This is a genomic window from Pseudomonas batumici, assembly GCF_000820515.1.
Taxonomy (GTDB): Bacteria; Pseudomonadota; Gammaproteobacteria; order Pseudomonadales; family Pseudomonadaceae; genus Aquipseudomonas; species Aquipseudomonas batumici.
In genome coordinates, this window is the sequence record NZ_JXDG01000015.1 from 1 (window position 1) to 51,481 (window position 51,481).

51 protein-coding genes, 1 tRNA gene and 3 pseudogenes are annotated in these 51,481 nt (G+C 60.7%); 26 read left to right on the forward strand and 29 right to left on the reverse strand.

Going from position 1 to position 51,481, the window contains the following annotated elements; translation table 11 throughout:
- Positions 1-179: 179 nt before the first annotated feature.
- Positions 180-504 (reverse strand): annotated as a pseudogene (locus tag UCMB321_RS31350) (DNA cytosine methyltransferase); the annotation flags it as partial.
- 85 nt (positions 505-589) lie between these two features.
- Between UCMB321_RS31350 and UCMB321_RS30615 the strand changes: the two are divergent.
- From UCMB321_RS30615 to UCMB321_RS07560, 7 genes are all read left to right on the forward strand, one after another.
- On the forward strand, positions 590-844 hold the full coding sequence (locus UCMB321_RS30615) for a hypothetical protein (protein ID WP_157015863.1): 255 nt from the start codon (positions 590-592) through the stop codon (positions 842-844).
- Between the two features lie 448 nt (positions 845-1,292).
- Complete coding sequence (locus UCMB321_RS07545; protein ID WP_040065001.1) at positions 1,293-1,817, forward strand: hypothetical protein; 525 nt, start codon at positions 1,293-1,295, stop codon at positions 1,815-1,817.
- A 781-nt stretch (positions 1,818-2,598) separates the two neighbouring features.
- Positions 2,599-3,087: a hypothetical protein gene (locus UCMB321_RS07550; RefSeq protein WP_040065002.1), complete on the forward strand. Its 489-nt coding sequence runs from the start codon at positions 2,599-2,601 to the stop codon at positions 3,085-3,087.
- A gap of 108 nt (positions 3,088-3,195) precedes the next feature.
- Positions 3,196-3,336, forward strand: coding sequence for a hypothetical protein (locus UCMB321_RS30620; RefSeq protein ID WP_157015864.1), 141 nt, complete (start codon positions 3,196-3,198; stop codon positions 3,334-3,336).
- A 45-nt stretch (positions 3,337-3,381) separates the two neighbouring features.
- The gene (locus tag UCMB321_RS07555) at positions 3,382-4,620 is read left to right on the forward strand and encodes an FYVE zinc finger domain-containing protein (protein WP_040065005.1); all 1,239 of its coding nucleotides are present in this window, start codon (positions 3,382-3,384) and stop codon (positions 4,618-4,620) included.
- A 1,403-nt stretch (positions 4,621-6,023) separates the two neighbouring features.
- Complete coding sequence (locus UCMB321_RS30625; protein WP_157015865.1) at positions 6,024-6,545, forward strand: hypothetical protein; 522 nt, start codon at positions 6,024-6,026, stop codon at positions 6,543-6,545.
- 128 nt (positions 6,546-6,673) lie between these two features.
- The gene (locus tag UCMB321_RS07560; RefSeq protein ID WP_052451094.1) at positions 6,674-7,018 is read left to right on the forward strand and encodes a DUF6694 family lipoprotein; all 345 of its coding nucleotides are present in this window, start codon (positions 6,674-6,676) and stop codon (positions 7,016-7,018) included.
- A gap of 271 nt (positions 7,019-7,289) precedes the next feature.
- Here the strand turns inward: UCMB321_RS07560 and UCMB321_RS07565 are convergent, their stop codons facing one another.
- Positions 7,290-7,616, reverse strand: a complete 327-nt coding sequence (locus UCMB321_RS07565; RefSeq protein ID WP_040065007.1) for a DUF2388 domain-containing protein — start codon at positions 7,614-7,616, stop codon at positions 7,290-7,292.
- Positions 7,617-7,835: 219 nt separating this feature from the next.
- Here UCMB321_RS07565 and thpR point away from each other — a divergent pair, with 219 nt between their 5' ends.
- Positions 7,836-8,420 (forward strand): RNA 2',3'-cyclic phosphodiesterase, encoded by a 585-nt coding sequence (thpR, locus tag UCMB321_RS29895; protein ID WP_084614827.1) that lies wholly within the window; start codon positions 7,836-7,838, stop codon positions 8,418-8,420.
- A pseudogene (locus UCMB321_RS07570) lies at positions 8,371-8,571 on the forward strand (IS66 family transposase); the annotation flags it as partial. The gene thpR and the pseudogene UCMB321_RS07570, both read left to right, overlap by 50 nt.
- Before the next feature lie 345 nt (positions 8,572-8,916).
- Here the strand turns inward: UCMB321_RS07570 and nadS are convergent.
- A complete protein-coding gene (gene nadS / locus UCMB321_RS07575; protein ID WP_040065010.1) occupies positions 8,917-9,204 on the reverse strand; it encodes a NadS family protein in 288 nt (95 codons plus the stop codon).
- A 2-nt stretch (positions 9,205-9,206) separates the two neighbouring features.
- Positions 9,207-9,521, reverse strand: a complete 315-nt coding sequence (locus UCMB321_RS07580; RefSeq protein WP_040065016.1) for a type II toxin-antitoxin system RelE/ParE family toxin — start codon at positions 9,519-9,521, stop codon at positions 9,207-9,209.
- A 522-nt stretch (positions 9,522-10,043) separates the two neighbouring features.
- Here UCMB321_RS07580 and UCMB321_RS07585 point away from each other — a divergent pair.
- Positions 10,044-10,487, forward strand: coding sequence for a hypothetical protein (locus tag UCMB321_RS07585; RefSeq protein WP_040065017.1), 444 nt, complete (start codon positions 10,044-10,046; stop codon positions 10,485-10,487).
- 79 nt (positions 10,488-10,566) lie between these two features.
- Positions 10,567-10,962, forward strand: coding sequence for a DUF3224 domain-containing protein (locus UCMB321_RS07590; protein WP_040065020.1), 396 nt, complete (start codon positions 10,567-10,569; stop codon positions 10,960-10,962).
- Between the two features lie 48 nt (positions 10,963-11,010).
- On the opposite strand, the gene UCMB321_RS07595 is transcribed toward UCMB321_RS07590, so the two are convergent.
- Entirely contained in the window at positions 11,011-12,150 is a 1,140-nt protein-coding gene (locus tag UCMB321_RS07595) for a lactonase family protein (RefSeq protein WP_040065022.1), read from the reverse strand.
- 312 nt (positions 12,151-12,462) lie between these two features.
- Here UCMB321_RS07595 and relB point away from each other — a divergent pair, with 312 nt between their 5' ends.
- The 4 genes from relB (at position 12,463) to UCMB321_RS31200 (ending at position 14,774) form a co-directional block, all read left to right on the forward strand.
- Positions 12,463-12,657 carry a type II toxin-antitoxin system RelB family antitoxin gene (gene relB / locus UCMB321_RS07600; protein ID WP_040065024.1) on the forward strand — a complete coding sequence of 65 codons (195 nt, stop codon included), beginning with the start codon at positions 12,463-12,465 and terminating at the stop codon, positions 12,655-12,657.
- 646 nt (positions 12,658-13,303) lie between these two features.
- A tRNA-Leu gene (locus UCMB321_RS07605) sits at positions 13,304-13,390 on the forward strand.
- Between the two features lie 167 nt (positions 13,391-13,557).
- On the forward strand, positions 13,558-14,043 hold the full coding sequence (locus tag UCMB321_RS29900; RefSeq protein WP_084614831.1) for an anti-virulence regulator CigR family protein: 486 nt from the start codon (positions 13,558-13,560) through the stop codon (positions 14,041-14,043).
- A gap of 176 nt (positions 14,044-14,219) precedes the next feature.
- Positions 14,220-14,774 (forward strand): hypothetical protein, encoded by a 555-nt coding sequence (locus tag UCMB321_RS31200; protein ID WP_209437142.1) that lies wholly within the window; start codon positions 14,220-14,222, stop codon positions 14,772-14,774.
- A 49-nt stretch (positions 14,775-14,823) separates the two neighbouring features.
- On the opposite strand, the pseudogene UCMB321_RS29905 reads toward UCMB321_RS31200, so the two are convergent.
- Positions 14,824-14,934: pseudogene (locus tag UCMB321_RS29905) on the reverse strand (DinB family protein); the annotation flags it as partial.
- A gap of 228 nt (positions 14,935-15,162) precedes the next feature.
- Between UCMB321_RS29905 and UCMB321_RS07620 the strand changes: the two are divergent.
- A complete protein-coding gene (locus UCMB321_RS07620) occupies positions 15,163-17,052 on the forward strand; it encodes a bifunctional diguanylate cyclase/phosphodiesterase (RefSeq protein WP_209437140.1) in 1,890 nt (629 codons plus the stop codon).
- A gap of 89 nt (positions 17,053-17,141) precedes the next feature.
- Here the strand turns inward: UCMB321_RS07620 and folD are convergent, their stop codons facing one another.
- From folD to UCMB321_RS07635, 3 genes are all read right to left on the reverse strand, one after another.
- Positions 17,142-18,020, reverse strand: a complete 879-nt coding sequence (folD, locus tag UCMB321_RS07625; protein WP_040065032.1) for a bifunctional methylenetetrahydrofolate dehydrogenase/methenyltetrahydrofolate cyclohydrolase FolD — start codon at positions 18,018-18,020, stop codon at positions 17,142-17,144.
- Positions 18,021-18,194: 174 nt separating this feature from the next.
- A complete protein-coding gene (locus UCMB321_RS07630) occupies positions 18,195-19,238 on the reverse strand; it encodes an LLM class flavin-dependent oxidoreductase (RefSeq protein WP_040065085.1) in 1,044 nt (347 codons plus the stop codon).
- A 117-nt stretch (positions 19,239-19,355) separates the two neighbouring features.
- Positions 19,356-19,841, reverse strand: a complete 486-nt coding sequence (locus tag UCMB321_RS07635) for a flavin reductase family protein (protein WP_040065035.1) — start codon at positions 19,839-19,841, stop codon at positions 19,356-19,358.
- Positions 19,842-20,034: 193 nt separating this feature from the next.
- On the opposite strand from UCMB321_RS07635, the gene UCMB321_RS07640 reads away from it, so the two are divergent.
- The 6 genes from UCMB321_RS07640 to UCMB321_RS07665 all read left to right on the forward strand — a co-directional run bounded on the left by UCMB321_RS07640 (position 20,035) and on the right by UCMB321_RS07665 (position 26,257).
- Complete coding sequence (locus UCMB321_RS07640) at positions 20,035-21,042, forward strand: Ldh family oxidoreductase (protein WP_040065037.1); 1,008 nt, start codon at positions 20,035-20,037, stop codon at positions 21,040-21,042.
- Between the two features lie 170 nt (positions 21,043-21,212).
- On the forward strand, positions 21,213-21,821 hold the full coding sequence (locus tag UCMB321_RS07645) for a hypothetical protein (RefSeq protein WP_245220742.1): 609 nt from the start codon (positions 21,213-21,215) through the stop codon (positions 21,819-21,821).
- Positions 21,808-23,013: a DUF6421 family protein gene (locus UCMB321_RS07650; RefSeq protein ID WP_040065042.1), complete on the forward strand. Its 1,206-nt coding sequence runs from the start codon at positions 21,808-21,810 to the stop codon at positions 23,011-23,013. Before UCMB321_RS07645 ends, UCMB321_RS07650 begins: the two co-directional genes overlap by 14 nt.
- A complete protein-coding gene (locus UCMB321_RS07655) occupies positions 23,010-23,957 on the forward strand; it encodes a DMT family transporter (protein ID WP_084614829.1) in 948 nt (315 codons plus the stop codon). The genes UCMB321_RS07650 and UCMB321_RS07655 overlap by 4 nt, the downstream gene beginning before the upstream one ends.
- Positions 23,954-25,204, forward strand: a complete 1,251-nt coding sequence (locus UCMB321_RS07660) for an ATP-grasp domain-containing protein (protein WP_040065044.1) — start codon at positions 23,954-23,956, stop codon at positions 25,202-25,204. Before UCMB321_RS07655 ends, UCMB321_RS07660 begins: the two co-directional genes overlap by 4 nt.
- Positions 25,205-25,237: 33 nt before the next feature.
- The gene (locus tag UCMB321_RS07665) at positions 25,238-26,257 is read left to right on the forward strand and encodes a branched-chain amino acid aminotransferase (RefSeq protein WP_040065046.1); all 1,020 of its coding nucleotides are present in this window, start codon (positions 25,238-25,240) and stop codon (positions 26,255-26,257) included.
- 95 nt (positions 26,258-26,352) lie between these two features.
- On the opposite strand, the gene UCMB321_RS07670 is transcribed toward UCMB321_RS07665, so the two are convergent.
- From UCMB321_RS07670 to UCMB321_RS07740, 15 genes are all read right to left on the reverse strand, one after another.
- Positions 26,353-27,933, reverse strand: a complete 1,581-nt coding sequence (locus UCMB321_RS07670) for an aldehyde dehydrogenase (NADP(+)) (protein WP_040065048.1) — start codon at positions 27,931-27,933, stop codon at positions 26,353-26,355.
- 21 nt (positions 27,934-27,954) lie between these two features.
- Complete coding sequence (abaF, locus tag UCMB321_RS07675; RefSeq protein WP_040065049.1) at positions 27,955-29,352, reverse strand: fosfomycin efflux MFS transporter AbaF; 1,398 nt, start codon at positions 29,350-29,352, stop codon at positions 27,955-27,957.
- 72 nt (positions 29,353-29,424) lie between these two features.
- Positions 29,425-30,342 carry a dihydrodipicolinate synthase family protein gene (locus UCMB321_RS07680; protein WP_040065050.1) on the reverse strand — a complete coding sequence of 306 codons (918 nt, stop codon included), beginning with the start codon at positions 30,340-30,342 and terminating at the stop codon, positions 29,425-29,427.
- Between the two features lie 134 nt (positions 30,343-30,476).
- Complete coding sequence (locus UCMB321_RS07685; RefSeq protein WP_040065051.1) at positions 30,477-31,505, reverse strand: trans-3-hydroxy-L-proline dehydratase; 1,029 nt, start codon at positions 31,503-31,505, stop codon at positions 30,477-30,479.
- A gap of 9 nt (positions 31,506-31,514) precedes the next feature.
- A complete protein-coding gene (locus tag UCMB321_RS07690; protein WP_040065053.1) occupies positions 31,515-32,237 on the reverse strand; it encodes an amino acid ABC transporter ATP-binding protein in 723 nt (240 codons plus the stop codon).
- On the reverse strand, positions 32,230-32,880 hold the full coding sequence (locus UCMB321_RS07695) for an amino acid ABC transporter permease (RefSeq protein ID WP_040065054.1): 651 nt from the start codon (positions 32,878-32,880) through the stop codon (positions 32,230-32,232). The genes UCMB321_RS07690 and UCMB321_RS07695 overlap by 8 nt, the downstream gene beginning before the upstream one ends.
- A 9-nt stretch (positions 32,881-32,889) precedes the next feature.
- The gene (locus UCMB321_RS07700) at positions 32,890-33,555 is read right to left on the reverse strand and encodes an amino acid ABC transporter permease (RefSeq protein WP_040065055.1); all 666 of its coding nucleotides are present in this window, start codon (positions 33,553-33,555) and stop codon (positions 32,890-32,892) included.
- Positions 33,548-35,329 (reverse strand): cis-3-hydroxy-L-proline dehydratase, encoded by a 1,782-nt coding sequence (gene lhpI / locus UCMB321_RS07705; RefSeq protein WP_040065056.1) that lies wholly within the window; start codon positions 35,327-35,329, stop codon positions 33,548-33,550. Before lhpI ends, UCMB321_RS07700 begins: the two co-directional genes overlap by 8 nt.
- Before the next feature lie 10 nt (positions 35,330-35,339).
- Positions 35,340-36,158 carry an ABC transporter substrate-binding protein gene (locus tag UCMB321_RS07710; protein WP_040065057.1) on the reverse strand — a complete coding sequence of 273 codons (819 nt, stop codon included), beginning with the start codon at positions 36,156-36,158 and terminating at the stop codon, positions 35,340-35,342.
- A gap of 243 nt (positions 36,159-36,401) precedes the next feature.
- Positions 36,402-37,151 (reverse strand): AraC family transcriptional regulator, encoded by a 750-nt coding sequence (locus tag UCMB321_RS07715; RefSeq protein ID WP_040065091.1) that lies wholly within the window; start codon positions 37,149-37,151, stop codon positions 36,402-36,404.
- 74 nt (positions 37,152-37,225) lie between these two features.
- Positions 37,226-38,482, reverse strand: a complete 1,257-nt coding sequence (locus UCMB321_RS07720) for an NAD(P)/FAD-dependent oxidoreductase (protein ID WP_040065058.1) — start codon at positions 38,480-38,482, stop codon at positions 37,226-37,228.
- Positions 38,479-38,715: a (2Fe-2S)-binding protein gene (locus tag UCMB321_RS07725; RefSeq protein WP_040065059.1), complete on the reverse strand. Its 237-nt coding sequence runs from the start codon at positions 38,713-38,715 to the stop codon at positions 38,479-38,481. The genes UCMB321_RS07720 and UCMB321_RS07725 overlap by 4 nt, the downstream gene beginning before the upstream one ends.
- Positions 38,708-39,823, reverse strand: coding sequence for an NAD(P)/FAD-dependent oxidoreductase (locus UCMB321_RS07730; RefSeq protein WP_040065060.1), 1,116 nt, complete (start codon positions 39,821-39,823; stop codon positions 38,708-38,710). The genes UCMB321_RS07725 and UCMB321_RS07730 overlap by 8 nt, the downstream gene beginning before the upstream one ends.
- Positions 39,820-40,752, reverse strand: coding sequence for a 4-hydroxyproline epimerase (locus UCMB321_RS07735; protein ID WP_040065061.1), 933 nt, complete (start codon positions 40,750-40,752; stop codon positions 39,820-39,822). Before UCMB321_RS07735 ends, UCMB321_RS07730 begins: the two co-directional genes overlap by 4 nt.
- A 114-nt stretch (positions 40,753-40,866) precedes the next feature.
- Positions 40,867-41,538, reverse strand: coding sequence for a GntR family transcriptional regulator (locus tag UCMB321_RS07740; RefSeq protein WP_209437141.1), 672 nt, complete (start codon positions 41,536-41,538; stop codon positions 40,867-40,869).
- A gap of 249 nt (positions 41,539-41,787) precedes the next feature.
- Here UCMB321_RS07740 and UCMB321_RS07745 point away from each other — a divergent pair, with 249 nt between their 5' ends.
- From UCMB321_RS07745 to UCMB321_RS07760, 4 genes are all read left to right on the forward strand, one after another.
- Entirely contained in the window at positions 41,788-42,468 is a 681-nt protein-coding gene (locus tag UCMB321_RS07745; protein WP_040065062.1) for a hypothetical protein, read from the forward strand.
- On the forward strand, positions 42,461-43,162 hold the full coding sequence (locus UCMB321_RS07750) for an RES domain-containing protein (RefSeq protein ID WP_040065064.1): 702 nt from the start codon (positions 42,461-42,463) through the stop codon (positions 43,160-43,162). The genes UCMB321_RS07745 and UCMB321_RS07750 overlap by 8 nt, the downstream gene beginning before the upstream one ends.
- 507 nt (positions 43,163-43,669) lie before the next feature.
- Positions 43,670-45,574 carry an AAA family ATPase gene (locus UCMB321_RS31355; protein WP_245220744.1) on the forward strand — a complete coding sequence of 635 codons (1,905 nt, stop codon included), beginning with the start codon at positions 43,670-43,672 and terminating at the stop codon, positions 45,572-45,574.
- Between the two features lie 3 nt (positions 45,575-45,577).
- Positions 45,578-46,573: an HNH endonuclease family protein gene (locus UCMB321_RS07760; protein WP_040065067.1), complete on the forward strand. Its 996-nt coding sequence runs from the start codon at positions 45,578-45,580 to the stop codon at positions 46,571-46,573.
- Here the strand turns inward: UCMB321_RS07760 and UCMB321_RS07765 are convergent, their stop codons facing one another.
- The 5 genes from UCMB321_RS07765 to UCMB321_RS07785 form a co-directional block, all read right to left on the reverse strand.
- Positions 46,574-47,209 (reverse strand): START domain-containing protein, encoded by a 636-nt coding sequence (locus tag UCMB321_RS07765; protein ID WP_040065069.1) that lies wholly within the window; start codon positions 47,207-47,209, stop codon positions 46,574-46,576.
- A 69-nt stretch (positions 47,210-47,278) separates the two neighbouring features.
- Positions 47,279-48,430 carry an ABC transporter ATP-binding protein gene (locus UCMB321_RS07770; protein ID WP_040065071.1) on the reverse strand — a complete coding sequence of 384 codons (1,152 nt, stop codon included), beginning with the start codon at positions 48,428-48,430 and terminating at the stop codon, positions 47,279-47,281.
- Positions 48,431-48,447: 17 nt separating this feature from the next.
- On the reverse strand, positions 48,448-49,257 hold the full coding sequence (locus UCMB321_RS07775; protein WP_040065074.1) for an ABC transporter permease: 810 nt from the start codon (positions 49,255-49,257) through the stop codon (positions 48,448-48,450).
- A gap of 6 nt (positions 49,258-49,263) precedes the next feature.
- Complete coding sequence (locus tag UCMB321_RS07780; RefSeq protein WP_040065079.1) at positions 49,264-50,205, reverse strand: ABC transporter permease; 942 nt, start codon at positions 50,203-50,205, stop codon at positions 49,264-49,266.
- A complete protein-coding gene (locus UCMB321_RS07785) occupies positions 50,202-51,227 on the reverse strand; it encodes a polyamine ABC transporter substrate-binding protein (RefSeq protein WP_040065080.1) in 1,026 nt (341 codons plus the stop codon). Before UCMB321_RS07785 ends, UCMB321_RS07780 begins: the two co-directional genes overlap by 4 nt.
- Positions 51,228-51,481 lie beyond the last annotated feature (254 nt).

The following is a 51,481-nucleotide window of genomic DNA, read 5'->3' on the forward strand; positions in this document are numbered from 1 at the left end:
CAGGCACGACTCGGTCGTAGCCAGTAATGAGGAAACGGATTCGACAGGTTCAACCGATCAGGTTGAGTTAAAGGGCAAACCCTACAGTTAAAAACTGCAGGGGGCGGTGGCTTGTAACCTTGACTTGAGACCGGCTAATGGGTGTCCCCATTTTTCGTCCCCATTTTTCTCATTTTTCTGTCAACTGCATCTGCAAGCTCCACGTATTTGATTGTGAGGGTGCCCCGGGGAACCTGCCAGGTCTTCTCGCATGCCAGCAACCAGGAAGTTCTGGCATGAAGTGCCGCCCACCAAGACGTCTGGCGCTGGGATTTTACCGGCCAGCACCTTGGCGGCGAGCCGGGTCATATCGCCGAGGTTCGGCGTATTGGGGCAGTGGTGGGCCAAGACGGCCGAGAGAAACGCTTCGATTTCGGAGAACTAGGTGGAGAGTATGCCCAGCGGGTGCCAGGCCAGCGTCGCAGCTTCAGTGCCGCTGCAGATGCTTCCGTAGGTGATGGGCATGAATGATCCTCGCTGGCTGGCGTGAAGTGTGTTTGTGGGCTATTGGTTGATGGACCGGCATGAGTCCGGATCAGGGAGAAAAAATATGTTTGTGGGATTAGCAGATCGCCCTTCGTTTGATTACAACGATTCAAAACACGGCGCAAAATTTCATCTCACCTTTCGCTGGGGGGCAGACAGCGACCCAGTGCCGACGACTGTTGTGGTACTGGCTTATTCTGAGGGTGGTAAAACCAATTACGTGGCAGACATCCTGAGCGATTCTTGGGCCACCTTGGATGATGCTGTTGCAGATGGAGAAAAAGCTGCTGACAAATTTTCCGAACGACATTGGGTGTAGAGCTATTGCGAGTTGGTTTCTATGGCTGGTCTTCGCCGGCTGGCGTGATTAGTTGAAGTGGGCTATTGCTTGATGGCCCGGCATGAGGCTGGATGAGGGAGTGAAAGATGGTGAAGTATCACGAGATGCGGGATGACGAATTCAAGCCGACATGTCCCAAGTGTGGGTATGCTGCATTTGTTGCAGTGAACAATGCCTATGTGCATCGAACTGGTCACGCTATACCGATGATTGTTTGTGCCAACCTGAACTGTCAGGCCGTGCTTGGCGTACTCCCCAAGGAGGCTGTCTGGCCTGATTGATTAGCTGTGCTTCGTAAGCGAATTAGGTCGCTGGCACGCAGGCTAGCGGTCATTGAGGATAAGACCAGAAAGTTCAGGTTGGTCATAGGGTCGTTGAGGTAGATCGTGTTGCGCTTTTCGATGAGCTTGGGAGCATCTGCCGATGGATGATCAATTCTGAAGAGGAGGTTGAGCGGGGTATGGACGGACCTTGGATTGCTTTTGGCGGCGCTGTGATTGCTTTAGTGGGGACTATTGCTGTCGCGCTTTTGAGCCGATACACCTTGATCCAAACTTCTAAGCTGCAGATGCAACAAGCAAGGTTGAGTGTTAATGCAACCAGCTCGCTTGCACTTCTGAGTCAGCAGGCGGAAAAGGCGGCGGCCTTTTTTTCTGCCATTGAGCAGCTTGATCGGCTTACACAGGGAGAAAATTTAGATCGGGCCAATGTAAAGGCCGTTGCGGAAAAAGTGAATATTGAATCGGCGATGCTCCAGCCGTATTTAACGAAAGATCTTGCTTCAATTGTTATGGCGCTTGCTCGTTCATATGATCAGCTTGCGGCAGCAGAAGCTGAGGCGGATATATGGGAGGCAACGAGAGATATGAAGCAGAAACGCTCAGACTTTCTATACGCCTATTTTCAAAATAGAGAGCAGTTAATTTCCTCCGCCAAACCAGCAGTTCAATAGTGGCGAGGGGGTGAGCATTTCGAACAACGGGTGAGAGTGGGCTTGACGATGCCGATATTCCTGCATCGATCAGGCTGCCTGCTCGGCCTTCACCGGCGGCCACTCCGAAAGCCCGACTTTGGGTGTCTTCGTCTTCGGATTGATGGGCGTCCACCAGCACAGCCCTGGCCCTGATGTGCATGTTGCGGTACCTCATCTTGCGTGCCAGCCAATGAACTGCTCGGCGTACTGCGGGGCGTCGAGCATAGGCGAGAGCTGGTGAGCCGTACCCCCATCATCTTCTCGGTACGCTTCTCGACCAGGGCCAGCCATTCGACTTCCGGGATCGGCTCAACGCTGCCCGGCGCCTTGGGGTTCTTCCTAGTGCCGCTGGTTTTCTTGCGAGCCTCGGCCTTGGCGACATAGAGGGTCATTCCAAACACTGCAAACGTGCTCATGGCTTTCTCCATGCATGCGCCGCCCTCCGTGATCGGATTCGGTGGCGTGAGGTTGGTTTGTGGTCTATTGCTTGATGAGCCGGCATGGGGCCGGATCAGGGAGGCGATATGGGAAATCAGGGCTATTGGGATTCGGTTATTGAGTTATCCAGAAGGAGCGGCGAGTGCCACCAGGCTGGCCAACTGCTGTCTTCACGGCGCGCCTACGAGGGAGTGTCACCCGGCGCGGCGAAGCCAACGCCATGATGAAGTGATGGTGATCGAGCAAGCATGGAGTTCAATCGTCAACCTGCGCGGGAAACCCTGGTTCCCTGCGTTCAATCTCATCGAAACAAGGGAATGCCATGGCGACTTTCGATACGAACCATGGTGGCGGAGCCACCTTTTACAAGTTCTATGTTCAAAATCACACAGCCAGTACCGGTTTGTACTATGACATCGAGATGCTGATGAACGGAACAAAATCAGAATGGCGATCTGGAATCGGGAGAGGGATTGCAAGCCCGGGAGAAACAGTGATATGCAACTTCGATCTTTATAAATCCGACATCAATCCCCTGCAGCAATTCTCTCCAGAGCAGTTACTGCGCCAGACGCTGGAGAAAGCCAGCGTGTCCCTGTTCAATGTCAACGATACGCCTATATCACTGTGGTTCTGGAGTGGGAATGGCAATCAGCAGTACATCAACTTTCTCAGTGGCGGCCCCGTAAGGGTTACAAGGGATAGTTCGATATTCAATGAAATCAAATTCAACCAGTACCGTTTCACGCTGGATTCTGGCGGACACAACAACGACACGCTTGATATCTTCTTCCAGCTCTACGACGCCTGAATCTTGATCTCCATGCATGCGCCACCCTCCGTGACCGGTGGTGGCGTTGTTGGTGTTTGTGGGCTATTCCTTGGTGTCCCGACACTGGCTCAGGTCAAGGAGCGAGTCATGAGCAATCAAGTGCAAGTCGATGCTTTGGAGCACTTGCTGCTCTCGATCATCAAATCGAGCGAAGTGAGCATTGCGGCATACGAGATTTTCGAGAATGCACAGGCCTCACTGATGGCTAGCGCAGTAACGTGTTGCTAAGCGGCCAAGCGATCCACCCGCCAATTTCTTCTCTCAGGACGAGCCATGTTAACGGTCAACAATATCCTTGTTTTCGACTGCACCGATGAGGGCGTGGAGCGACTGGTGCGGGAGGGAAAGATCCGGCGTTTCGCCAGCAAACTGCCCAAGGCGACATTCTGGAGCACGCATGTGGCGCCACGGCTCGCTGCCAACGAATCGGCGCTGCTCCTGCCAACGTTCAACGATTGGGTAGCAGCACCCATTGCGAGCGGCGGGCATATGCCCGGGCAATTCGTCTCCGTGTCGTCGAGCAGTCCGTTCGTACCTGCCGGGCGCCTGGACGGCGTACCTACCGGTCTGGCATTGCAAAGCACGCAGGACAAAATATTCACGTCGGTCGACGCACTGATCATCGCGCTACGAGGGCATGTTGCAGCCACGGATAACAGGCAAAAAGAAGAGCGCCTGGCGCTCGATGTCCTCGCCAACGTCAAGATGTTCGAACGCTATGTGCTGGACCGATTGATAGTGAATATCCAGAGGGCTATCACCAACAAAGAACGCAACCGCCCCGAGGGCGAGTCGTACTACGGCCCTGGCGCGACACTGGATTGGACCCGGGACATTGTCGCCTCCCTCGCAACCGAGTTGCCGCTGACCCGGTTGTATAAAAAGGTCGCCGCTATCCACGACTTCTGCCGCTGCAACAGATTCGACACGCCGAATCGGGACACGACCCGAGGTATGCGCATCGGCACCGAGAAATACAGCCTTGCGGAGGATAACCACTGGATCGCCAACCAGCGCAGCCTGAACAACTCCATCTGGGCAGGTAAATCCGGCTCGGCGATGGATATGGTTTACGCCGCCAAGCAAATTGGCATCAATGACGATGATAGCCTTGCCGCGCTGGCGTTCTGTATCGTCGCCTTCTTTCACTTCATGCCGACCAGCCAGAGTTCGACCCACACTTACCATGAGGTCATGACCGGCGCGACGAGCGTGCATGAAGGAATCAACACGTTCTACAAGGCTGCGGAAGTTCCCGGCGGACAGGACGTGTTTCGCCAGTTGCAAAGCCGACCCAGTCTCTGGAAACCAGACGACAGCGTCCAACGCTGCCCTAGTTGCAATACCACCTTTGGCGTCTTCACCCGTAAGCACCACTGTCGAGCTTGCGGCGGCATCTTTTGTGCCAACTGCAGCAAAGAGACGAAGGTGGTACCAATGCCGGCTATCCGGCCGGGTAAAGCGCCCGAGACAGGGAACCTGCGGGTCTGCAAGTCCTGTGCTAGCGGCTGATTGCCGCCAAGTCCTACTCTGGATCGTAATGCTGTTCACTTAAGCAATTTGGGGCCGCTTTGCAGCCCCAAAACAGGCAAATCAACCTTAAGAGGGTAAAGGGGACACCCATTTTTCACGGCTTACAACCGGGCGCAGGCAATGAGTTTGTCCAGGCAATCGGCAGGGCTGCACGGAACTGCGCAGGCGTCGAATCTCTGCAGTTGACCAGGCATTCATCGTCGACCGGAGCACCTTCGTCCTCAGGCTCTCCTGATGGCTTGCCGGGTCGCGCTCCACTGTTGGATATTTCCTAAATTTCTTAAGGTAAGGAAAAAACGTTATTGGACTTTTGGAAGTGGCGTTGTAAAACAACAGATGCATGACCTTTGCTTGAAGGCCAATGCATCGCCATTTGCTCAAATGGAAATCGCCCAACATTGAGCTGGGCATTGATCAATGAGCCTGACTGCCAGTACAGGGATAAGTAGCTGCGACTTTGGCCAACTGCTCGCGCACCAGCGCAGAGGGCTCATTGATCAACACTCTTCTGCAAGTTGATCCTTTCTAACCAAAAATATCGCGCGGTACAGGCCTGTCGAGGTCGATGCGCTTCATGCGGCCTCCTTGGGGTATCGGGCGCCGCGGTACTCTGGACGCGACTGGCATCATGATCCCGGCGCGGTCCAGCCTCCAGCAGTAGCCGCTGTCGTCGGTGCGCCAGAGGGTTGCGGTGCGTGTGTTTCAGTCTCAGTACGATGAACGTGCGGCCGGGATTATTTTCTGTGGGCATAGGGGAGCCTTGGCCGGTGATCGGCTACAGTAGGTAGGTCATCGATAGGGAGATCGAATATGCAATGCTTAATTTGCCAGGCCGCCAGCGATGTTGTTCACACGACAGAAAGCTGGTCCGAGGTCAGATGCTCAGCCAAGTGTGGACACTTCAGGGTTTCAGCGAACCTTGTTGCAAAGATGAAGCTCAAGAACGAACTCTTTGACGTTGAACGAGCAAGGCGCTGGCTTGAGATGGCTCGGCATGAGGGACCGGCGCCATTGATATCGACCTACGATTACAAGGTTTCTTTATTGTGTCGCGGGATTAAATAGCGATCTGACAGCCTGCCGAGTCGTTTTAGGGGGGGGGGGGGCGATGAGTTCGGAATAATAGAGGACCATCTGGGCATTCGCTGGCCGGCTTGCCGCGTCAGGGGATCCACGTAAAAGGGGATACTCATTAGCCGGTCTCGCGTCAAGGTTACAAACCACCTGTTTCGCAGCAAGGGGTAACTCATTCTCAGACCGAATTGATGGGTGATCAGGACTGAGTGCTTGGTGTCGGCGGCATTTTTCGGTCAACCTTGCTTCGGTACGACAACAGCCCTCTATACTCACGTTTCTTACATGGGGCGAGGTCAGGCGACATTATGATTGGTGAGGAGGAAAAGAAGGAGGAGGCGCCAAAAGCTCCTACCATAATGAACGAGGAACAGCGGATCGCGTATCTTAACGGCGTGGTTACTGGAAGCATAGCTATTGGAAATGCTATAGCGACAAATCGACATATAAACGTTTGGTTGGTGAGGGGTGGAGGACAGGAGGGCTGTTTAGCTGCGATCAATGCTGGCACCGCTGGTGGAGAGCCTGAAAACGAGGCCTGCGGGAGCCCCACGCCAGAGCAGGTGCGTAGCCAGGTAGGTGGCTCGCGACCCGGAGTTCCTCAAGAAAAACTGCCTGAATTTACTTCCGTTCCGCAAAACTCGGCCAAATGGGCGCGGCGCGGCGGGTGGCTTCTTGTAGAAATCAATACCCAATATCTGGCGCGTGGAGACGGTCTTGAGAGTGGCTGGATCTGCTTAAAGTCGGCACCGCTTGTCAAGGCAAAATACATCCCACATCCTAATCCGATTGTCGCTGTCGGAGGCAAACCGCTACCGAACGCAGATTGATGTTTGGTGATGCAAAAATAGACCGCAACAGGGCACACCCATTAGCCAGCCTCGCGTCAAGGTACCTGTTAAAGGCGACGGGATAGTGGCCTTTTGCTAAAGTCCGTTTTTTGCATGGATGGAATCAGATGAAACGGATGTTGCTCATTGGACTCGTTGCGACGTTGTTGGCCGGTTGTGGGGATCCCAGACTCGACGCCACAACAGAGGCGACGTTGCAGGAGTCCACGAAAAAAGTGGCCGAAAAGCTTTCTCCTGAAGAGAAGAAGCAGTTCGCAGCCGACCTGATGTTTATTGCGTTGAGCAACATGGATCTCAGGAACAAGTCGGCTGACGCGATGCAACAGGACATCAATTCGAGCTTGAACGGCAAGACCGCAGCCGAATTGAATACGCTGGCGAACAGCATTCGTCTTGAAAAGCAGAAAAAGCAAAGGGAGCAGACCTTGCAGAAGCAGTACAGCGCCTTCTGATAACGGCTGATTCTCATGGGCCTGCTGTGGCGGGTTCATGGGGGTGGAATGACGTGGTCACCATGACCCAAATGAAGCGTCGGATAATTCTGGCGAAGAAGAGCAAATAGAAGCCCAGCTTATCTGCTGGGCTTTATTGGTTTTGGGATGCGTTCAGCTTGGCGAATACGCTCTTTCGGCCCAAAGCCGCCGGACAGAAGCGCGCAAACCGGCATAGACAGGCCTTCCTGATTCCTTCCAGGAAGTCCTGCTACTGACCTGCGTACACTGCCTAGTGACCAGCAGGTGCCTCATATTGAATGAGAATTGCATTGGCCAGCTCTTCGTCAGTGGCCTTGAGGCCTGGGTTGTCATGTCGAATCTGATCCAATACCGACTCTAGATAGGCGCCGCGAATCGCTCCTCCACTGGCGACGAAGGTGGAGGCATCATCGCGGACGGGAGTCGCAATTTTGTGGTCCTTGAACGTAGAGTAAAGCGACGCGGAAATCCCTGCTGAGGTAGCAACATCGCGCGCATCGATATCGGGTCTGTGAGCCATGGCTGAACCAACGGGCAGACAAAGCACTAGCAGAGGAATGAGGAATATGCGGCGCATAGCGTGTCCTCCTGAAGCAAGAGGCCTAAATGGCCTACCGTATCTGTTTTGACGCGTGGTGCCAGCCAGGAGTTCCCTGTCAGCGGCGCAGGCCGCCTATGGTTGGCCTAACGACCCAGAGCCTCAGTCCGTCGTGACGTTGTTCGATACCTGATCAAGCCCGCCCAAACAAAGCACGAAGGCACGAACAAGCAGTAGCCTGGTGACGTGAAGAGAGGTATGACGTTGAGCAATGAACCGCAATCGCGACTGTTTTTCGCCCTAAGCTGCCCATCTACGTTGAGAAAGGCTATTTCCCAATGGCGTACATCGCTTTCGCTGAGTATCGGTCGCCCAGTTCCTGCCGCTAATTTTCATCTCACGCTGCTTTTTCTGGGCTCTGTTGATAACGCCCAGATCGCAGAGGTTTGTGCAGCCGCATCGAAGGTTAAGGCGCCCGGAAAAGCGCTGACGGTTGTCCTTGATCGCCTAGAGGTTTGGCGTAAGTCAAAGGCCTTGGTGCTTACCCCAGAAGATGCTCCGCCAGAGCTGATGCGACTGTCGTATGCACTGGAGCAAGCGATGTTGGCGTTCGGGCACGATCAAGAGCACAAAGACTTTCGACCTCACTTGACCTTGGCCCGTGACTATCGGTCTCCAGTTCCAGAAGCAGGTAGTCAGCCAGAATTCCTTCTCCGAGCCGACCGCTTTACGCTTTACGAGTCTCATAAAGGGCAATACCGGGCCTTAGCGGAATGGCCACTTGTTCAACAAGCTGGATTACAGCCTCAAACGCTGGACGGCGTTGAGCCGTTACCTGAATGACGGCGCGCTGCCCATCGACAATAACCCTATCGAAAACCAGATACGACCGTGGGCGCTCGGACGCAAAAACTGGCTCTTTGCCACATCGTTGGCAGCCGGTTTAATCGCGCAAGATGGGATAGCCGGACGCATACGAAGCAAAGGGTTGAACTACGCTTAAAGCTCCACTGAGAGGATTGCTCCATGAGCGAAGATCGGATCGTTTTGGCGTACGTCTAAAGGGGGAACGACATGCGGATTTTGGTAGCGGTGGTGGTTGTGGTGGCGCTGGCAGGGTGTCTTTCGTCTGGGGAGGTGCAAAGGAATGAACCGAGCATCAAGACTTCTACCTCGAAGGGGCCGAAGATGTACGTGCGGTGCGTATTTCCCAAGTGGCAGAACGCTCGCAGCGACTCGTCAATATCCGAAACCGAAAATGGGTAGAGATTGCTTGACGGGTCAATATCTACAAGGGGAGATGGGGTAGGGCATCTCACGATGCCCTTGCAGGATTTAGTCAAACCGCCAGTGCGTTGAGTACATGCACGGGGTCGTTGTGAATGGCCCTCAGAAGCGCTTTCGCTGGACCAGTAGGTTCGCGTCGACCTTGCTCCCAGTTACGTAGGGTGCCTAGCTGAACGTCGATCATCGCGGCGAACTTCGCCTGGCTCAGACCGGTGGCCTTGCGAATTTCCTTGATCTGCATCGCGTCGACGGTAAATTCGCGGGAGGGTTGACGTTCTCCGCGCACGATTTCGTCCATTTGCTGCACACTTTCCATCAGCTCATCAAAGAATTTGCTCATGGTTATCTCCACTGTTCAATGACCGCTTTCAACGCCTTGCGTTCGTCGATGGTCAGGTCTTGCTGTTCATTCTTGGGGTAGATCATCAGCAAGGCTATCTGTGATGCCGAGACAAAATGGTAGTAGATCACTCGGGCACCACTCCGTTTGCCGTGGCCCTTGGCCGCGACGCGGATTTTCCTGATTCCACCAGTGCCTTCAATGACATCGCCAGCCGAAGGAGCCAACACCAAGGTCTTCTGAAAGCACCCATAGGAATCGTCATCAAGCAGTTCCTTGACTCGGCGGGTGAAGATCGGGGTCTCAACAAATATCATGGTCAATATACGCCAATGACTTACTTCCATGCAATCCTATGCCTGATCAGGGTGGCTTTCACGAGCTCTTCTGTAACGGCGTGTTAGGTCATGGTGATTTGCTGAGAACTGGATAGAGAGAAAAGTAGAAACGAAAGCGCGCTGGGCCTGACTCCGCATGCTACTCGGCTTGCTGGTTCGAAAATGGTTCAAGATGTGCTTGTTCGTCACGCGAAATGGCCTGCCGAAAAAACTCATATTTCCCACGCGCTTCAGGCGTGGGAGAATATTGCGTGCGCCAAACGCCAGGACTACTGTTCAAGTGTCGCTGCAAATTCAGCGATCGGGCTTGGTAACCCGGATTTGAGTAGGCGCACAGCGCCGCGAGAGCGGCTTTTTTATGTTCGCATTATGGCGGGCTGTGCGCAGGAGGCTTCGGCCTGCCGGTTCCTATTCACCGGTTTACCAACCTGCGTACGGTTCGCCACCCCTTCGCTTGGTAACGAAATGTGGCGGACTCCTTTACTGAATAGGAGTATCTCCATGACCAAGAAAATCACCCCCGATCCGCCCTTTATGCGCAAGGCCCTCAGCATGGCTGACAGAGACCTGTACTTGTGCAAACTTTCTGACGCTCCCTCCAACGAGCCTGAGCCGGCTTCGGCAAACAAGCCCCGTTTGCTCGATACCCTCGCGTTCACTTGCGCCAAACCCGTCACCCCAGAAGCCCCATACAAACCCACGCTGTTCGCCATCCAACCAGGCATCAGTGCCCAGGACGCGCTCACCTACGTTTCCAATCTGCTCGAAACGGCAGAACTCAATGGCGACGAAATCAGCCTGCATACCAACCCCGTCGAGCGGGCGTTGTTCTGGGGGATGCTGCATTCGGTGGAGGTGGCGCGTGCGGTGGTGGATGCCCTGCTCGAGGGGGCGTCCCCGTCTGATCAGCTATCGTCCGCGTTGGACAATCATCCGATAGATTGAGCTGGCACAGGCCGTGTCTGGAGTTCTGACCAGCAGGCCGACAACGTAAATAACCCATTCCTTTTTTGCGAGGCGCTCCATGACCAGCACACAAGCAAATGGTCCTTTTGAAGTTAAGCTGAACCCTGAATCCCTCAGCGATCTTGCTGCAGGGACAGACTTTGGACGGATGTCCATCAGCAAGTCATTTCACGGCGACCTTGTGGCGACCAGTCAAGGCGAAATGCTTTCTTTCCGTAGCAGTGTGCAGGGTTCGGCAGGCTACGTGGCGATGGAAACAGTGACCGGTACGCTTCATGGTCGTACCGGCAGTTTTGTATTACAGCACAGCTCCACAATGACCCGAGGCGTACCTGAACAGTCCATTACCGTTGTGCCCGATTCTGCTACTGGGGAGCTTGTCGGGCTTGTCGGTCGCATGGTGATCAACATCGTTGAAGGTCAGCATTCCTACCAGTTTGACTACACACTCTGATGAGATAAGCGGGGAGGGGCGAGGATGGTCACGCCCCACCCTCGGGCTTCAGGGGTAGCTGACCGCCTGCACCCAGTTCGCGCCTTTGCCCGAAGGCGCACTGGAGCTGCGGGTGAGCGTGCCCTGTAGCGGATCAATGGCATACACACCCACCTCCGGGCTTTTCTCTCCGGTGACCAGCAGCCATTTCCCCGATGGGTCGACGGTAATCCCCCGCGGTTGCTGTTCGACCTTGATGTTCTGCACGAAGCTCAACTGGCCGCTTTTGCGGTCCACCGAAAATGCACTGACCGTACTGCCGGTGCGCTCCGAGGTGTAGAGGAAGCGCCCGTTGGGTGTGAGCTTGATGTCGGCGGCCCAGATCAGGTTGCTGGCCAGCGGCGGCGGAGTCGGTTGGCCAGGCTTGATCATCGGTCGGACGCCGCCGCGCACCAGGCCCGAGTCGGCGGGAACTGCACTGACTTCGGACAACGCACTCAGGTGCCCGGTTTTCGGGTCGATGGCGAACGTGGTCACGGTACCGGCCATCTCGCTGAGCAGGTAGAGGAAACGGTTGTCAGACGAAATAGCCGGGTGGCGAGGGCCGCTGCCCTTGGGCAGTTCCACATGGCCCAGTGACGTGAGCTTGCCGCTGGCGGCGTCGAACTTGAACTCCAGGTACTGATCGGAACCCAGGTTGGCGGCGTACACGAAGCGATTGGTCTTATCGACAATGATCGAATGCGCGTTCGGGCCGGTCTTGATGACTTGTCGTACATCATCGGTCACGACGCCCTGGGCATCGATCGCATTGACGCTGACCAGGTCCTCGCCGTACGAGGCACCGAACAGATAGCGACCGGACTTGTCCGTCGATATGTAGGCCAGGCTGTCGGCAACGGTGGAGTTTTTCAGATGCTTGAGGGCGCCGTTGGCGGGGTCGACACTGTAGGTCGCCACCGAATAGGGTTTGGCGCGTATGGAAGCGTAGAGTTTGCTGTGGTCGGGGCTCAGTGCCAGGGGCATGACGCCCGCTCCGGCTTCGGTAGTTGCCAGAGGCTGCAATTGCCCCTTTGCAGACAGCTCATAACTGCTGAGCGTGCCGTCGAGGGCATTGGAAACGTAGACGTAGGTATTGGCCCAGGTCAGTGGGGCGGTCGCCAACAGTGCGGCGCTGGCGAGGCTTTGCAAGGTTTTGGCTCGGATCATTCAAGGGTACTCTTTTATTGTTGTTTTGATTGTCCGTTGTCGTACAACTAGGTTCGATTGTTAGGCGGCCATGCTGCCCTTGTCAATCCTGAAGCTGACAAGGGCAGCAACGAGTATGTCGATTTTCTGCATGTGGCTGGCGCCATTGGCGGGTTGGTTCGCCGGATTTTGGCTGCTGCTTTTTGCGCAGACGCCGGGTAGGGGGGAACGGTCGACTCGGCGAATTATCGTGACACATACCGCTCAGGGTCCTTGGGGACGGTCTGTGTCAAAACGATTAGGCTGATACGCATCTTTAATCGGAGGTTACTGATGAGTACCGAACTGCCCCCAATTGTTTTGGTGTTTGGAACAGAAGAGCAGGCGGCGAACTATGACCGCTGGTTTCGAGCCAAGGTACAGAGGTCTCTGGAAAATCCAGGCGCAGGTGTACCTCATGATGAAGTGATGACCCGAATGGATGCCATTATTGAAGAGGCCAGGCGCAAGCGGAAAAGCATCGTCTGATATTGCTTGTGTTTCTGTCTCTTCCTGACACTAGTTTCAGCCTGCCGGGCCACACCGTGCGGGCGAGCAGGAGTGCCATGGCCAACAACGACAATGACTTGAAAACAATCTGGAAAAGCTGAGACGAAAACCCCGCAGATGAATTTCTGCGGGGTTTTTGGCCTCAGGTCAGAATTAAAGTTCTGGTGAGTAAAGCGTGAACGAAATAAAAATATTTTGATTGATAGCGAATAATTCGGACAGTTGTTAACTTGCCTTTACACACAGCAAAAAGCCCGCATGTGCGGGCTTCTTGGGATGGGGCCGGATCCTTCGGCTGTGATCCATTGTGCTGGGCCTTTATGATGAAATGGTTACAGTCTGATATCAGATTGACGACTGTCCTATGAAAATTAGCTGGCGCCGACCAGGGAAGGCACGTCGTGGCCCCAGGTGTGCCAGGTTCGCGGCGTAACCCTGCAATTCTTTGAAAATCAGTTGGTTGCGAAATGGGTGTGGTGCTGAAAATTGCCGTCAGTGAACTTGCTTCGTGGGGTGGGGATGTATATATTCGTCCCCTTGTCGCGCAGGCACCCGATGGGCGGGCAGGTTATCCGGCCATCTGGCTCATCACGAGCCGCTGCGTAGACTGCTTTACCGCGCTACCGCCCGAATGGCGAAACTGGTAGACGCATGGGACTTAAAATCCCCCGCTCGTAAGGGCGTGCCGGTTCGATTCCGGCTTCGGGCACCATCTATTTCAAGGGCTTACGTGCGACTGTGCAGGTAGGCCCTTGTCGTTTCCGCTCCGCAATGACCTTGTGGGTCATCCATGACTGGATGTGGCAGAGCATCTGGAACTTCCTTGCCCAACGCCGTCTACATTGCAGTGGGGATGTTCCCCTTTCTGGGAAAACGGATATGTTCAAATCTCGCTCGTTTATTGCGGTAGTGACGTGTTTCGCCCTGGTAGCGGGCTCTGCGGGTGCTTTGGCTGATCCGGGCAACGGCAACGGTAATGGCCAGGGAAACGGCAAGGGTTTTTCACAAGACTTCCAGGATCAAGGCAATCAAGGCGGCCACGGCAAAGGTCACGGCCACGGCAAGAAATCAGATGGCGGTGAGTGGGGCTACGGTCCACGCGTTGATCGAGGACGCGTCCTCGGGGCACTAGGCGGGTACCGTGATTACTGGAGCCCCGGGCCTTCACTACCGCCAGGTATCCAGAAAAAGCTGGCCCGAGGCAAACCTCTTCCACCGGGCATCGCGAAAAAACTGGATGGTCGGCTGTTGGTACAACTCCCGCGCTACGAAGGCTATGAGTGGCAACAGGCGGGTGCAGACCTGATTCTGGTGTCTATCGCGAGTGGGCTCATCTATGAAGTGCTGAGTGGCGCTTTCAATTAGTGGAGGCCTGCACTGATCCGCTCTGACATCGCGTTGATCCAATGGCCAATCAACGAGAAGAGATCGCATTCACGTTAATAAGTTGGCATGGAGGCTTCCGTCTGTCGCCTGTCTTTGAACAACACGTAACTAATTGTGTCAGAGAAGACGCAAAGACCACTTTAATGGAAGCCATCATGCGATTTAAGAAGAGAAACCTGGTTGCTGTCATGTCCTGCGTCATGATGTTTGCGGCTGCTCCTTTGTTACCGGCTGAACTGTCCGTCATGGCTTCTGCCTATGCCAAGGAAGGTGGTGGTGGCAATGGCAATGGTGGTGGCGGCGGTGGCGGTGGCGGCGGTGGCAACGGCAATGGCGGCCATGGCGGAGAGAGCGGTGGTCATGCCGGTGCCAGTCATTCGGACAGTTCCCATAGCAGGGGGCTCGCTGAAGGTCATGAGGTCGATCATGACGGCAAGGCTATCGGCAAGTCGGTTCGGGATCATGACGGCAAGGCGATTGGCAAGTCGGTCCGGGATCATGACGGCAAGGCGGTTCGAGATCATGGCGTGAGAGGCCATCACACTGGTCGTGGCCATAAGAGTTCTCGTGGCCACGGTGTTGCGACCTCGAGTGTCGCGCACTCTAAAGCGACGCATGGGCTGTCGAAGGCCACGGCGATCTCGGACACCAAGGTGGGCGATCACAACGACAAAGGACTGGGCCAGGCCGCCAGCTCAACCGCTAAATAAAGGCGCTACTTCGATCGCGGCACCGCGACGAGAGGCGCACGGCCAGTGATCATGTGTGGTGTTCGTCAGGGATGAGCACCACCAGGTCCGTAGCGCCTACGTCGACCCCCGCTTGTGACAGCAAGGTGGTCACTTGCCCGCGGTGATGGGGCGGGTACGATCCACATTCGTCACGCAGCTCAGTCTAATACCATCCCCTTCTTGAAGCCCACCCAGATTGGCATATGCTGTCACCAGCATGCCGTGCTCACCGTGGCCAACGGCTCCACTACACGCCTAGAACGGATCGCGGCGAGCTGTCTTCGAGCTATTCTCGATCCGAAGGACAGGACACAGACGAGTCAGCTGAGAGAGGTCGTCCATTTTGCCCCACACCGAAGCAGGACGTTTGAAGCTGTTGCACGCTCTGGAGGTGCTCGACACCGAGACAGAGCCGGTTTTTGATCGACTCACCCGCTTGTTGGCCGCCACGCTTGAAATGCCCATTGCGCTGATCTCGCTGATCGACAGCGACCGCCAGTGGTTCAAGTCCAGGGTCGGGCTGGACACCCGGCAGACGCCCCGGGATATCTCCTTCTGCACCATTGCCATCGAGCAGGAGCAGACGATGGTGATCCCTGATGCGTTGAATGATCCGCGTTTTTCATCCAATCCCCTGGTCCTCAGCAACCCGCATATCCGCTTCTACGCGGGAGCGCCGATCCGCTCCATCGAGGGCTATGCGCTGGGTACGCTCTGCGCGATCGATAACAAGGCGCGGATTCTCACCGATGAGGCGCGGCAGGTCCTGGAGGATTTTGCCGGGCTGGTCAGCCGGGAGTTCCAGATGCGCGAGGCCGCGCTGCTTTCCCGCTCGCACATCACCCAGTCCGCGGCGGCCTTCGCGGCCAGCGAGGCGCGCCTGAAAACCGCCTTTGCCCTGGCGCCCACGGGCATCGCGGCGGTGGCGGGCAACGGGCGCTTTCTCAGCGTCAACGGTGCGTTCTGCAGCATCGTCGGCTATGACGCCGACGAGCTCATGAGCTTGACCTTCCAGGACATCACCCACCCTGAAGACCTGGACAGCGACTTGAGTCTGCTGCGCCAGTTGACCAACGGCGAAATCGATCGCTACCAGCTCGAGAAAAGGTACCGGCACAAGGACGGCACGTCTGTCTGGGTCGACCTGCATGTGGCCAAGCTGCTGTCGGTGAACGGTGACCTGGAGTATTACATCGCGACGGTGCAGAACATCCAGCTGCGAAAGGAAACCGAGGCGTCCCTGATGACGTTGCGGCACAGCCTGGAGCAGCGTGTCGAGGAGCGTACCGCCGAGCTGCTGCGGGCCAACGAAATGCTTTCCCACACGATGGTTCAACGGCTGCAGGCCGATCGTGAGCTCAGGCAGCGGGAGGCGGAGCTGTCGGCGGTGCTGGAGTACGCCAGTGATGCCTACGTGAGTATCGATGAGTCCGGGGCGGTGAGGGCCTGGAACCGCATGGCCGAGACGACCTTCGGCTGGTCCCGTGATGAAGCGCTGGGCCAGTCATTCGAACAGTTGGTGATCCCGGCGGCGATGCATGAGGGTCAACTGGTGGGCTGGCGAGAGTATCTCGCCACCGGCGATGACCGGGCCATGCGCCAGCGCCTGGAGATCTCGGCGTTGTGTCGTGACGGCACGGTCTTCCCCGTCGAGGTGCGTATCAGCCCTGTCGAAATCGACGGGCAGCGATTCTTCAGTGTCTTCCTGCACGACATCACCGAACGCAAGGCCATGGCCGAACGTCGCGAGAAAGAGGCGTTGACCGATACCCTGACCGGGTTGCCAAACCGCCGCTCCCTGCTCGAAGGCCTGCCCAACGCGATGGCCAGGGCGCGCAGGACCGGTGTTCCCCTGGCGGTGCTGTTTCTTGACCTGGATGGATTCAAGGCGGTGAACGATACCTTCGGCCATGAAGTCGGCGACGGCTTGCTCCAGGCCGTGGCCGAGCGGTTGAAGACCTGTCTGCGGGAGACCGATGCGGTGTTTCGGCTGGCGGGCGATGAATTCACCGCCGTTGTGGAGGGCCAGATCGGGGGGAGCCGGGACGCGGAGCGATTGGCGCAAAAGCTGATTCACCTGATCAGTGAGCCGGTCCTGGTCGGCTCGGCCACCGTACAGGTGGGGGTGAGTATCGGTATTGCGCTGTACGGGCGCGATGATCCGAGAAGCGCGACGCAGCTGTTGCGCGAGGCGGACAGCCGGATGTACGAAGCGAAGCAGGCGGGAAAGGGGCGCTTTGCCTCACAGCAGCGCTGAAATGCCCCCAAGTCTGTGACACGGGCTGAAGGTCGGGTGCAGGGCCTTCGCCGAGGGGCTGAATCAGCCCTGCATCCCGAGCCCGGAGGCTACCGGGACTGTTGCAACTGCGTGGCGATCACGGTGTTCTTCAGCAGGTAGGCAATGGTCATCGGCCCGACCCCGCCCGGTACCGGGGTGATCGCGCTGGCCACCGTGCGGGCGCTGGCATAGTCGACATCCCCCACCAGGCGGGTGCCGGTCTCGGTTTCAATCCGATTGATCCCCACATCGATCACGACCGCGCCCGGCTTGAGCCAACTGGCATCGATCAACTGTGGGCGACCTACGGCGGCCACCACGATATCCGCCAGCCGGCACAACGCTGGTGCATCGACGCTGCGCGAGTGCACCACGCTGACCGAACAATCGGCCTGCAACAGCAAGGTCGCCATCGGTTTGCCGACGATGTTCGAACGGCCGATGACCACCGCGTGCTTGCCGCGCAGATCGCCGCAGGTTTCCTGCAACAGGCGCATGCAGCCGCTGGGCGTGCAGGGCGTCAGGACCTCGGCACCGTGGACCAGGCCGCCGACGTTCTCCCGATGAAAGCCGTCGACATCCTTGAGCGGGTCGATGGCCTGGATCACCGCATGCTCCTCGATGTACGCGGGCAGCGGCAGTTGCACCAGGATGCCGTTCACCGCCGGGTCGGCGTTCAGTTCGGCAATCAGTTGCAGCAGTTCGGCCTGGCTGGTGCTTTCCGGCAGGCGATGCTCCAGCGAACGGATGCCGACTTCTTCGGCCCGCAGCAATTTGTTGCGCACATAGACCTGGCTGGCCGGGTCGTCGCCCACCAGGATCACCGCCAGCGCGGGGAAAAGGGCTTGCCGGGCCAGCTCCGCGATCTCGTCGCGGACTTCATTGAGCACCTGGGCGGCGATTGCCTTGCCGTCGATGTCGCGGGCCGGTGCAAGGGAAGAATTCATCGAATGCGTCACCATGGTCTGGGTGGAGGAAAGAGTGGGGCAGGTGGTGACGGAACTATATCACCCGCACGCCGATGACCAGTGTGACATAAGGCTGCATGCCGACGCGCCCGAGCGGACGTCAGGTCGGCAACGCGGGAGCCGCCGGTCGGCGCTCCCGCGGTGTATCGGGGTTCAGCGAAACGCCGGCACCACCTGCTGGATAAACAGCGCCAGGGACTTTTTCTTTTCCTCGTGGGGCAGGCTGTTGTCGCACCAGAAGCTGAACTCGTCGACCCCCAGTTCCTGGTAATAGCGAATCCGCTCGATCACCTCCCGCGGCGTGCCGATCATGGTGTTCTTGCGGATATTCTCCAGTTCGAACTCCGGCCGTTCGGCGAACTTTTCTTCCGGGCTCGGTGGCAGGAAGCCGTTGACCGGCACCTGCTTGTTGCCGAACCAGGCGTCGAAGGTCCGATAGAATTTCGAGATCGCCGTGGCTCCGACTTTCCAGCCTTCGGGGTCATCGACCGCATGCACGTGGGTGTGACGCAGCACCATCAGTTGCGGACGCGGCACCTCGGGGTTGTTGTCCAGCGCGGCCTGGAACTTGTTCTTCAGGTCCAGCACCTCTTCGTCGCCCTTCATCAGCGGCGTGACCATCACGTTGCAGCCATTGGCCACGGCGAAGTTGTGGGAGTCCGGGTCGCGGGCGGCGATCCACATCGGCGGGTTGGGCTTCTGGACCGGCTTGGGCACGCTGGTGGAGGTGGGGAATTTCCAGATCTCGCCGTCATGGGCGTAGTCGCCTTGCCACAGGGCGCGTACCACCGGAACCATTTCCCGTAGCGCCTGGCCGCCGCTTGATGCGGGCATGCCGCCGGCCATGCGGTCGAATTCCACCTGGTAGGCGCCACGGGCCAGGCCGACTTCCATCCGGCCATTGCTGATCACGTCCAGCAGCGCGCATTCCCCGGCGACCCGCAACGGGTGCCAGAACGGCGCGATGATGGTGCCGGCGCCCAGGTGAATGGTCTGGGTCTTGGCCGCGAGATAAGCCAGCAGCGGCATCGGGCTCGGGGAAATGGTGTATTCCATGGCGTGGTGCTCGCCGATCCACACGGTGCTGAAGCCGCCGGCCTCGGCCATCAGGGTCAGTTCGCTGAGGTCTTCGAACAACTGGCGATGACTGACACTTTCGTCCCAACGCTCCATATGGATGAAGAGGGAAAACTTCATGACGCTTACCTCGGGTCTTTTGTTGTTGGCCGGCAGGTCTGTCTGCTGAATTTTTGGTATACCATAATGCTGATTATTGCCGCGAAGCAAGGACCGTTTGCCGGTCGCCATCCGGGCTCAGGCGAGCGCGGGCAGGGCGCCCATCTTGCCGTGGCAATAGATCATCGGGCTGGCATCGGGCTCCGGCACGATCAGGTTCTTCACCGCGCCGACCATGATCGCGTGGTCGCCGCCTTCATACTCGCGCCACAGTTCGCACTCGATGATGGCGCTGGCGTTGGGCAACAGCGGGTTGCCCAGTTCGCTCAAGGTCCACTGGAGGCCCTGGGCCTTGTCCTTGCCTTTGCGGGCGAAGGCATAGGCCTCGTTCTGCTGCCCGCCGGACAGCACATGAATGGCGAAACGCTTGTTCCTGATCAGCACCGGATAGGAGTCGGAGCTGTAGTTGGGGCAGAACAGCACCAGGGCCGGGTTCATGGACAGGGAACTGAAGGCGCTGGCGGTAAGGCCCACCACCTGGCCGTCGTCATCCAGGGTGGTGATCACGGTGACCCCGGACGGGAACGAGCCCATGACTTGTTTGTAGATGGCGGCATCGATCATTGGACGGTCCTCGGCTGGTTGAAGCGGGTTTTTATTGGTTTTAAGGTATTATGGTATACCGTAATACCGTACTTGCAAGGGCTTTTTTACCAACGCCGGCGGTATGCCGAATTCGTCATGAGCCCGGTTTAAAGCGATCAAGCCGTAAGTCCTGGAATGGGCCAGTCTGGACCGTCTGTTCAAGGAGCTGATGATGATCCGACTGTCCCTGGCCGAAGCTCGCGAGCTGGCCGAATCCATCTTGCTGCACAACGGTTTCAACCTCGCCCACGCCCGTGCGGTGACCGACACGGTGATTGCCGGTGAGCGCGATGGCTGCGCCTCCCATGGTCTGTACCGGGTGCTGGGGTGCGTGAATTCGCTCCGGGCCGGCAAGGTGGCCGCCGATGCCCAGCCGCGGGTGATCGATCAGGCACCGTCGATTGTGCGTGTCGATGCGGCGGGCGGTTTCTCCCAGTTGGCGTTCCAGGCGGGCCTGCCGTTGCTGCAGGAGAAAGCCCGGGCCAACGGGGTCGCGGCCCTGGCGATCAATCACTGTGTGCATTTCTCCGCGCTGTGGGTCGAGATCGAGCAACTGACCGCTGCCGGCCTCGTGGCGCTGGCGTGCAATCCCAGCCACGCCTGGGTCGCGCCGGCGGGCGGGAGCCAGCCGCTGTTCGGGACCAATCCCATCGCGTTCGGCTGGCCGCGCCCAGGCAACATGCCCTTTGTCTTCGACTTCGCCACCAGTGCGATCGCCCGGGGCGATATCGAGCTGCATCGGCGTGCCGGCAAGGCGATTCCCCAAGGCTGGGGCGTGGACGCCCACGGGCAGCCGAGCACCGATGCTAACGTGGTGCTCGATAGTGGCGCGATGTTGACGTTCGGCGGGCACAAGGGCTCGGCGTTGGCGGCCATGGTGGAGTTGATCGCCGGGCCGTTGATCGGTGACCTGACCAGTGCCGAATCGCTGGCCTATGACGCCGGCAGCAAGTCGTCGCCGTACCATGGCGAGCTGATCATCGCGTTCGACCCGCAGCGCTTCCTCGGCGCGGCCACCGAGCAGCATCTGGCCCGTGCCGAAGTCCTGTTCGAAAGCATCCAGGGGCAGGGCGCACGCCTGCCGTCGCAACGGCGTTATGAAGCGCGGGCGCGCAGCCTGGTCGAGGGCGTGCAGATCCCCGAGGCGCTATACAACGATCTGAAGGCGCTGCTGGCCTGAGTAGGTATTGCATTCACTTGGCCGCCGCATCCGAACTGACTTGATGCTGTACGGCCTGAGTAGGAGAGGGGACTTCCTCCTCTCACCGCCTTTGTGCAGTTACATATTGCGCTAGGAAAAAACCTACAGTAGATTCCCAGCCTCGCTGCAGTCCAGGATGGATTGCATACATGGATGTTCGTTCGCTGTCTGGCGGACGTTTACAAGGAAGTAATAGCATGCCGACTGCCGGTAGTCCGACTATCTATACGCTGGGTCCCGAAGGCACCAACTGTGCAACAGCCGCTCAGTGGTGGCTTGATTCTCGTGGCGACAGCAAGGCATCTGGCGTTACAGCGCCGCGCATCGTTCTGCATGAAACCCTTGAGCAAGCCTTTGACGAGCTGGCCGAAAAGCAGGACGGCTATCTGTTGAGCTGCGCCGCCTATCCCGATTTGCATACCCTTATCTTTACCCGCCTGGGTGATATGGAGTTGTGCGACAGCTTTATCATGCCGACCCATTCAATGGTTCTGGCCAGTCGTACTTCGGCCAATCGGATCAAGAGTGTGGCGACCCATCCCGCCCCCCAATCCCTGGTGGCCAGCCAGTACCACAAGGTCTTTGCCAACAGCAATGCCGATGCCGCGGTGCTCTGCAGCACGGGCAAGGCCGATGCCTGTGTCACGACGGTGGTGGCCGCTGATCGCCATGAGCTGAATGTCGTTCAGGATTTCGGCCAGGTCCCGATGGCCTTTCTGGTCCATTCGCTGAAGCGAGCCGACCATGCACAAGGCTGATCCGTTCACGGCCATCATCAGCCTCGTCGATGAGATTCGTGCCCGCCAGGAACTGGACGGGAGCATCAAGGACCCGAGCCCGGCGGACCATGCCCGGATCAATGCGCTGATCGCCGAGCTGGATCGTCAGGCAGGTGCTATCGACGGGCTGTCTCCAGCGTTGCTGACGGCGACTCTGGAGGATCTTGGACGTTGGGCGCAGAACGGGTTGCAGCAGCGGCCCTTGTTCGATAAGACACTGGCCAGTTTCAAAACGCCTTTGCCCGGTGAGGCGTTGTTCTTGCTGGCGCCGATGCGGGCAACCAATGGGCCGGACCCTGAAGGGTTCCGGCTGGAGCTGGTGACCGGCTATCGGAGCGAAACCCCTTACCTTGCCGATGCCGGGCAGTACACGGAGCATTACGTCGCGCCGTTTCAATGCATCAAGCTGGGGGCTGCGTCGAAGGGCTTCCTGCAAGGCAATTGCATTGTCCTGTTTCCAGAGTCGGTGGCGGCTGCAAGCAAGGTCGATAAACAGGCATTTGCCTTGTTTTTCTTCAGCAAGTTTTTCCATATCTACAACGATCAGACGGTCGTGGAAGCGGATCGTTTGTTTGGCCGCGACAGCCCGTTCCTGTTTGGTCAACTGAGCAGCCGCCAGATGTCCGAGTCTGACATGTATGACGCCCGTTGCTTGTGGGGTTATTACCACGACTACGCGCACCATACCGGGCCACGTCCCTTGGACAAGAACCTGTATATCAAGCTGAACTGGTTTACCGGTCTGCTGGAGGAAACCAAGTGCGACCTGATTACCGTGCGTCTGGTGCAGCAACACCGCCCGGACTTCTGGCAGGAGATTGCCGAGTTCATTCTGCTTGAGCGCATGTTCCGTTATCCGAAAGGCTCGCAGCGGCACATGACGTTCGATGCCGGGACAGGGATTCTGCTGTTCGAGATCTTGATGAACGCCCAGGCGTTGATCGAGGATGAGCAGGGCCGTCTCACGTTCGATACCGAGCGTCTTGGCGAGCAGATCTCGTCGGTGATTGCCGATATCGAGGCGTTGGAAACCCTGGACGACGAGGCCTATCTGGCTGGCGCCAGGGAGTATGTCCAGCAGCATCTGGGTGCTCCGCAAAACCCACAGGCACGCTTCAATTTCCCGGCCTCGCACTATGCGCGACGGGTGCTTGGGGAGTCGCCTCATTGAACGCCTTGAAAGGGCGGCTGCTGCTGTTCACCTTTGCCATTCTGGCGCTGTTTTCGATCAGTTGGCTGTTGTCCAAGAACCTGATTGGCAGCATCCCGGTGATGCATGCCGTCGGGCTCAGGCTATGGGCGACGACGGCTGCCCTGTGGTTGATCGTGGCGTTTCGCGAGCGGGCCGCATTGGCCTCCATACCCCTGCGCTCAAGGTTGCCGGGGTTTTTCATGCTGTCGGTCCTGGGCTTCTCCCTGTATTTCGTATGCAGCTTCGGCGCCTTGAAGTCGCTGAAGGCCAGTGACCTGACCATGGTCCTTGCGACTATTCCGGGCATTACCTATCTGCTGGGTTTCCTGTCTCGCAGCCTGGGGTTTTCCTGGTTGAAGCTCAGTGGCGTGCTGATCGTCAGCGCGGCTGCATTGGCGTTCAATGCGAGCGGTAATGAAGGTGGCACGGTGAGTCCGGCAGGCATTGCACTGGCATTGGTGGCGGCGTTTTCCTATGCCGTTTATGGCCTGCTGTCCAAGCGCTACCTCAAGGATCTGCCTCTGCTCACCTCGCTGGCCTGGGTGACCTTGATCTCTGCCACGTCCTTCGTGCCTTTGTTCATGCTTGATCCGGCGCCCTTGTTGCTGCTGAGCCTGGAGGATGTTCTCAAGGTGCTGATTCTGGGGGCTGCCTGCTCGGCTCCGGTTTATGTGTTGTACCAGAAGGTCCTGGCCGAAGGCGGCGTGCTGTACGCCAACGCGATCGGCTTGCTTGCGCCTTTCGCCGTGGTCGCCGGTGAGTGGTTGATCGGCTCCGGCGTGGCGTTAGGGGTAGTGAAAATCATTGCGATGATTGCGGTCATGGTCGGTATCAGCCTGTTATTCGTCGATGCATCGGGTGTCTCGGGATGGCAATTGAAGCGCCGTCCCCCACGACTCCCGATTAGTGAGGAAATAAAATGAAAAAGCTGGCGTTGGTTTGCCATCGCAGTGCCAAGTTGTCATTCGTATTTGAGGCCGCACAAGCGGCGGGCATTGAGCTGGTACTGATTTACGACACGACCGAGAGCGCTCCCGCTCAGTTACCGGCGGTCACCTCGACCTGGCAACTGCCGGTTTTCGATGAGCCCCAAGTGGCTCTGGAGGCCTTCGCGGCCGGAGTGGAAGAGCGCGGGATTGGCGGGGTCATGACCGTTCGCGAAGAGGCGATCATCTGGACGGCCCTGGCGGCGAAAAAAATCGGTACGCCTGGCATTGCGCCGGAAGTGGCGGCGTTAGCGCGCAACAAATACCTGATGCGTCAGGCGTTCGCCGAGGCAGGCTTGAGGTCGCCGGGGTTTCGCTACATCGACAATCCCGAAGACCTTTCGCAAGTCCATGCCCTGGGTTTGCCACTGGTGATCAAGCCGCTTTCCGGCTGGTCGAGCACCGGTGTGATGCTGGCCAGGAGCGCCGAAGAGCTACCCGGCCTCATCAAGGCCGTCTGGGATGTCCAGAGCAAGGATCTGGCGCGTTTCTACGATCAGAACAAGGCCGTGGGCCTGGTGGTCGAGCAGTACCTGCCCGGCAAAGAGTTCGTGGTGGAGTGCTTTGTCGATATCGAAGGCGTGCATGTCCTGGCAGTCGGCGACAAGGGCCAGCCTGAAGGGCCTTGGTTTGAAGAAACGATCTATCGCCAACGCCGTGATATCGATGATCCGTTGATCGTTGCCTTGTGCGAGGCGGCGCGTGAGGGGGTGAAGGCCTTGGGCATTACCATGGGCGCCGCGCATGTGGAGCTTCGCCTGGATGCCCGGCAGCAACCTTATGTGATTGAAATCGGCGCTCGTATCGGTGGCTCGGGCGTGTCGCATTTTGTGGTGGAGCAGAGCACCGGCGTCTCGTTCGCAAAACTGTGCATGACCGCTGCCCTGGGCTTGCCGACCCCGGCACTGCCCGATGTGCTGCCTGCCGCCAGAGTGGCTGCGAACTACATCATTCCACTGCGCGGCGATGGCCGTTTCAGCGGTTTCTCGGGGCTGGACAAGGTTGAGCAGCATCCTGAAACCGCACGGGTCGTGACCTTTTTCGAGGCCGGGCACATTTCACCACCCCCTCCAGCATTTGGCGGGTACCCAGGGTTCATCTTCTCGGTACATGCCTCGGACGAAGCCGCCAATGCCTATCACCAATGGCTTGATGACACATTGAGCATCATCTGGAACCAATGAGTACCACGCCTAACAGTCATCAGGAATCGTGACATGGAACAACCACAACTGGATTGGAATAACCTGGGTTTCGGTTACAAGAAAACCGACTTTCGCTACATTTCGCACTGGCGCGATGGTGAGTGGCAAGAAGGTTATCTGACGCAAGATAATCATCTGCATATCAGCGAAGGTTCGGCCGCGCTGCACTATGGCCAGCAGTGTTTCGAGGGGATGAAGGCCTACCGCTGCAAGGATGGCTCCATCAACCTGTTTCGTCCCGATCAGAATGCCGCGCGCATGCAACGCAGTTGCTCGCGGCTTCTGATGCCGACGGTATCGACCGCCCAGTTCATCGATGCGTGCAAGCAGGTGGTCAAGGCCAACGAAAGGTTTCTGCCTCCCTACGGGACAGGCAGCTCCCTGTATCTACGACCTTTCGTGATCGGCGTCGGGGACAACATCGGTGTGCGTAGCGCGCCGGAGTTCATCTTCTGTGTGTTTTGCATTCCGGTCGGCGCGTTGTTCAAGGGTGTGTTGCAGCCCAGCAACTTCATCATCTCGGACTACGACCGCGCAGCCCCCAATGGCACCGGCGCCGCCAAGGTGGGTGGAAACTATGCCGCCAGCCTGTTGCCCGGCACCGAGGCGCGGACAGCCGGTTTTGCCGACTGCATCTATCTCGATCCGCTGACTCATAAAAAGATCGAGGAAGTCGGTTCGGCCAACTTCTTTGCCATCACCTACGACAATACCTTCGTGGCGCCGCGCTCATCTTCGGTGTTGCCCGGCATCACCCGCGCCTCGTTGATCGAGCTTGCCCAAAGCCGCCTGGGGCTGAACGCGGTGGAAGACGATGTCTATATCGACAGCCTGGGTGACTACAAGGAAGCGGGCGCCTGTGGAACCGCGGCGGTTATCACACCGATTGGCGGTATCCACTACAAGGATCGGCTGCATGTGTTCCACAGCGAGCATGAGGCCGGCCCCCTTACCCAACGCTTGTTCAACGAGCTGACGGGTATCCAGAACGGTGATATCGAGGCTCCGGCAGGCTGGATCGAAAAGGTCTGAGGCCGTTACGGGCAGCGGGACTCCAGCGTCCCGCTGCCATAGCCGATTTCAGGGCAGTACCGGCAGCGGAAGGTGCCCGATCACCGGCGAAGGGTTCATAGGGGATTGCGGTGGCTGGTGCCGTCGACCAGGCGATTGATACCCAGTGGGTTGGCGTTTTGCAGCGCTTTGGGGAGTAAGGCATCCGGGCAATTCTGGTAGCACACCGGACGCAGGAAGCGCTCGATGGCCAGGCTGCCGACCGACGTGCCGCGGGCATCGGAAGTGGCCGGGTAAGGCCCGCCGTGGACCATCGCATCACAGACTTCGACTCCCGTCGGATAGCCGTTGAACAACACCCGGCCGACCTTTTGCTCCAGCAGCGGCAGCAGCTCGCCGTGGCCTTGCAGATCGCCAGCCTCGGCAATCAGCGTGGCCGTGAGTTGACCGTGCAGGCACTGTAGCGTGCGTTGCAGTTCGGCTTTGTCGGCCACTTCAACCACGATAGTGGTCGGGCCGAAGACTTCTTCCTGCAACAGCGGATCGCCGTCGAACAGCAGGTTGACGTCAGCCTTGAACAGCTGTGGCTGTGCCTGGTTGCCCTGCTGAGGCTGGCCGGCCAGATGACGGATGCCAGGATGATCGAGCAAGGCCTGCACACCGTTGCGGTAGCTGCGTAGCGTGCCGGCGTTGAGCATGGTTTGCGCCGGTTGCTCGTTCATCAAGGTGCCGAGCAGGGCCGTGAAGGCGCTGAACCTTGGCGAAGCGATGCCGATCACCAGGCCCGGATTGGTACAGAACTGCCCGCAACCCTGCACCACCGAAGCCACCAGCTCACGGGCGATGGTTTCGCCGCGCAGGTGCAAGGCTTCGGGCAACACCACGACCGGGTTGATGCTGCTCATTTCGGCGAACACCGGAATCGGTTGTGGCCGTGCGGCGGCCATGTCGCAGAGCGCGCGGCCGCCCGTCAGCGAGCCGGTGAAGCCGACTGCCTGAATCGCCGGATGCTTGACCAGTGCTTCACCAACCCCTGCGCCGTAGATCATGTTGAACACGCCCTTGGGCATGTCGGTGTGCTCGGCGGCACGGATGATCGCATCGGCCACCTGTTCCGCGGTTGCCATATGCCCGCTATGGGCCTTGAACACCACCGGACAACCCGCGGCCAGCGCGGCAGCGGTATCGCCGCCGGCGGTGGAGAACGCCAGCGGGAAATTGCTCGCGCCGAACACCGCGACCGGACCGACGCCGATCCGGTACTGGCGCAGGTCGACCCGTGGCAGCGGCTGACGTTCGGGCAAGGCGCGGTCGATGCGCGCACCATAGAAATCACCACGGCGCAGGACCTGCGCGAACAGGCGCATCTGGCCACTGGTACGAGCGCGTTCGCCCTGGATACGAGCGCTCGGGAGCGCTGTCTCGCGGGTAACCAGAGCGACGAACTCATCGTCCAGCGCATCCAGTTGCGCGGCGATGGCGTCAAGAAAATCCGCACGCCGGTGGGCCGACAGTGAGCTGAAGACCGGGTACGCCGATGCGGCGGCTCGGGCGGCGGCGTCCACTTCATCACCCGTGGCCTGCATGAACACGAAGGGCAGGGCTTCACCGGTGTTGGCGTCATGGCTGTGCAGGGTGAGGTTGCCGGCGGCGCTACGCGCACCGCCGATGTAGTTGTGACCGATGATCTCGGGCATGGAAAACTCCTGTGATTAAGCTCAAGCCAGTGAGTCGCCCCGGCGTGGCGTGGCGGGTTCGGCACCATCGAAGGCGCGGATACGCGCAGCCGATTCGGCGTCCACGGCGTGCAGCGATTTGCCACGGGTTTCGCGGGTCAGGCCAACGGCGACGAGGGAAATCAGCGCAGCGCCGACCAGGTAGAAGGCGATCGGTGTCGAGCTGTGGTACTGGTTGAGCAGGGTGAGGGCAATCAGCGGCGCCAGTGAGCCGGCGAAAATCGGCGCTACCTGATAACACAACGACAGCGCGGTGTAGCGCACGTGGGTTGGGAACATTTCGGCCATCAGCGCCGAGTAGGGCGCGTAGGTCATCGACTCGATGGCCAGGCCCAGGGTGATGGCCGCCATGATCAGCCAGTTGTTGCCGGTGTCCATCATGGGGAAGCCGATGAAGCCCCAGAACGCGGTGAGCACCGCGCCGGTCAGGTACACCGGTTTACGTCCGATCAGATCGGACAGATAACCCATCAGCGGGATCAGGAAGAAATGCAGCAGGTGTGCGCCGAACATCAGCAGCAGAACCTGTGAAGTGTCCTTGTGCACCACCAGTTTCAGATAAGTGATCGAGAAGGTCACCACGGTGTAGTAGAGGATGTTTTCGGCAAACCGCGCGCCGATACCGACCAGCACGGCACGCCAGTGATGACGCAACACCTCGACCACGCCCAGCTGCTGTTGCTTGTTCTGTGCCTGGCGCGCTTGAGCTTTCTTGAAGATCGGCGCGTCATCGACGCTGGTGCGAATCCAGTAGCCGATCAACACCACCACCGCCGAGAACCAGAACGCGACGCGCCAGCCCCAGGCAAGGAACTGCGCCTCCGACAGATTCGAGGACAACAGCAGCAGGGCGATGGTGGCGACCAGGTTGCCGGCCGGAACACCGGCTTGCGGCCAACTGGCCCAGAAGCCTCGACGATTGTCCGGACAGTGTTCGGACACCAGCAGAATCGCACCGCCCCATTCACCGCCAAACGCGAAACCCTGGATCAGCCGCAACACCACCAGCAACACCGGTGCCGCGTAGCCGATCTGGTCGAAGCCGGGCAGGCAACCCATCAGGAAGGTGGTGATGCCGACCACCACCAGGCTCAGTTGCAGCAGGCGCTTGCGGCCGAATTTGTCACCGTAGTGGCCGAACACCAGGCCACCCAGCGGGCGGGCGAGAAAGCCGACGGCATACAGGGCGAAGGCGGCGAGGATGCCATCGACCGGGCTGTCGGTCTGGCGAAAGAACAGCTGGCCGAAGACCAGTGCCGAGGCAGTGCCATAAAGAAAGAATTCATACCACTCGGCGACAGTGCCGGCCATGGCGGCGGCCACGACACGCTTCAGTCCTGAAGCGGTGGTGGCGCGGGAGGTGCTTCGAGGGTTGGACATGCTGGCGTTTCCTGTAGAGGTGCAAGGACAGGCAGCCGGGCCGGACCCGCAAAGGGTCCGCCCGGCAATCACTCAGAGACCGACGTCCGGCAGTGGCGGACGATTGGCCAGGGCCTTGGCCATGATCTGCTCGACGAACACCCGGTCGGCTTCCGGCAAGGCCAGGCGCGGTGGGCGGGTCAGGGCGCTGCCGCGACCGGCAATGGCTTCGCACAGCTTGATGCACTGCACCAGGTCCGCCCGGGCGTCGAGGTGCAGGATCGGCATCAGCCATTCGTAGATCGGCATGGCCTCGGCGAAGCGACCGGCCTTGGCCAGGCGGAAGATGGTTTCGCCTTCTTTCGGGAACACGTTGGACATGCCCGAGACCCAGCCTTCGGCCCCCACCGCGATGCTTTCCAGCACCACATCGTCGAGACCGGCGAACAGCACGAAACGGTCGCCGACTTCATTGCGTACGTCGATGAAGCGCCGGGTGTCGCCGGAGGAGTCCTTGAAGCACACCACGTTGTCGCAGTCGGCCAGGGAAATCAGGATGTCCGGGGTCACGTCGTTCTTGTAGATCGGCGGGTTGTTGTAAACCATCAACGGCACGTCGGCGTTTTTCGCCACATAGCGGTAGTGCTCGGCGGTCTCGAAGGGCTTGGAGCCGTAGACCAGCGCCGGCATCAGCATCACGCCGTCGACGCCGGCCCTGCGCACCGCGTTGGCCACCTTGGCCGCTTGCACGCTGGTGAACTCGGCCACGCCGCAAATCACCGGCACGCGGCCGCGGGCGGCATCGACCGCGACTTCGGTCACGGCGATCTTTTCTTCGGCGCTCAGCGAAGTGTTTTCCCCCACCGAACCACACACCACCAGGCCCGAGACGCCGTCGCGGATCACGTTGGAGATCACTTGGTGGGTCTTTTCCAGGTTGATGGAGAAGTCGTCGTTGAATTGAGTGGTGACCGCCGGGAAGACGCCGCTCCAGTTGATGCGTTTGCTCATGATGCACTCCAGTGGTTAAACGTATTTCGTATACGATATTTTAAGTGAAAAAATTAGACCAGTGTTTTTTCGCCGGGCGCCGTCATGGCGCCACCGGTTTGTCTCAATCAGCCGTCAAGCAGGGGCGTTGGCGCTCAGGCACCGGGCCAGGTGTCCGACAACCGGTAGCCTTCCGGCCACGGATCGCTCGGGTCGAGCAGCAATTGATGGGTGCCGGTGATCCAGGCCCGGCCGGAAAGGCACGGATAGATCGCCGTACGCCCGGCCACCTCGGTCAGGGAGTCGATGCGGCAATGGAACTCCGAGCCGATGATCGAGCGTCCGATAAAGCGCTCCCCGACCTTCAGCACACCCTTGGCCTGCAGCACCGCCATGCGCGCCGAGCAACCGGTGCCACAGGGCGAACGGTCGATCTTGCCGGGGCGGATCACCACGGCGTTGGCCGCGCTGGCGACGCCGTTCTCGTAGACCACGGGCGCGGCGATCTGGCAGAAGGAGATATGCGACCAGTCCGGGTTCAGCGGGTGGACGAAGCCCAACTGCTCGTTGGCGGCCCGGGTAATCTTCAGGCCGATCTCGACCAGGTCCCTGGCTTCGTCGGGTCGAATGGCAAAGCCCAGGCGTTGGGCGTCGACGATGGCGAAGCTGTCGCCGCCATAGGCGGTGTCGACCTGGATCGAACCCAGGCCCTCGACTTCGATCCAGGCGTCGAGACGGTCGGCGAACGACGGGACGTTCTTGATTTCCACCCGCTGGACCTTGCCGTCCTTGCACTCGGCCACGGCTTCGATGAGTCCGCCGGGGGCTTCGAGGACCAGCCGGGTCTGTGGCTCGGTCATCGGCAGGATGCCGCTGTCGAGCAGCACAGTGGACACGCACAGAGAATTGGAACCGGACATCGGCGGGGTATCGGCCGGTTCCATGATGATCCAGGCCATCTGCGCCCGCGGGTCCTTGGCCGGCACCAGCAGGTTGACGTGGCGGAACACCCCGCCACGCGGTTCGTTGAGGACGAAATTGCGCAGGGTCTGGTCCTCGGCGATCCAGCGCGACTGTTCCCACACCGTGGCCCCGGGCGGCGGCGCGACGCCACCGACAATCACATCGCCGACTTCACCTTCGGCATGGCAGCTGACCACGTGAACGATTTTCGATGAGCGCATCGGGTGCTCCTATTTGACCGATTTGAGGAACGCCGCCGTTTCCGGCTGCATGGGATTACCGATGACCTGGTCGGGCGCGCCGATCTCGTGCACCAGGCCGTTGCGGAAGAACGCCACGCGATCGGACACGTCGCGTGCAAAGCGGATTTCGTGGGTCACCAAGACCATGGTCATGCCGTCTTCGGCGAGCATGCGCATGGTGTCCAACACTTCGCCCACCAGTTGCGGATCGAGGGCCGAGGTGGCTTCGTCGAACAGCATGTAGTCCGGTGACATGGCCAGGGCCCGGGCAATCGCCATGCGCTGTTGCTGGCCGCCGGAGAGCTTGCCGGGAAAGGTCTTGAGCTTGTCGCCCAGGCCCACGTGGGTCAGCTGCCGGACCGCCAGTTCTTCGGCTTCCTGCTTGCTCCTGCCGAGCACCTTGCGCGGCGCCAGCATCACGTTTTCCAGCACGGTCAGGTGCGGGAAGGCGTTCCACTGCTGGAACACGATGCCGATCTTCTGCCGCAGGCGGTTGAGGTCGGTGGCCTTGTCGTGGACCTCGATGCCGTCGACGCGGATGTTGCCCTTGTGAATCGATTCCAGGCCGTTGATGCACATCAGCAGGGTCGATTTACCCGAGCCGGAGCCGCCGATGATCGACACCACCTCGCCCTTGTCCACCGTCAGGCTGACGCCCTTGACCACTTCGAGGTCGCCGAAGGATTTGTGTACGTTGTCGATCTCAATCATTTTCTTGCCACCTTCTTTCCAGACGAGCGCCGAGGCGAGCGACCACCAGGCTCATGACGTAGTAGATAAGGCCCGCGATGCACAGCACCAGCAGCGGTTCCTGGATGCGCGTGACGATGGTTTGCGAGGCGCGCAGCAGTTCGACGATGCCGATCCACATCACCAGCGCGGTGTCCTTCATCACCCCGAGCACCAGGTTCAGCCAGCCGGGGAAGGCCACCCGGGTGGCCATCGGCAGGACGATCCAGCGCAGGTCCTGGACAAAGCTCAGGCCCAGCGAGCGACTGGCCCGGCGCAGGGTCAGCGGCACCGACAGCACGCCACCGCGGACGATCTCGGTGAAGTACGCGGCGGTGTAGACCCCGAGCACGATGCAGCCGACGCCGAAGGCGCTGATGTTCAAGCCGACGATGCTTTTCAGCGAATTGAACAGGACGAACTGGATCAGCAACGGAATGCTGCGAAACGCATCCAGCACCCAGGCCAGGGGCAGGCTGGCGCGTGGCAGCAGGGCGCGCAGCAGACCGAACAACAGCCCGCTGCAAGAGCCGAGGAGGATCGCCCAGCCGGTCAGTTGCAGCGTGACCCAGGCGCCGTTGAGCAGGAACAGCAGGTCATTCCAGGACAAACTGGTGGAAAACATGGTCACTCCTCAGTAGCGGAACAGCCGCCAGGCCATCAGCCGGGCCGCCGCGACGATCGCCTTGGCAATCAGGTAATACAGTACCGCGGCAATGGCGAAGAACTCGAAGGTGCGGAACGTCTTGACGTTGTATTCCTGGGTCACCCCGGTGAGGTCATTGTTCAGTCCGACCACCACCCCCAGCGACGTCATCAACACCGCCCAGACCATTTGGTTGCTCAGCGGATAGAAGACGATGCGCAGCAACTGCGGGACGATGATCATCCGGTAGGCCTGGAAGGCGCTCATGCCCAGCGAGCGTGCGGCGCGCACTTGCGTATCGGGCACCGCCTTGAGGCCGCCGCGAAAGTTTTCCGCGAGATAACCGGCGTTGTTGAAGGTGATCCCGGCAAGCAGCGCCAACCAGGAACTGACATGCAGGTCCAGCGAGCCGAGGCCGAAGTAGAGGATGTAGACCTGGAACAGCGACGGGGTGTTGCGGGCAATCGACACCCAGCCGTTACCGATGCCACGCAACAACGGATTGCGGGTTTCGCGCATCACCGTCAGGGCCAGGGCGATCAGTACCCCGAAGATCATCGACAAGGCGGCGGTCTCGAAGGTGACGAGGGCCCCGCCGAGCATGTCCGGCAAGGCGCGCAGGGCCGCGCGCCATTGAAAGGTGTAGTCAAGCATGCGCGAGATTCTCCAGTGGGACGGCAGGCGCCAACCAGGCTGGCAAACGCCCGCTGGCGGTGGCGGTGCAGGCGGCGTCGACGCATTCGGCGAGGCTGGCGAAGTGCACCTTGCGGCCCACCAGCCCGGGCGCGTAGTGGGCGTACTTGCCCGAGTTGGTCATCAGGGTCTTGGCGGCCAACGGGATCACCGGCTCGCCGAGCATGCACCAGCAGGTGTCCGTGACCAGGGTGGCGCCGAAAGCTTCGATCACCGCGACATGCCCGGCGGCGCGGGCCTGTTCCAATACCGCGCGGCCGCAGGTGATGGCGAGGACCACCTCGGGGTGCTTGTGTCGACCCCGGCATAGACGGGCCAGGTGGGCAAATTCGCCGAGGGAGAAATGCGGGTTGCCCAGGGACACCACATCCACCCGGCGGTCGCGGGCACTGTTGAGTTCACGCCAGCTGAGCAGCAGGTCCTGCAGGCGGATTTTTTCCACGGGGATCGCGACGTCCGGCTCCAGCACCTGGGCCGGGTCGAGTGCCTCCGGCGTCACTCCGGCGATATGAAACAGCGGCGCGGCGGACGTGGTGGCGAAGGCCGCGCCGAAGGCTTTCAGATCGTCCAGGCTCGGTTGGCGCTGTTCCAGCCCCAGCACCAACGGAATCCGGCTGCCGGCCAGGGTGCCGATGTGATAACCGAGCAGCGGGTAGAACGCATCATCCAGTTCGCCCAGGGCGGGCAGTTCGATTTTCAGCCGGGCCTTGCGTTGGGTCTCCAGATGGCAGCCAATCAACGGCGCACGACCGGTCAGGGCAATGCAGATATCCAGGTAGTCCGGGTACTTCAGGGTGCGTGCGCCGAGCACGCTGTTGGCGTAGACCACGGCGTTGGATTCGGCCCAGACGATCTGTTCGCCGACCTTCGGCGCGCTGTCGAGCAAGTAGGGCGCGCAGGTGAAACTGAGCTGCGCGCCCATTGCCATATACGCATCGCCCAAGGCACTGGCGGGCACTCCCAGTGCCGGGTCGATGCCCAACTCGCGCCAGCGGCGCTGGTCGACCGAGATGGAGTTGAGGGTGGTCGGTACCCGTACTTTTGCCCCCCACTGCACCCACTGTTCGGCAAAGCGCAGGCTCGCAGGTCCCGTATAGATGCAGCCGTCGATGTGTGCCTGGGTGACATCCACCAGGCTGCTGGCACCTTGCAGTTGCGCCATGCGCAGGACGATCCGCATGGCGACCTGGGCGGCCTTGCCGTATTGGCCATCGAGCAGCGCCACGTCGTATTCGTTGAGTTGGATCGAGTCGTCGGTTTTTTCGCTGGGCAACGCTTTGTCGAGTGTCTGTCCGGCAGTCTCGGGCACCTGTTCGAACAGCGTCACGCCGGCGCCTTCGACCCGCGCGAAGACCTTGCCGCGCAAGGCGGCGAAGGCCTCCCGGCCGATGCACAGCACCGGCAGGGAACGCTCGAAAAGGGTCTGTGCCACCAGCACGCCCAGGGTCAGGATCTCATCCGGTTCGGCCAGCACCAAGGCGGCGGGTGCATGACCGTTGCTGATCAGCTCCATCATCACGCTGCTGCCGGTGCAGGAACCGCGGCCGCTGGGCAGCGCCAGCACGCGACCGGCCAGGTGCTCGCCACTCAAGGGGTGATGGCGGTCGATCACCTCGCCACTGAAGGGATCGACTCCGCCCCAGAAACTCAGGCCGACATCGGCGAACAGCAGGGGACCTTGGGCGGCCCCCTCGACCAGGCTGCGTCCGATCAAGGAAGTGGGCGTGCTGGGCATTCAGCTTTCCTCAGTAGTAGACGTGGGGCACGGTCAGGTCGGTCGGTGGAATCTCGGTCCCGACCCATTTGACGAACAGCTCCTTGTAACGTCCGGTACGCACCTGCTGGTTGACGAACAGGTTGAGGTAGTTGATCAGGCCATACTCGTTGCGCTTGGCACCCAGCGAGACATAGTCGATGACATACGGGGCATCGCCGGCGACCTTCAGGTTCTTGTACTTGCCTGATTTAAGCGTAGCGGCTGCCACGGTATTGGTGACGACGGTAGCGTCGATATGGCCCTGGGCGACGGCCAGGATGGTGTCGTTCTGCGATTGGTAGGCTCGGAAGCTACCCGTTCCCCAGCTCTTCTGGTCCTTTTCCAGGGCGATGGCTTCGAAGGTGCCGCTGGTGTTGCCGACCGGCTTGCCCTTGAGGTCTTCGTACTTGTTGATACCGGTGTCGCTACGGGTCAGGACCACCATCTGGAAGGCGAAGTAGGGATGGGACAGGCCCACGGTCTTGGCCCGTTCGAGAGTGTCGGAAGTGGAGGCGACGATCACGTCGGCACGGCCCGAGACCAGCGCCGGAATCCGATCCGGAAACGGTGTCTCGACGATCTCGGCATCGACCCCGAGGATTTTCGCCAGGTCGTTGCAATAGTCGACGTCGAAGCCCACCGGCTTGTTGCTCTCGTCGCGGGAGCCCATCGGCGGGAAGTCCAGGGTCACGGCGCAGCGCAGTTTGCCCGAACCGATGATGTCGTCGAGCTTGTCGGCCTGGGCCGTGGCGATAAAGGCGGTACTGAGAACAGCGCTGAGGGCTACGGCAAATGTGCGGTTTTTCATAGAGGCCTCGTGGTCGGTTGAGTGCTGTTGGATATCGTATTGTGAATTTCGTATACGATATTTAATTAGCAATGAGCGTGCCTGTTTTTCCGCGATCGCGCGAATGACCGTCGAGGCCATGGGCTAGAGATGTTGCGGAGTTGTCGGGGGCGCAAACGCGAGAACGCTGGGTATTGGCGAGGTGTTACAGAAGGGAGCAACAGGACACATCGCGCCCCTTAAAGGAACACTCGCCCCGCGCCCTCAGCGACGACTGTCGCGATACTGGCTGGGTGCAAGGCCGGTCAGGGCGCGGAACTGCCGGCTGAACGCGCTATGGTCGGTGTAACCGCAGCGCAGGGCGATTTCGGTGATCGGCAAGTCGGTGTGCAGCAACAGCCGCGAGGACTCCTCCAGGCGGGCCTTGTGAATCATCTGTCGTGGGGTGAGCTGGAACACCCGCTTGCAGTGGCGTTCCAGTTGCGCCACGGAAAACCCGGCGATCGCCGTCAGTTCGGCGAGGCTGATGGGCCGGGCGAAATGGCTGCGGATATGGGCATCCACCGCGGCGAGTTTCGGGAAGGCCGGATGACTGGACTGGGGTAATTGCAAATCGCGGGAGATTCCGGCGAGGCCGACGATATGACCTTGCGGGTCGAGCAGCGCGAGTTTGTGGGTCAGGCACCAGACCGGCTGGTTGCCGTAATAGAGGTGCAGTTCGAGTTGGTCGGCCAGCTCGCGACCGCTCGCCAGCACCCGGCGATCCTGCGCGGTGTACAGCGGACCGAAGCGTTCCGGGAAGACCATTTCGGCGGTGCGCCCGAGCAGCTCGGCGCTCTGTTTGAAGCCGCAGCGCCGCGCCAGGGTCTGGTTGACGAAGACGTAGCGGGCCTCGCGGTCCTTGATGAAGAACACCACGTCCGAGAGGGTATCGAGCAGCGGCGCGATCGACTGCAAATTGCTCAGCAGCGTGGGCAGGTCGCAGGGTTTGAAGTGGCTGAGCGAGGCATGCATGGCGCTGGAGGTCCGATGGCGATCTCCGCGATCATAGAGACTCGGCGCCAGGCCCGGAAGCCCCGGGCCGGTCTTCAGGCCGGCGGTGAGTCGTCCAGGCATGACAGGGTCTCGATCCGGGCCGGGCTGAAGGGCGGACGCGGTGCCGAGGGTTGCCAGCCGAACAGGTGCTGCGTGGCGGCGCCACAGACCCGCCCCTGGCAGGCGCCCATCCCGCAGCGACTGGCCAGTTTGGCCGCGCGCCAGTCGGTGTGTGTCGCCAGTGCCGAGTAAGGGACGTCTTCGCAGCGGCACACCAGGGTATCGGGTTGCGCCAGTGACTTGAGCCGCGGGTCGAGGCTGAAGGTGCTGTTCAAGGTGTTGGCAAAGCCCTGCCAGCGTGCACGCCGAGGCCACAACGCCTGGGCTTGCCGACGATCGCCGACAGCCGCGTAACCGGCAATCGCGCCTTCGACCAACGCCAGCTCACTGCCCCCGAAACCGGTGCATTCGCCCGCCGCATAGTGATCGGCGCGGCTGCTGGCTTGCCAGGTATCGACCGTCAGCACCTGGCCATCGAGTTCACAGCCCAGGGCCTGGCCGAGCTGGGTGTTGGGGATCAGGCCGAAGCCGCAGGCCAGGCGATCGCAGGCCAGCTCGACGATTTTTCCCTGCTGTTGCAGGCGCACGCCTTCCAGGCGATCGGTGCCCAAGGCGGCGAGTACGTGGGTGCCGGTTCGATAATGGTGGTCGAACAAGCTGAACGACTGCAGCAGTTTGTCCGGCCAGCGTGGCAGTTGCGCGGCGAAAGCGGCGACGGCGGCGCTGCCCGCCTGCTCGGCGATGCGCAGCACACGGGCGCCGTTGTGCCTGGCCGTCGCGGCGCTGGCCAGCAGCAGCGGTCCGCTGCCGGCGATCACCAGGCGTTGATCGCGCACCGGTAGTCCGCCCTTGACCAGCGCCTGGAGTCCGCCGACACCGGTCACACCGGGCAAGGTCCAGCCGGGGAAGGGCAGCAGCAATTCGCGTGCGCCGGTACACAGGATCAACTTGTCGTAACCCAGGACCCAGCCGCGCTCATCATTCTCGACCAGCAGCTGTTTCGGGCCGGCACAGGCAATCACCCGCGTGCTGGCATGGCGGCGGACATTGCCGCAGTTCTCCAGTTGCTCGCGCAGGCGCTGGGCCTGTTTCGGCAGCTTGGCCTGGGGGCCGTCGCGCCAGATCTGTCCGCCCGGCAGCGGGTTGTCGTCGAGGATGACGATGCGTGCGCTGCTTGGCGCCGCGGCGAGCGCGGCGGCCATGCCGGCGGGGCCGGCACCAATGATCAGCAGGTCGGCGTGTTCGCTCATGCCTGAGTCTCCACCCGCATGCCGTCACGGCAGAGGGTCTGGCAGGCCAGGCGGCGTCGACCGTCGATACTCACCCGGCATTCCTGGCAAATACCCATGCCGCACAGCGGGGCGCGACGTTGACCACTGACCGAGGTCCGGGTGCAGCCGTCGCCGCCCAGGGCCAATGCCGCCGCCACGCTGGTGCCCTCGGCGACCCTCAGTGTACGACCGTCGCAGATCAATTCAGGCATATACAGGCTCCCCGAGAAAACGTTGTGGCAGATAAGGCTGCGCGGCCAGCGGCGGTGTTTCATCGAACAGCTGCGCCACCAGCAGGTCGGCGGTACCGGGTGCCGTGGTGACCCCCAGGCCTTCGTGGCCGACGGCCAGCCACAGGCCTTTGCGTTGCGGGTGCTGGCCCACCAGCGGCAAGCCGTCAGGGCTGGCGGCGCGAAACCCGGTCCAGGCACGGATGGCGTTGAGTTGCGCCAGCCCGGGCATGTACTCGGTGGCGCGCTTGAGCATCCTGGCGAGCATCCAGCCTTCGACCTGCGGATCGGTGGTGCCGAATTGTCGCGAGGCGCCGATAAACAGCTGCCCGGTCGGGCGCGGCTGGATATTGCACGCCGTCGAGGGGCCACTGGCGTTGTGGGCACTGGTGACGTAACCGAGCTCCACCAGCGTGTGGGTGACTTTTCCGGGGTAGCGATCGGTGATCAGCAAGTGGCCTTTCTTCGGTTCGATCGGCAATTCCGGGCACAGCTCGTTGGCCTGGATGCCATTGGCCAGAATCACCGCATCGGCCTTCAGCCAGTGACCGTCATCGAGGCGCACGCGGTGACCATCGACTTCACCGACCCGCGCCCGGCGCTGGTTTATATGAGGTGTTTCGAGCATCCAGCGGGCGGTTGCCGGGGCATAGAGAATGCCGTCGCCATTGATCAACAGCCCGCCTTCCAGGCCTTCGCGCAATTCGGGTTCGCGTTGGCGCAAGGCGTCCCGGCTGAGCAACTCGCAGGCCACGCCTTGGGCCTGCAGGTTCAGGTATTTGCTCTGGGCGACGGCCATCTCTTCGGCATTGGCCGCCAGCCAGAGGGTACCGTTGCGGCGGTAGGCGCAGCTATTGGGCATGGCCGGCGCCAGTGCACGCCAGCGTTGCAGGGAATATTGGCTGAGGGCCAGTTCGGCCGGGTTATCGTCGAGCACCAGCAAATGCCCCATGCCCGCCGCCGTCGCCCCGGGCAGGCCAGCATCCAGCACCAGCACCTGCAAGCCGCGCCGGGCCAGCGCCTGGGCACAGGCGGCGCCGATGATGCCGGCGCCGATCACGATCACATCGGCCACCCGGCCCTCGTTCACGGGCGAATGCCCCAGGCGAACGGGTCGTCCTGCTCGATGATCAGGCTGGCTTCGGCGCTGATGAAGGCACGGCCGCGAATGGTCGGCACGATGCGTTCGCCCTGGCGTTCGTAGGAACCCTCGAACTGGCTGCCGATGACACTGGCCTGACGCCAGATCTGTCCCGGTTGCAACTTGTCGTCGGCCGCCAGGCACGCCAGCTTGGCGCTGGTGCCCGTGCCGCAGGGGGAGCGGTCGTAGGCCTTGCCGGGGCAGAGGACGAAGTTGCGGCTGTCAGCGTGCGGGTCATCGGCGAACAGCTCGATATGATCGATCAGGCCGCCGTCTTCGCCGCGAATCCCCTGGGCTTCGAGTGCCTGCTGGACGGCGAAGGTATAGGCGGTCAGTGCCTCTAGATTGTCGCCGGCGATGTCCAGGCCATGTTCGGCGATCAGGAAGAACCAGTTGCCGCCCCAGGCGATATCGCCAATGACCTGGCCGATGCCTGGCACCTCCAGCGTCACGGCCTTGCGGTAACGGTAGGCCGGAACATTGCGCACGCTCACCGAACCGTTTTCGTGCAGGGTCGCCTGCACCGTGCCCACCGGGGTTTCGATGCTATGCACGCCCGGGCCGATCTTGCCCAGGTGTGCCAGCGAGGCCACCAGGCCGATGGTGCCGTGGCCGCACATGCCGAGGTAGCCGGTGTTGTTGAAGAAAATCACTCCGGCACAAGCGTTCGGGTCCACCGGTTCACAAAGCAGCGCGCCGACCAGCACATCGCTGCCCCGTGGTTCGAGCACGCAGGCCGCGCGCCACTGGTCATGCTGTTCGGCCAGGCGCTGGCGCCGCTCGGCCATGCTGCCGCTGCCCAGGTCAGGAAAACCGGCGGTCACCAGGCGGGTGGGTTCGCCGCCGGTGTGGGAGTCGATCACGGTGATGCGTTTCATGGGAGGGCCACGTCCGTTCAGATGAGTGAACGAAAGAGTGGCCTGTGGAGGGGCGTTCCGGCTTGAGGGTTTTATCCTGTGCCGATGACGAAATCGGCACAGTGCGCCACGCGGTCAGTGGCTGTGGGGCAGGTGTTCGAACAGGGTCTTGCAGACGCCGGCGATATGTTCGTCGAGCAGCTTCACCGCGAGATCCACGTCACCGGCGCGACAGGCCGCCAGAATCTCCCGGTGTTCGTGGTCGGCGCGCTCCTTGCCGGCGGACAGGCTCATCTGCATGCGCAGGTAGCGCTCCAGCTTGTCGTTGACCGAGCGGATCAGCCCGACCAGGAACGGTCGTTGCGCCGGTTCGTAGAGACAGGCGTGCAGTTCCCAGTTGAGTTCGGCCCAGCGGCCCACGTCGTCTTCGCCGATGAACTCCTGGCAGATGCGCTCGGCACGAGCGAAGGTTTCTTCGGTCATGTTCGGAATCGCCAGGCGCAGCACCTTGTCCTCCAGCAGCATGCGCACTTCGAACATCTGCGCCAGTTCCGCATCGGAAACCCGCGTGACCATCGCCCCGCGATTGCGCTGGAACATCACCAGGCCTTCGGCTTCCAGGCGCTTGAGGGCCTCGCGCACCGGAATCTTGCTGACGTTGAACTGGCGGGCGATATCGTCCTGGCGAATCGGCTCATCCTCGGCGAAATGGCCGGCGACGATGGCGTCGCGCAGATGGCGGGTGATGATTTCCGACGTCGAAGGCGAATTGCCAAGGTCGGGGGCGTTGAGTTTGGGTAGGGCCACGGTTCTGATCGTTCGAAGGGAGTTGTGCAGATGGTATACGAAATCGTGTCGGTGTTCCTGGGGGATGGTCTGAACGGTTGAGTCATTCTGTGGATCGCCGCAGTTTCGTTCCGGAGCCACTGACGGTGGATTTCATCCGACCGCCAAACGGTCTGCGCTCCCACTGAAAAGGCGAGTAAGATTGCTTCAGTTGGATTATTAGCGTTACCATGATTTTGTGATAATCGTACTAATTTTTGGAGTGCAGGTATGGGCCTCGTTCATGAATCTTCTCGGGTTTCCCGGGTTTCCGCTGTGGCGGGGACTGCTCGGGAGATGCGCGGCCAACTTGAGAAAAGCGTTGCCGAGCGACTGATCGTCGTAGAGGTCGAGCATGCCAGTGAGCATGCGATGCGTGCGATGGCTGAGACCATGACCAGCATCGCCATGCTGGTCGACACCTCACTGAAAGTGCACGACCGACATTTGCTCGAGTCCTTGGTCGATGCGCTGGTAGCCAAGACGCCACCTTCACCGAACCTCATCAAAGAGGCCGGCATGATTGCCCGGTCGCGCCAAGCCGTGCTTGAGGGGGCGGATTGGCTGACAGCAGCGCAGGTGGCGAAACTGGCTGACTTGAGTCTCAGTAACCCCAGTACCCAGCCCAACAAATGGAAACGCCTGCGCCAGATATTCGCGATCCATCACCATGGCGTGGACTACTTCCCAGGTTATGGTCTGGACCCCAATACCGGCTACCGACCACTCAAGGCGCTCAGCAAGGTGCTGGAGGTATTTGACGGTCAGAAGGATGGCTGGGGGTTGGCTTACTGGTTTCTGTCGGCCAACAGTTTTCTGGGAGGACGGCGTCCTCAGGATCTATTGGCGAGCGAACCGGATCGTGTCACCGCAGCAGCACAGGACGAGGTGCAGGAGGTAGCCCATGGCTAGGCCTCCAGAGAAGGTGTTGTCTGAGGCCGATCACTCGCAAATGCACACGTTGATGGAAACGCCCAAGCCGCCGAAGGTGCTTCGAGTCACCGCCATGACCTTGCCCAAGAAGACTGTCCTGCATCGGATTCATCTGGAACAGTACCGGGCAGGGCAGTTCAATCCGGGCATCAGGGGCAATGCTCGCTTCAGCCCGATTCAAACCGCCGACGGGCAACCTATTCCGACCCTCTATGGCGCCAGCACCTTCGCCGCAGCCGCCATGGAAACGGTGTTTCATGATGTCCCCCATGCGGCGGGTTACAAAAGCTTCGATAAGCGAAAGCTCGCAGGGCAGGTCCATTCTGAAGTGCGAAGCACGGGGGATCTGGTGCTGGCTGATTTGGGGAGTGTGGCGCTTCGCAAGTTGGGCGTACCGCGCAAGCATCTGATTGATACCGAGAAGGACCAGTATCCGGCAACACGCCAGTGGGCGGTGGCGATCCACGAACAGTGCCCTGACATACAGGGGGTGTCCTGGGTCTCACGGCAGGATGATTCGGCCCGCGCGGTCATGTTGTTCGGTGACCGTATACCCGATGGCGCTCTGCGTCAGCAGGGAACATCCCGCAGTTTGCTGCAGGATGAGGACACCTACGCGGAAGTATTGGCGTTGGCCGAACGTATTGGCGTGGATATTGTGCCTGGGGGTTAAGTTAAGCGAATCCACATCACTCGATGGCTTCATAGGGATGGGGCCGTCCGACATATCGATTTTGGGGGAGAGCGACAGCCTTTCCCTGGCTGCTTAGGGAAGAGAGTCATGCAACGCGTTGATCGCAGTTCCGTGCCACCACCGAGTCTGTTGCAAAGCCGGGAGGCCAGCCTCAGCAGGCAAGCGCTGGCCGATTATTTTCTGGCGGACCAGACGAAGAGGGCACAGACCCGGGCCCCGGTGTTGGACCTTGATCTGGATCATGCATCCGTTCACGTAAGCCTAAGCCGGCTGTTTCGCGGCAAGTGCGCGTTCTGTGAAAGCGCTGTCCCCACGTCTCCTTACCGGTTTCGTCCAGACCTGGGTGCCACCCCCGTAGAGCGAATGCCAGATGCGCATCTGTATTACGTCTGGCTAGGCAGCGCCTGGGAGAATATCTATTCCCTATGCAAGGGCTGCAAACCCGACCGACCGGAATACTTCCCGGTTCGGGGCAGGCGCTCATCGTTGCCTACCGAGCTGCAGCTTGAAACCTATGTACTGGAGAACCTGGGCACATGGCCCGGCTATCCGCTCAAGGAGCGGCATGTCCTGCTCGATCCCTGCGAGCGAATCAATATTGCTGATCACCTGTCTGTCGATCTTTCGGGCGAGCTGTCTGCACTGACAGAGCGTGGACGTGAAACGATTACTCATTTCAAGCTCAATCGCGGTCAGTTGCTCAAGCAGCGTGCGAGCAAGCTCAAGGTGTATTTCGATGAACTGATCGACGAGCAGCTTTCTCGGTCGGAGGAGGACAAGCTGTTCCCGCCGGTCCTTGATTTTGCCGCGATGGAGTTTGGCGGTCTCTGGTACCTGCTGTGCCGTCGCATAGTGTTGGAGCTTTCACCGGCTCGAGTGCCGCCGCTGGCACTTTCGCCTGGTCGCATTGGTGCGACGCTGCGCACGATTGTCCGAAACCTGAGTTTTCAAGACTGGTGTGGAGGGCTTGAAGCCAGGCTGGCACTTGCGGATGTGCAAAGGCTCGTCCAGGCGCCAGAGCCGCCGTCGGCCTTGCCTCGGGAGTACTCGCCACTGGCCTCGGTTCACTTGAACAATTTCAAGGGAATCGAGCAACTCGAACTGCTGATGCCATCCGCGCAGGAGGCTCCAACGCCGAACGTGAGGCCGGCTCAACCGGCCTTGCTGGTCCTGGGTGAAAATGCCGCCGGCAAGAGCTCCATCCTCGAAGCCACGGCCCTGGCGCTGTGCTCCGAAGAGGCCCGCGCGCAACTACCGATCGACGTTGCCTCGCTACCCCTCGATCCTGAGTTGTTGGGTGCAGGACAGGTGCCGCGATGCACTTCGGCGACGGTGACCGTCACCTTCCAGAACGCCAGTAAACGAGAACTGATCATCGCCGGCGGAACCTACTGGCACGAAGGCACCCCCATCGCGCCACCGGTCTTTGCCTACGGCGCCTTCCGCCAATACCAGAAACAGGTGCGGCGCTACAGCCCGGGCAAATCGATCATCAACCTCTTCGACTCCACGGCCCTGTTGTCCAACCCGGAAAAATGGTTGTTGGGCCTCAAGCAGGTCGAGTTCGACAGTGTGGTGCGAGCGCTGCGGGATATCCTCTCCATCGAGGGCGAGTTCGAGGTCATGGAGCGCGATTTCGAAAACCAGCGCTGCCTGATCGTCACGGCGGCTGCCGGTAGCCAGGCCCTGTGCCGAACCCCGCTGAGCCTGGCGTCCTCGGGCTATCGCTCGGTGCTGGCGATGGTCTGCGACATCATCCAGGGCTTGATGAATCGGCGCATCAACCCTCACTTCGAAAGCCTGGAAACCGCCCAGGCCGTGGTCCTGATCGACGAGGTCGAAGCCCACCTGCATCCTCGCTGGAAGATCCAGATCATGGGTGCACTGCGCAGCGCCTTGCCGAACGTGACCTTTATCGCTACCACCCACGATCCGCTGTGCCTGCGCGGCATGCGGGACGGCGAGGTGATCGTCATGCAGCGGGTCGCCAGCGCGGACAATCCCGACAGCGAGTGGCCGGTCATGGTGGAGCAGGTGATCCGGCTCCCCAACGTCAGCCAACTGACCATCGAGCAGTTGCTGACCTCGGACTTTTTCAGCCTCAGTTCCACCGACCAGCCGGACACCGAGCGCGAGCTGGCGATGTTCGCCGACCTGCTGGCGGCCCGGGAGCGGGGCCAGCCTCTGAGCGACGCCCAGCAGCAGGCCTGGAGCCGTTTCGAACGGGATATCAGCGATGCCTTGCCGGTGGGGGCCACCGAAGTTCAGCGGCTGGTGCAGGAAGCGGTGGTGGAGTATCTGCAAAACCGTCGACAGGCCAGTGCGCTCAAACTCGGCGAGCTACGGGAAAAATCCAGACAGCGGATCCTCGCTATCCTGGAGGGAATCTGAAGCATGCGCGCCGTCATTCGAACGACTGCCAAGGCGCCGCAGGCGCTGTCCGGAGCCGACTCGCCCGCCGCCAGGGAGCTGCAAAAGCTCAAGGCCTGGTTTGCCGCGCCTGTCGGCAGCCCGCCGGCTTTTACGGTGTACAAGGCCGACAGCGTCAAGCAGCAGCTCGACGAGCTGTTCCACGGCAAATGCGCCTATTGCGAAAGCTTCTTCGCCTCGACCGCGCCGGTGGATGTCGAGCATTACCGGCCCAAGGGCGCGGTGTCCGAGGACGCCAGCCATCCCGGCTATTGGTGGGTCGCCATGGATTGGGACAACCTGTTGCCCAGTTGCATCGACTGCAATCGCAAGCGCAAGCAGGTCACCCCCAGGCTCTCGGCCAGGCTGCTGACGCTGCGGGACGACCGCCAGGGGTTCAACCAGGGCCGCCTGCTGCTCTCCGGGAAGAAGGACAGCTTTCCGATCCTCGGCCAGCGCGCCATGTCCGACGCGGCGGACCTTGCCGCCGAGTACCCGCTGCTGCTCGATCCGTGCCGCGACAACCCGGACGAACACCTGAAATTCCATATCGACCGGAGCAACCTGATCGGCCTGGTACTGCCCAGACCTCACACGGGCGCGGACCTTGTGCCCATGGCCGAAGCCGTCATGGACGACCATCTCCAGGACGCGTTGACAGCCGGCGTGAGCCTCAAGGGCAGCGTCTCGATTCATGTCTACGGCCTTAACCGCCTGGGCCTGGTGCAGGAGCGCACACGGCTGCTGCGCCAGCTGGAGTTCCTGGAAATGCTGGCGCTGGAAGTGGGGGAGATGGCGGACAAGCTGGTACCTGATCCCGAGGCGCCGCCCTCCGCCACGGTTGCCAGTATCGCCAAGCGCCTGTACCTGCTCCAGGACCGGGTCCTCGGGGAAATGAAGCGCATGGCCCGGCCCGAGGCGCCTTACTCAGCCATGGTCCGGGCCTGGATCGAGGATTTCAAGGTACGCTTGCAGGCCTGACTACGGCGTCGTTTCCACGCTGCGTACGCCCTGATGCTCGGCCACCGCGCGCAAGGTCTTGAGGCTGATCATGGGCGCGTCGACCACGAACCGATTGGCCAGCCAGGAGGGGATATCGCCGGCCGGTTCGGCTTGCAGTTCATAGATCACCCGGGTTTGCCGGTCGCTTTCCGGGCGCATGGTCCAGGTGCCTTTCAGCTGGCGGACACGGATCTGTCCCGGTGTGGCGGGCACGAAGCCGGGCACGGCTTCCAGCCGCCGGGTCAGGCTGCCGTCGTCGGCGCGTTCGCTGTGCACGTGAATCACCATGTCGCGGGTTTGCGCCGGCCACGGCAACGCGGTGGTGAGGTAGACCCAGGTGTCGTCGCCGTCATTTTTCAGCAGGCGCATGTCGGCGCAGGCATACAGCCACTTGCAGGCCACCCGGAGGTTTTCCTGCAGGTCGCTCAGGGTGCCGACATCGGCCTTGATCTCCACCTCGCCACGAAAGCTCTGGTAGCGTGAACCCGGGACGTGGCGCAGGTAGACCTGAATACCGTCTTCGTCCTTGGCCAGGTGCCAGTCCGTGGGCGCCGCCAGTGTCGCCGTGCAGAGCAGGGCACTGGCCAGCGCTGTGGCAGATAACAGGATGTTCATTCGGCTCTCCGGGTTGCACGGCCAACAGGGCATGGCTACCCAGATATAACACCTGAATCCGGGTTTTATTCAATGGGCGCCGGCCGCCTTGTTCAGGTCACCCTCGCTCCACTGCGTATAGACGCAGGCATCGGCGCTGGCCCAGCGCACCCGTACCGGATCGCCGGCCTTGAGTGGCATGCCGGTGGCCGACAGCGCCTTGACCGTCATCGCCGTGCCGCCATCGGTCATCACGCTGCAGGTCTGGCTTTCGCCGAGGAAGAGCATTTCGCCGACCTTGGCCGGTACCTCGTTCCAGCCCGCCGGCAGTGGTTCGGCGGCGGCCTGTGCGAGGCTCAGGGCCAGGGCCTTCTCCGGACGCACCATCAGCAACAGCGGCTGGTCGTTGGAAACCCCGGAGGTCGGCCGGATTGCCAGGGCTTGCCCCTCGAAATCCCCCGTGGCGTTGCCCCGGGCCTTGAGCTTGAGGAAGTTCGAGTTGCCGAGGAACGAGGCGACAAAGGCGTTCGGTGGGTTCTGGTAGAGGTCGTAGCCGCTGCCCAGGCCGACGATCTTGCCGTGGCTGAAGATCGCGATGCGTTGGGACAGACGCATGGCTTCTTCCTGGTCATGGGTCACGTAGACAATGGTGATGCCCAGCCGGCGATGCAGTTGGCGCAGTTCGTCCTGCAGGTCTTCGCGCAGCTTCTTGTCCAGGGCACCGAGGGGTTCGTCCATCAGCAGGATGCGCGGTTCGTAGACCAGCGCCCGGGCAATCGCCACGCGCTGTTGCTGGCCGCCGGAGAGCTGGGACGGGCGACGATGGGCAAAGGCTTCGAGCTGGACCAGCTTGAGCATCGCCTCGACCCGGCGTGAGCGCTCCTCGTTGCTGAGCTTGCGCAAGGTCAGCGGGAAGGCGATGTTGTCCCGCACCGAAAGGTGCGGAAACAGCGAGTAACGCTGGAACACCATGCCGATGTCGCGCTTGTGTGGCGGTACCTTGACCAGGGACTGTCCACTCACCAGGATCTCGCCGCTGCTGGGCGTCTCGAAACCGGCCAGCATCGACAGGGTAGTGCTTTTGCCCGAGCCGCTGGAACCGAGAAAGGTGAGGAATTCACCGTCGCGGATCTCCAGGGAAATGTTGTCCACGGCGGCGAAGTCGCCGTAGTGCTTGTTCAGGTTGCGCAGGCTGACCAGGGGGCGGTCCTGCTGCGCGGGGTCTTTGATCACGGCACTCATGTTCTACTCCTTGGCGCTCAGGCGCGCAGTTCATTGCGCCGGCGCAGGGCGGCGGCGATCACCATCACCAGCACCGACAGGCCGATCAGCAGCGTCGAAGCGACGGCGATCACCGGGGTCAGGTCCTGGCGCAAGGTGGTCCACATTTTCACGGGCAAGGTTTGCAGGGTCGGGCTGGCCATCATCACGCTCAGCACCACTTCATCCCACGACACCAGGAAGGCGAACAGCGCACCGGCCACCATGCCGGGGCGAATCGCCGGAAAGGTCACCTTGAACACCGCCTGCAGGCGCGAAGCCCCGCAGATCACCGCGGCGTCCTCGATCGACTGGTCGAACAGCTTCAGCGAGTTGATGATCGAGATGATGGTGAAGGGCAGCGCGACAATGACATGGCTGACCACGAAGGCGAACATCGTCCCGGTGTAGCCGAGCTTGAGAAACAACGCGTACACCGCCACGGCGATGATCACCAGGGGCACGATCATCGGCAGGGTGAACAGGGCGTAGAGCAGTTCCCGCCCGGGGAAGCGCCCGCGCACCAGGGCGAAGGCCGTCGGCAGGCCGAGGGCGACCGCGAAGACGGTGGTCAGGATCGCCACCTTCAAGCTGGCCATCGCGGCGTTCATCCAGTCGGTGTTGGAAAAGAACTGGCCGTACCATTTCAGCGTCCAGCCCGGTGGCGGAAACACCAGCCACTGGGAGGAGCCGAACGACAGCAGCACGATGAACACGATCGGCAGCAGCAGGAACAACGCGATCAGCCCGGTGGTGAGGTAGAGGCCCAGGCGCAGGCGCCGGCTCATGGCATTGGGAGTCAGGAGCATGGCGGCTTACCTCGCGTTACGGGCGCCGACCGGGGATTCCGGCTGGAGCTTCAGGTAGAAGTAGAACAACACCAGGGTGATCAGGATCAGCAGGGCGGCGCCGGCGCTGGCCAGGCCCCAGTTGAGGAACGACTGCACCTGTTGAATGATGAACTCCGGCAGCATCATGTTCTGCGCGCCGCCCAGCAGGGCCGGCGTGACGTAGTAGCCCAGGGACATGACGAAGACCATCAGCCCGCCGGAAAACAGCCCCGGCCGGCACAGCGGCAGGAACACCCGCAGGAAGTTGGTCCAGGGACTGGCCCCGCAGATGGCGCCGGCCTGCAGGATCATCGGGTCGATGGCCTGCATGGTCGCCTGCAACGGCAGGACGATGAACGGGATCATGATGTAGCTCATGCCGATCACCACGCCGGTCAGGTTGTGCACCATCTCCAGCGGCTGGTCGATGATGCCCATGGCCATCAACGCCTTGTTGATCACTCCGGAGGCCTGTAACAGCACCAGCCACGAATAGGTCCGGGCCAGCAGGCTGGTCCACATCGACAGCAGCACGATACTCAGCAGCCAGCGACCCCAGCCACGCGGCACCAGGGTGATCGCCCAGGCCAGGGGGAAGCCCAGCAGCAGGCTGAACAGCGTGACCAGCCCGGCCACCGAGAAGGTGTTGAGCAGGACCCGCGCATAGGCCGAGTTGGCGAACAGCTGCTGGTAGTTCTCAAGCCCCGGCGTGGGTTCCAGGACGCCGCGCAGCAACAGGCCGATCAGTGGCGCGAGGAAAAACACGCCGAGGAACAGCAGGGCGGGTAACAGGTTACCGGCCCCTCGCCAGCGCTGCGCATACGAGGACTGCCGCATGACCGCCGCCTTGCTGCTGACCAGGCCGGCAGCACCAGGGGCGCTCCCGGTCGGACGGGTGTCAGTGGAGAGCGTGGCCGCCATTTTCATTTGACCAGCCATTCGTTCCACCGTGTCGCAATGGCCGGACCGTTCTTGGCCCAGTACGCGAAGTCGAGGGTGATCTGATCCTTAGCGTAGGCAGTCGGCAGGTTCGGTGCCAGTACCGAGTCCAGGCGGGCGACGCTGTCGACGTTGACCGGGGCATAGGCGGTCAGGTTGGAGAAGTCGGCCTGGCCCTTGGCGCTGCTGGCATTGGCCAGGAACTTCATGGCCGCCGCCTTGTTCTTGGAACCTTTAGGCACGACCAGGATGTCGGCCATGACCAGGTTCTGTTTCCAGCTCACGCCCACCGGTGCGCCGTCCTGCTGCAAGGCGTAGATCCGGCCGTTCCAGAACTGCCCGAGGCTGGCTTCACCCGAGGCCAGCAGTTGCTGGGATTGCGCGCCGCCGCCCCACCAGACGATGTCTTTCTTGATGGTGTCGAGTTTCTTGAAGGCGCGGTCCAGGTCCAGCGGGTAGAGCTTGTCGGAGGGGACTCCGTCGGCCAGCAGGGCCAGTTCCAGCACGCCGGGGCTTGGCCATTTGTACAGGGCGCGTTTGCCCGGGTAGGTCTTGGTGTCGAACAGGGCGCTCCAGTCCTGCGGCTTGCCGGCACCCAGCTTGCCTTGGTTGTAGCCGAGCACGAAGGAGAAGTAGAACGAACCGACGCCGTGGTCGGAGACGAAACGCGGGTCGATCTTGTCGCGCTGGATCTGGCTGAAGTCCAGCGGTTCGAGCAGGCCTTCGGCGGCGGCGCGCAGGGCGAAATCGGCTTCGACGTCGACCACGTCCCACTGCACGTTACCGCTTTCGACCATGGCCTTGAGCTTGCCGTAGTCGGTGGGGCCGTCCTGGACCACGTTGATGCCGCTGGCCTTGCTGAACGGGTCGGCCCAGGCCTGCTTCTGCGCGTCCTGGGTGCTGCCGCCCCAGCTGACGAAGTTCACGCTTTCGGCCGCCATGGCGACGTTGCAGGCCAGGGTCAGCAAGCCTGCGGCCAGTACGGCGGTTGCACCTTTGTTCAACACCATTTTCACGCCCTCATTTGTTGTGTTTTTGAGCGGGTTGTTGATGCCCGCCTATCGGGAGCAGTAGGTCCATCGGAGCCCTTTGAGGCGACCCTGCCAAGGGGTGTTGCGTGTGCTTTCCCTGTCGGGGGTACTGGGAAAAAACTCTCCGGTCTACGGAATATCATATTATGGTATTCCAAACTTTCTGCAAGCACTTTGCCTGACCGGTGATCCGGCCTTTACGCTTTTTTGAGCTGGGTATGCCGATATTTCTG

Excerpts from the sequence above, each read along its gene's own strand:
- UCMB321_RS30625 (WP_157015865.1), top strand. The coding sequence starts at position 6,024 with ATGATTGGTGAGGAGGAAAAGAAGGAGGAGGCGCCAAAAGCTCCTACC.
- UCMB321_RS07750 (WP_040065064.1), top strand. The coding sequence starts at position 42,461 with ATGGCTAGGCCTCCAGAGAAGGTGTTGTCTGAGGCCGATCACTCGCAA.
- UCMB321_RS07585 (WP_040065017.1), top strand. The coding sequence starts at position 10,044 with ATGACCAAGAAAATCACCCCCGATCCGCCCTTTATGCGCAAGGCCCTC.
- UCMB321_RS07590 (WP_040065020.1), top strand. The coding sequence starts at position 10,567 with ATGACCAGCACACAAGCAAATGGTCCTTTTGAAGTTAAGCTGAACCCT.
- UCMB321_RS07635 (WP_040065035.1), bottom strand. The coding sequence starts at position 19,841 with ATGATCGATGCCGCCATCTACAAACAAGTCATGGGCTCGTTCCCGTCC.
- folD (WP_040065032.1), bottom strand. The coding sequence starts at position 18,020 with ATGAATTCTTCCCTTGCACCGGCCCGCGACATCGACGGCAAGGCAATC.
- relB (WP_040065024.1), top strand. The coding sequence starts at position 12,463 with ATGAGTACCGAACTGCCCCCAATTGTTTTGGTGTTTGGAACAGAAGAG.
- UCMB321_RS07700 (WP_040065055.1), bottom strand. The coding sequence starts at position 33,555 with ATGCTTGACTACACCTTTCAATGGCGCGCGGCCCTGCGCGCCTTGCCG.
- UCMB321_RS07695 (WP_040065054.1), bottom strand. The coding sequence starts at position 32,880 with ATGTTTTCCACCAGTTTGTCCTGGAATGACCTGCTGTTCCTGCTCAAC.
- UCMB321_RS07710 (WP_040065057.1), bottom strand. The coding sequence starts at position 36,158 with ATGAAAAACCGCACATTTGCCGTAGCCCTCAGCGCTGTTCTCAGTACC.
- UCMB321_RS07665 (WP_040065046.1), top strand. The coding sequence starts at position 25,238 with ATGGAACAACCACAACTGGATTGGAATAACCTGGGTTTCGGTTACAAG.
- UCMB321_RS30620 (WP_157015864.1), top strand. The coding sequence starts at position 3,196 with ATGAGCAATCAAGTGCAAGTCGATGCTTTGGAGCACTTGCTGCTCTCG.
- UCMB321_RS07555 (WP_040065005.1), top strand. The coding sequence starts at position 3,382 with ATGTTAACGGTCAACAATATCCTTGTTTTCGACTGCACCGATGAGGGC.
- UCMB321_RS07690 (WP_040065053.1), bottom strand. The coding sequence starts at position 32,237 with ATGATTGAGATCGACAACGTACACAAATCCTTCGGCGACCTCGAAGTG.
- UCMB321_RS07735 (WP_040065061.1), bottom strand. The coding sequence starts at position 40,752 with ATGAAACGCATCACCGTGATCGACTCCCACACCGGCGGCGAACCCACC.
- abaF (WP_040065049.1), bottom strand. The coding sequence starts at position 29,352 with ATGTCCAACCCTCGAAGCACCTCCCGCGCCACCACCGCTTCAGGACTG.
- UCMB321_RS07785 (WP_040065080.1), bottom strand. The coding sequence starts at position 51,227 with ATGGTGTTGAACAAAGGTGCAACCGCCGTACTGGCCGCAGGCTTGCTG.
- UCMB321_RS07630 (WP_040065085.1), bottom strand. The coding sequence starts at position 19,238 with ATGAAGTTTTCCCTCTTCATCCATATGGAGCGTTGGGACGAAAGTGTC.
- thpR (WP_084614827.1), top strand. The coding sequence starts at position 7,836 with ATGACGTTGAGCAATGAACCGCAATCGCGACTGTTTTTCGCCCTAAGC.
- UCMB321_RS07550 (WP_040065002.1), top strand. The coding sequence starts at position 2,599 with ATGGCGACTTTCGATACGAACCATGGTGGCGGAGCCACCTTTTACAAG.
- UCMB321_RS07650 (WP_040065042.1), top strand. The coding sequence starts at position 21,808 with ATGCACAAGGCTGATCCGTTCACGGCCATCATCAGCCTCGTCGATGAG.
- UCMB321_RS29900 (WP_084614831.1), top strand. The coding sequence starts at position 13,558 with ATGTTCAAATCTCGCTCGTTTATTGCGGTAGTGACGTGTTTCGCCCTG.
- UCMB321_RS07645 (WP_245220742.1), top strand. The coding sequence starts at position 21,213 with ATGGATGTTCGTTCGCTGTCTGGCGGACGTTTACAAGGAAGTAATAGC.
- UCMB321_RS07595 (WP_040065022.1), bottom strand. The coding sequence starts at position 12,150 with ATGATCCGAGCCAAAACCTTGCAAAGCCTCGCCAGCGCCGCACTGTTG.
- UCMB321_RS07765 (WP_040065069.1), bottom strand. The coding sequence starts at position 47,209 with ATGAACATCCTGTTATCTGCCACAGCGCTGGCCAGTGCCCTGCTCTGC.
- UCMB321_RS07770 (WP_040065071.1), bottom strand. The coding sequence starts at position 48,430 with ATGAGTGCCGTGATCAAAGACCCCGCGCAGCAGGACCGCCCCCTGGTC.
- UCMB321_RS07680 (WP_040065050.1), bottom strand. The coding sequence starts at position 30,342 with ATGAGCAAACGCATCAACTGGAGCGGCGTCTTCCCGGCGGTCACCACT.
- UCMB321_RS07745 (WP_040065062.1), top strand. The coding sequence starts at position 41,788 with ATGGGCCTCGTTCATGAATCTTCTCGGGTTTCCCGGGTTTCCGCTGTG.
- UCMB321_RS07565 (WP_040065007.1), bottom strand. The coding sequence starts at position 7,616 with ATGCGCCGCATATTCCTCATTCCTCTGCTAGTGCTTTGTCTGCCCGTT.
- UCMB321_RS07545 (WP_040065001.1), top strand. The coding sequence starts at position 1,293 with ATGATCAATTCTGAAGAGGAGGTTGAGCGGGGTATGGACGGACCTTGG.
- UCMB321_RS07715 (WP_040065091.1), bottom strand. The coding sequence starts at position 37,151 with ATGCATGCCTCGCTCAGCCACTTCAAACCCTGCGACCTGCCCACGCTG.
- nadS (WP_040065010.1), bottom strand. The coding sequence starts at position 9,204 with ATGAGCAAATTCTTTGATGAGCTGATGGAAAGTGTGCAGCAAATGGAC.
- UCMB321_RS07640 (WP_040065037.1), top strand. The coding sequence starts at position 20,035 with ATGATCCGACTGTCCCTGGCCGAAGCTCGCGAGCTGGCCGAATCCATC.
- UCMB321_RS07580 (WP_040065016.1), bottom strand. The coding sequence starts at position 9,521 with ATGATATTTGTTGAGACCCCGATCTTCACCCGCCGAGTCAAGGAACTG.
- UCMB321_RS07725 (WP_040065059.1), bottom strand. The coding sequence starts at position 38,715 with ATGCCTGAATTGATCTGCGACGGTCGTACACTGAGGGTCGCCGAGGGC.
- lhpI (WP_040065056.1), bottom strand. The coding sequence starts at position 35,329 with ATGCCCAGCACGCCCACTTCCTTGATCGGACGCAGCCTGGTCGAGGGG.
- UCMB321_RS07560 (WP_052451094.1), top strand. The coding sequence starts at position 6,674 with ATGAAACGGATGTTGCTCATTGGACTCGTTGCGACGTTGTTGGCCGGT.
- UCMB321_RS07685 (WP_040065051.1), bottom strand. The coding sequence starts at position 31,505 with ATGCGCTCATCGAAAATCGTTCACGTGGTCAGCTGCCATGCCGAAGGT.
- UCMB321_RS07670 (WP_040065048.1), bottom strand. The coding sequence starts at position 27,933 with ATGCCCGAGATCATCGGTCACAACTACATCGGCGGTGCGCGTAGCGCC.
- UCMB321_RS07660 (WP_040065044.1), top strand. The coding sequence starts at position 23,954 with ATGAAAAAGCTGGCGTTGGTTTGCCATCGCAGTGCCAAGTTGTCATTC.
- UCMB321_RS31200 (WP_209437142.1), top strand. The coding sequence starts at position 14,220 with ATGCGATTTAAGAAGAGAAACCTGGTTGCTGTCATGTCCTGCGTCATG.
- UCMB321_RS07760 (WP_040065067.1), top strand. The coding sequence starts at position 45,578 with ATGCGCGCCGTCATTCGAACGACTGCCAAGGCGCCGCAGGCGCTGTCC.
- UCMB321_RS07720 (WP_040065058.1), bottom strand. The coding sequence starts at position 38,482 with ATGAGCGAACACGCCGACCTGCTGATCATTGGTGCCGGCCCCGCCGGC.
- UCMB321_RS07775 (WP_040065074.1), bottom strand. The coding sequence starts at position 49,257 with ATGCTCCTGACTCCCAATGCCATGAGCCGGCGCCTGCGCCTGGGCCTC.
- UCMB321_RS30615 (WP_157015863.1), top strand. The coding sequence starts at position 590 with ATGTTTGTGGGATTAGCAGATCGCCCTTCGTTTGATTACAACGATTCA.
- UCMB321_RS07780 (WP_040065079.1), bottom strand. The coding sequence starts at position 50,205 with ATGAAAATGGCGGCCACGCTCTCCACTGACACCCGTCCGACCGGGAGC.